This is a genomic window from Frankia sp. RB5 (assembly GCF_059816245.1).
On the sequence record NZ_JCBATA010000064.1, the window covers coordinates 1 to 46107 of the forward strand.

Consider the following 46107-nt stretch of genomic DNA (forward strand, 5'->3'; position numbering starts at 1 on the left):
TCCTGAAAAACTGGCGCGTCTTCAGCCGCTTCCGCGGCTGCCCACGCCGGGTCGGCACATTCACCCAAGCCGTCTTCGTCCTGGAACAGGAAGGAATCTAAAAAAACCAACTTTGAAAATGCTCATTGGTGCAGCATTGGGTGATAGTGGCACCCGACTGCCGCAGCAGGTCGAGCGCCCGGAATCCTGGCCGCCCTATCGGCCATCATTCCACCTATGGGAAGAATTTCCGGATGAATTTTCCGGGACTTCCAACTATGATCTGAAGCCTTAGATTCCCCATTCGGGACTCACGTTCCGGCCGTCCCTGAGTCGGTGTAAACAAACGTTATCACACGTTAAATGAGGGCTTTAGGGTTGACTCTCAGCGGTCGTGAGAGCCGGGAATCCACGGTGCGTCGGGATCAAAGCGCGCTTCTTCCATCCCTTCCCGTCGCATAAGAAGCGCCTGTTCCGAGACGGTCAGAGTATGCCGATCGCTGGTCCGCTGCATAAGCCCGCTCCGACCTCCGAACTCGGATGGACCCATCTCTGGACGCGATGGCCTCTCAGGCTGCCCTACCTGCCTGCGGCTGAGGCGACGGTCGGGCGTCTGGCTGGTCAGTCGATCGTCACGACGATCCGATGGGCCACTCGCCCCCGGGGCACCTGAGGCAGGGTGTGGCGTCCAGCCGCCGGCGTCAGGTCGGCTACCGGCGTTCGAAGACCCAGGCGGCGGCGAGGGCGCCGCCGACGACCACGGTGACGAGCAGGATGCCGGCGAGCACGAAGACGCCGACCGTCTTGATCAGGGCGATCGCGATCGGCAGGCCGGCGGCCAGCAGGTACAGGCCGCGGGTACGCACGGGGGTGTTGACGACCGCGTAGACGCGGCGAGGCCCGGAGACGCGGGAGACGCTGAGCTCGTCGGACACCGACGGCATGAGCCGGATCGTGCTCCAGGTCAGCCCGACGAAGGCCAGGGTGAGCACGAGGGCGTAGAGGAAGCCGATGCCGTGCCCGAACGCGTCGAACGACGCGCCAGCCGCGATCACCGTGATGACGAAGGGGATGTACCACGCCGTGGTACGGTCCTGCCGCGCCTGACCGGCGAGGCGGCGGGCCTGGGCGAGGCGATCGCCGCGCCGCCCCCGACCGCCCCGACCGCCCTGGCCGGGATCCGCCGATGCGCCGTAGTAGTTCGCCATGGCCGTCCGACTCCCTCCGCGGGGCTGCCGGCCGGATCCGCACCGCGCGGTGTGAGGCCACGGCAGCCCGCCTCATTGTCCTCCCGCGCGGGCGCCCTGCGGGGACATTCCGGGGTGGACACCACTGTCAGGCCGAGGACATGTCGGATCAGCGGGTTAGCGTGGCCGGCATGTGTCGAAACATCACCGAACTGCGTGGGCTCGAACCGCCGGCGACGGATACGGAGATCGAGGCCGCGGCCCGTCAGTTCGTCCGCAAGGTCAGTGGGGTGCGCCGCCCGTCTGCCACCGTGGACGACGCCGTCGAGGCGGCGGTCGCCGAGGTCACCGCCTCGGTGCACCGCCTGCTCGCGGCGCTGCCCGCCCGCCGCCAGCCGCCGGCGACGCTGCCGCCGCTGCGCCGCCCGGAGGTCCAGGCCCGCCTGCGCGGCACCACCGGCGGTGGCCGGCTTCCTGACCGAGCCGGCTTCCTGACCGAACCGGCTTCCTGACCGAACCGGCTCACTGCGTGGGGCGGCTCCCGAAGCGGGCTGCCTGCGACGCCAGACGGCTCCCGGCAAGGGACGGCTCCCGGCGTCGGAGGGAGGCTCCCGAGGGACGGGTGGGTTGCGGTCAGCGGCGGTCGACGTCGGCGCGGGAGCGGCGCCGACGGTTGCCCGAGTCGACGAGCCGGTCCGGCTGTCGACCGGCGATCGCGTCGGCCCGGTCGGCCTCGACGCTGTCGGCGATCAGCTCCCGGGTCCGGTTCTGCTCCTGGTTGTCGAGGCCGTGCAACAAGCTGTCGAACACGCTCACCTGGTCACTCCAGCCGGTAGCTCCGCGGCGTCGTCTGCCCTTGTAGAATCCCTTCCCCCTCTCGCCCCCATAAAGCACGCCATCTCGCCGAATCTCGCCTCTCGACCGGTATTCACCCCTCTGACCTGCAGTGATATCCGACCTGGACGCCAAGAACGACCGCGTCCACGAGTGTCCGCAGGCCCAGATACGGGAACACTGCGCGACGAGGTGATGGGATGACGGTGACGACACCCCTGCTGGGCCCGCCGACCGACGTCCCGACCCCGTCGCCAGCGGTCGTGGAGCTGCTCGGCTTCCTGCGCGGTCATCTGGACCAGGATCTCGCCTGGCTCGGCCGGCTCGAGTCCGACCGACTCGTGATGCAGGTGCTGGTCGGGGACGCGACGTCGTTCCACCTGCGGCTGGGTTCGACGGTGCTGCGCGACACGAGCATCTACACCCGGGTGCTCGCCGGCGCGCTGCCCCAGCTGATCCCGGACACCACCGCGAATCCCCACACCTCGACGCTCCCGATGGTGCGGGAACTGCGCATCGGCTGCTACGCCACCGTCCCCGTGTTCGACGGCGAGAACCAGCTCTACGGTCTGCTCGGCTGCCTGTCCCACCGGCCCCACCCCGACCTGCGCGACCGCGACGGGCGGTTCCTGGCGATGATGGCGGAGATCCTGCGGGACTCGGTGACGGACCTGCACCGGATGTGGCAGGTACGCAGCCAGGTGTGGCACGAGGTCAGCCAGGTCATCGACCGCGGCGGGCCGGACCTGGTCTTCCAGCCGGTGTTCGACCTGGCCCGGGGCCGGATCGTCGGGGTGGAGGCGCTGTCGCGCTTCCCCGGCGGGGAGCGCGACACCACCCAGTGGTTCGCCGCGGCCGCCGCGGTGGGGCTGACCGTGGAGCTGGAGCTCGCCGCGATCCATCGGGCGCTGGCCGCCCTGCCCCGCATCCGGCCGCCGAGGCGCCTCGCGGTGAACGCCTCGGCGACAACGCTGTCGACCGGTCTCGTCGGCGCGCTCGCCGGCTCCGACGCGCGGCGACTCCTCGTCGAGATCACCGAGCACGAGCGGATCGACGACGCGGCCACCGTCCTGCGCCAGCTCGACGAGCTCCGCAGGCTGGGCGTCCAGTTCGCCGCGGACGACGTCGGCGCCGGCTATGCCGGGCTGGAACGTCTCGTGCAGCTACGTCCGGAAGTCATCAAGATGGACTGCGGGCTCACCCGGGGCATCGAGGCCGACCCGGCGCGCCGGGCGGTCGCGGCCGCGCTCGTACACGTCGCTGACTACATCGGCAGTGACGTCGTCGCCGAAGGGATCGAAACCGCCGGCGCGCTGCGCGCCGCCCAGGAGGCCGGCATCCGCTACGGGCAGGGCGTCCTACTCGCCCCGCCGTCCGCGACGCTGCCGGCGGCCGTCACCGCGTGCGGGTCGTGAACGGGGCTCGGCCGCCCACATGCCCTCCTCGTCCGCCCAGCTGGCGTCGTCGCCCGCGGCGGTGATCCAGGCCCGCTCGCGTTCCGTCCGGGCTGGCCGGCTGGTCCCCCCGACGCCGCCGAGCCGGCCCGGGCGCTCGTCGTGACCGGTCCTGGCCCGGCGGGCGGCGCGGCCTCGCCGCGGTGGGTCGACCACCGCCCGCGAGCTGCCCGGATCCGTCTCGCCGCGGGCGGCGCGCCGGCTGTGCCGGCCGCCGGCCGTCAACAGCCCGTCCGCGGCGTCGACGCCGTCGCCCGCCGCGAGCGCACTGTCCGGTATCGCGGAGTGAGCGCCGGACCGCCCGCGCCGCGTGAGCATGCCGGCGGCGGGCGGGCCGGTCCCGGCCGCCGCGCGGCCGCCCGCCGAGCTGGCGACGAACAGCGGCGCGCTCCTCGCACCGTCTGTCGCCGCGCCGGGACGCGACGCCTGCGCCCGCGGCCGAGCCCCGCGCCTGCTCGTACGGGGCACGGCGATGGTGGCCCGATCGGCGGAGTCGCCAGCGCCGGCGACAGCAGCGGACCCGGCGGCGGCGGACCCGGCGGCGGCCGCCGTCGAGGCGTTCACCGGTAACGCCCCGGCGCGGCTGCGGCCACGGCCGCGGCCCCGCGCCGACGAACCGCCGGCGACGGAGCGTCGCGGCTGGTCCAACCGGACGAGGTGGACGAGGGCCGGCAGCAGCACCACCCGCACGACGACGGCGTCGAGCACCACGCCGACCGACAGCCCCACCCCGAGCAGTTTCATGATCCGGACCTGCTGGGTCGTGAGGGCCACGAACACGGCGACCATCATCATGCTGACACTGAAGACGATGTGGCTGACCTCGGCGTGCCGGCTGCTGATCGCCCGCAACGGGTCCGGCGCGTCGTCCAGCCCGCGCAGCCGGCTGAGCAGGGTCAGGTGCATGCCGATCGCCAGCCCGAACACGATGATCATGATGAGGCCGAGGATGAACGGTTCGATCGGCCCCGGCTCGATGCCGAGATGCCCCAGTCCGCGGCCGTCGCCGAACACCTTCGTGAGCACGCCCAGGGTCGCGGCGAGCGCCAGCAGGCTGGACGCCATCACGGCGATGCTGTGGCGCGGCGAGCGCAGGGCGATCAGCACGGCGAGGCCGAGCACGCCCAGTTCGAGGGCGAGGAAGGCGGGCAGGACCCGGGCGAAGCGGCTGGACATGTCGTCGAACAGTGGGGTCTGCCCGCCGATGTCGACCTTCAGCGCGGTGCCGGCGGTCGCCGCGGGCACCGTCTCGGTGCGCAGCCGGTGCACCAGCTGGCTCACCGCCCCCGAGCGGGGCTCATCGGTGGCCATCACCTGGATCAGGGCGCGGCCGTTGCGGTCGTTGCGCAGGACGAGGAAGGCGCGGGTGACGCCGTCGGCGGTGTCCAGCGCGTTGACCAGGCGCGGCACGGCGGCGGCCTGGGCGGGCGTCATGCCCGACACGGCGGCGATGAGCGGGCCGTTGAGACCGGGGAAGAACCCCTTGCTGATGAGGTCGTAGGCGCGCCGGGTGGTGGTGGACGTCGGGTCGACGCCGTTGTCGCTGCCGCCCAGGCGCAGCCCGGCGACCGGCAGCGCGAGCACCACCAGCAGCAGCACCGCCGCGCCGGCGAACACCTGTGGCCGGCGACCGATCAGGCGGGCCCACCAGGAGCGCAGGCCGGGCCGCACGGGCAGGCCGGTGCCGGTGGCACGCAGCTGGGTGCGCTCGGCCCACACCAGCAGGCCGCGCCCGGCGACGCTGACCGCCGCCGGCAGCAGGGTGGCGACGACGAGGAGGCTGACAGCGGCGGCGGCGAAGCCGGCGAGGGCCAGGCCGTCGAACACGTTGAGCCGCAGCAGGCTGGTGCCGAGCATGACGACGGCGAGCCCCGCGCTGCCGATGAGCGTCGCGCGGCCGGGGTGGCGCATCGCGGCGCGGGCCGCGTCGACCGGGGCGAGACCGGTGCGCAGCCCGCACTGGACGCGGTTGACCACCACGACGGCGGAGCCGAGGCTGAGGCCGAACGCGAGCACGACCGCGACCAGCGGTGCGAGCGGCGTGACGGTCGCCCGGTGCGAGAGCAGCGACACCGCGGACAGGCTCAGCACGGCGGTCACGACGGCGGGAACGGCGCAGACGGCCACCGCCGCCGGCGAGCGCATCGTCAGGCACAGGATGAGCAGGGCGACCGCGGCCGCGATGAGGATCGGCCAGGGCGAGATCGCGCTCTGCACGATCATGGTGGTGCCCGGCCCGGACGCCTCGACCTGCAGGTCGGGGCCGTCGTAGGAGCGCACCGCGGTGATCATCCCGCGGACGGCGGTGAGGTCGGGGGTGGTCGGCGAGCCCTTCATGATGACCGAGATCAGCGCGGTGCTGCCGTCCGCGCTGATCGGCGAGCCGCCGATCGGGATGGCGCCGGCCGGTCCGTAGGGGTCGAGCGCGCCGCTGACGCCGGGCAGTCTGCCGACCTGCGCGATCATGGTCGCGACCCGGGCTCGGACCTCGGGCGCGCGGACGTCGCCCTGGCGCGCCCGCACGACGATGGTCTCCTGGTCGGGCAGGGTTCCGGACGGCAGGACCGTCGCGGCCAGGTCCATCGCCCGCTGCGACTCGGCGCCGGCGACCCCGAGATCCTGGCTGAACCGGGCGCCGCCCTGCTGGGCCACCGCCGCACCGGCGACCAGCGCCACCAGCCACACCGCGACGACCAGCCATCGGTACCGCTGGCACCAGCGGACCAGAAGCGCCACGGGGTCTCCTCGACAAGGCTTGTATACGGCCTTTAGGTGGATTGTCGGTTTCCAGATGCGATCAATCTGGCTCACGGACCGGGGAGCCGTCAACGCGACGTCGCACCGACCGTGCACGAACAGGCACCGTGGTGGTGGGGTACACCACGAGTGCGAGGGCACTAGGGCCGATCGGCGAAACGGCTGGCGACGTGGGGTTCGGGGCGCCGGGCCGGCAGGGTGGGACCACCATCGCGCGCGCCGGGTCCGGCGGATGGCCGCAGGTTGCCAGCCGCGCATGTCCGCCCCGCCCGGGCGTGGCGCGATGGTGATTAGTTGCCATTTCATAGGCCAAAGTACTTTTTCTGGATTTTTTATCAACGAAGCAGCAACGGAGATGTGACGATCGGCGAACATCCCTCCCCCGGCCCACCGGCCTGGTCATGAAAGGACGTCCGATCTCGATGTCGGTCACCGAAACCGTGCAGAACGATCAGGACATTCCGGTCTTCCCGTTCCCGGACACGTTCTCGCCGCGGCAGTCCGGGCAGCTGGCGGACCTCGCCCGGCAGGCCCCGGCGACACGGGTCCGCTTCGGCCCCGGCCAGCTCCCCATCTGGCTGATCCTGCGCTACGCCCCGGCCCGGGCGATGCTCGCCGACCCGCGGTTCTCCCGCACGCGCACCCTCGAGTTCAACCCGCCGCTGACAGCCGGGCAGATCCCCGACCCGAACTCGCTGCTGTGGATGGACCCGCCCGACCACACCCGCCTGCGCCGTCTGGTCAACGCCGGGTTCGCGCACCGCCGCATCGAACGGATGCGCCCCTGGATCGCCGCGACGGCGCGCGCCCGCATCGACGCGATGCTCACCGCCGGCGCCCCCGGCGACCTGCGCGGCCTCGCCTTCCACCTGCCGATCGAGGTCATCTGCCAGCTGCTCGGCGTGCCCGACCTCGACCGGGAGAAGGTGCGGACCTGGAGCGAGTCGCTGTTCCGCTTCCACCTCGACCCGAAGGCCGCCGCCGCCGGCCTCGGCGCGCTCTACGGCTACATGGGCGAACTCGTCCGCTCCCGGCGCGCCGCCGGCGCCGGCCCGTCCACCGGTGCCAGCGCCCGGACTGACGGCGGCGAGCAGCAGCCGGCGGACGCGCCGCGGGGGCTGCTCGACGTCGTCATCGCCGCCTACGACGAGGAGGAGGCCGCCGGCGGGGCGAGCGGCGCGCGGCTCAGTGAGGCGGAGCTGCACTCACTGGCGATGACCCTGCTCATCGGCGGTTTCGAGACCACCGGCGGCGTGATCAGCAACGTGCTGACAACGCTGCTGTCCGACCGGTCCCGGTGGGAGTCGCTGATCGCGCTGGACGCCGACGGCCTGCCGAACGCCGTCGAGGAGCTGCTGCGCTACCACCCGCTGTCGATGACGTTCCCGCGGGTGGCGACCGAGGACGTCGACCTCGGCGGCTTCGTCGTGCGCGCCGGCGAGGTCGCGGTCGTGCCGCTGGCGGCGATGAGCCGTGACCCCGACGTCTTCCCCGACCCCGACCGCATCGACCTGACCCGCGAGCCCGTCCCGAACCTCACCTTCGGCCACGGCCCACACCACTGCATCGGCGCGCACCTGGCTCGCGTCGAGCTGACCGAGGTGCTCACCGCCCTGATCGAGAAGACCCCCGGCCTGCGCCTCACCGTCCCCGCCAAGGATCTGCGCTACGAGCTCAAGGCGCCCATCGGCCGCCCGGAGACCATCCCCGTCACCTGGTAGTCGCCGCCGCGCCACTGCGGATGCGGCGCGGGCGCGGGCCGTCGACGCCCGCGCCGCATCCGACCCGGCGGCACCGTCCCGGCCTCGGTCCTCCCGCGAGCCCGACCTCGCCTACACGGCGCTGACCTGGACCTGCTGCCGGCCGCGACGGCCCGTCATGACCGGCTGACGGCCGCCGTGTCGATGTCAGGCGTCCAGCCGAGGTGGGGGGCGACGGTGGTGGCGATGTCCTCCAACAGGCGCAGGTTCTCCCGCAGGCCGAACGCCGGGGGCAGGAAGGCGATGAACTCGTCGCCGAGCGGGACGCTCGGATCGGCGAGCAGGTCCTCGACGACGGCGGCGGGGCTGCCGTGGTGGACCGGACTCATCGTGAACTGGACGGGCGGCGGCCCCGCGACCGGCGCCAGCGCCCCCTGCGGTCGGGAGGCCGCCGGGCCCTGGGTCCGGCGCTGCTCGTCATAGGCGGCGTACACGCGGGCGAGTTCGGGCGAGGTCGCCGGCAGCACCGAGCGGGCGACCGCGACGGCCGACGGCGCCGTCCCGGTGTAGGCGGCGCGGTAGGCGTCGATGGCGCGGGCGAGTTCGGCGCCGTAGTCGTCGATCTGCCCGCTGAGGATCGTGCTCAGCAGCAGGCGCAGGCCGAGACGCCCGACCCGCTGCGCCGAGGCCACGGAGCCGCCGCCGTACCAGATCCGTCCCGGCAGCGTGGGGCTGGTCGGCCGGACGGAGAGCTCGGTGCCCGCGGGCAGCAGGCCGGCGGGGTCGGTGATCGTGCCGATGGTCTCGCCCCGTACACCGCGCAGGAACGCGGCAAGCCTGCTCAGCGACTGCTCGCGGCCGTCGTTCGGTTCCTGTCCGAACAGCGCGTCAAACCCGCCCTGGCCGGTACCGAGGCCGAGCTGGAGACGGCCGCCGCTGAGCAGGTCGGCGGTGCCGGCCGCCTCGGCCAGCAGCACCGGGTCCTCGTAACGGACGCCGATGATGGCGGTGCCGAGCCCGATGCGTGCGGTGTGCTGGGCGACGGCGGCATGGAAGACCATCGGTGCGGCCAGGTAGTTGTCGAAGTGACGCTGGTAGACCCAGCCGGTGTCGTAGCCGAGCTGTTCGGCGACGCGGAACAGCTCGATGCCGTCGCGCAGCGCCTCGGCGGCGCGCCCGCTGGGAAAGGAGATGCGGGCGTTGAACCCGAGCCGCAGCCGGCGTCCCGGCGTCGCCGACACCGACAGGCTGGGTGACGGCGACAGGCTGGGTGACGGCGACGGGCTGGGTGACGGCGACGGGCTGGGTGACGGCGACAGGCTCGGGGCGGCGGCCGCCGCGGTGGTCACGGAGGCTGCGGACGTCGTCATGGAACGCTCCTTGAGGTCTGGTGGGGGACGCGGGTGGCGGTGTGCTCGCGCCAGGCGGCGTGCAGGTCGGCGTAGCGGCCGGGAACGCGGACGAGCTCGTCGTGGTGACCGTCCTGGACGAGGCGGCCGTCGTCGAAGACGAGGATGCGATCGGCGCGCTCGGCGGTGACCATGCGGTGCGCGATGGAGACGGTCGTGCGGCCGGCGGTCAGGGCGGCGAGGGCCCGCTGCACGCGCACGTCGGTGGCGGGATCGACGCCGCTGGTCGCCTCGTCGAGGACGAGCAGATCGGGGTTGACCAGCGCGGTGCGGGCCAGCGCCACGAGCTGACGTTCCCCCGCGGACAGCCGCTCGCCGCGCACCCCGACGCGGGTGTCGGGCCCGTCGGGCAGGCTGTCCAGCCAAGGGCGCAGGCCGAGCGCCGCGACGATCGCCGCCAGCGCGGCCATGCCCCCGCCATCGCCGTCGTTTCGGTGGGCGAGCAGGATGTTCTCGGCGATGGTGACGTCGAACAGGAACGGATCCTGGGGGACGATCGTGACACGGCGGGCGAACGAGCGGTCCGCGATCCGGCCGGCCGGGACGCCGCACAGCAGAACCTCACCGTCGCGGGGCGCGAGCTCCCGGGTGAGCAGCCGGGCGAAGGTGGTCTTACCCGAGCCGGTCTCGCCGACGACGGCGATGTGCTCACCGGGTGCGATGACCACGTTCAGTCCGCGTAGCACGGGCGGCCCGTCCTCGCCGTAGGCGGCGCTCACCGCGCGTAGCTCGACATCGATCGGACCGGCGGGCAGCGGCAGGGCGCCGGCCCCCTCGACCGCGCCCGCACCGACGGCGCCGGTGGGTGTGACGAGCAGTTCCAGCGCGCGGCGCCCGCCGGCCACCGCGTTCTGGGCCTCGCCGAGCATCTGTACGAGCGTCTGCAGCGGCCGCACGAAGAACGTGACCAGCAGCAGTATCGCGACCAGCTGACCGGCGCTCAGGTGCAGCGCCGGCTCCCACCGGGTGTGGGCACCGGACCAGCGCACGCCGGCGACGACCACGAACGCCGTCATCGTCGAGATGGCGAGCTCACCCACCGAAATGCTGGTGGACAGCGGCAGCAGCACGCGTCGCTGCGCGGCCGCGGCGTCCTCGACGGCGGCGTCGACGGCCGCCCGGGTGCGGGCCTCGGTGGCGGTGGCGCGGATGACGGTGATGCCGGCGACCGCCTCGCCGACCGCGGACGCCAGGTCCGCCATGGCGCGGCGCGCGGCGGTGAACCGGCGGCCGACCACCGCCTGCAGGCGGCGCATGCCGAGGAACAGCAGGCCGGCCAGTCCCAGCACGGGCAGCGCGAGCTGCCAGGATGCGGCCGCGATCAGGCCGGCGGCCAGCACCATCTGGACCGTGCTGACCAGCAGCATGACGCCGCCGTTCTGGACGAAGGTCGTCACCGCGTCCAGGTCGGCGGTGAGGCGGCTGGTGAGGTCGGCGGGGCGCACCGCCGCGGACGTGCCCGGCGCGAGCGCGTGGAGGTGCGCGATCCCGGCGGCACGCATTTCGGCCAGCGCGGCCTCCACTCCCCGGTAGACCCGCAGGTTCAGCCACCAGGACGCCAGCAGCGCGCCGACGGTGGCCGCCGCGCCGACGGCGACGGCGCGCCCGACCACTCCGCCGAGGTCGGAGCCGGGCCGGGACAGTCCATGGTCGAGGGCGTACTGCACCGTCAGGGGGGTGACGATGCGCCCGGCGCCGGCGGCCAGCGCCAGCAGCAGGGTAAGCGGCAGGCCTCGGATCAGCGCCCGCGCCAGCGTCGGCGTGGTCGTGCGGACCAGCCGGAGCAGCTCGCGCGGCGACGTCCGATCCAGGTCGGCGAGGCCGCGCTCAGGCATGGGCCCCACGGGCATCCTGCTGGACGTAGGCGTCGAGGATGTGCCGGTAGTCGGGTTCGGCGGCGTGCAGCGCGGCGTGGGTGCCGGTGGCCACGAGCCGCCCGCCGCGCAGGAACGCGACCCGGTCGGCGATCAGGACGGAACTCGGCCGGCCGCCGACGATCAGGATGCTCACCTGGCCGCGCAGACGTGCCACCGTGTCGAGCACGCCCCGCTCCACCGCCGGGTCGAGTGCGGAGGTGGCGTCGTCGAGCAGCAGCGCGCGGGGGTCGCGCAGCAGGGCTCGGGCCAGGCACAGCCGCTGGCGCTGCCCGCCGGACAGGCGGGCGCCGCGTTCCCCGACGCGGGTGTCGAGGCCGTCGGGCAGCGCGCGCACCACGTCGGCGGCGCCGGCGGCGGCCAGCGCGCGCCAGATCTCCGGCTCGGTGTAGGGGCGCCGTTCGCGCGGATGACCCTGGAGCTGGAGGTTGTCGCGGACGCTGGCGGCGAACAGCCATGCGGTCTGGGGGACGACGCCGACATGCGCGCTGATCTCGCCTCGGGCGAGATCAGCCGCATCGACACCGTCGATTTCGACGCTGCCCTCGGTGGGGTCCGTGAGGCCGCCGAGCAGGTCGACGAGGGTGCTCTTGCCCGCGCCGGTGGCACCGACGAGGGCGAGGATCTCCCCGGCCCGGACGTCGAGGTCGATGCCGGCGAGCAGCCGGGTGTCGCCGCGCACCAGCCCGAGGCGGCGGGCCCGCAGGGCGAGCGGGCCGGAGCCGGTGAGGGTGGCGGCGCCGCGCTCGACGACCTCGGCGCGGGCCAGCACCTCGCCTGCCCGGGCGCGGCCGGCGGCCGACACCGGCAGCATCCCCAGGAAGCGGCTGATCACGCTGAGTGGGATCGCGATGGTGAGCAGCAGGTAGACGATCTCGACGAGCGCGCCGACGCTGAGCGCACCGGCCTGCACCCGCTGTGCCCCCACGGCGAGCACCGCGAGGATCGCGAGGGCCGGCAGCAGCTCCAGCAGAGGGTCGAACAGGGAGCTGACGGCGCCCATCGACGTGGTGGCCGCGCGCAGGCGGTCCGCGGCGGCGCCGATGCGGACCCGCTCCCGGTCGGCGACACCGAGCGTGCGCACGACCTGCCCGCCCTCGACGCTTTCCAGGGCGAGCGCGGCGAACTCGCCGCGGCGGCGCGCGGCGAGAGCCGCCCGGTCGGCGAGCAGCCGCTGGTAGAGCAGGTTCAGGCCGAGGACGGCGGCGACGAGAACGAGGCCGACCAGCCCGAACGCCGTGTCACGCAGGAACATCTCGGTCGTCGTCACGACCAGCATGATCGCCATGCCGGCGGCGAAGTAGAACATGACCATCGGCAGCCACAGGGCCTCGACGTCGGTGACGGCGGTCGCGACGAGGCGCCCGGGCGGGTGGCGGCGATGCCAGGACAGGTCGAGGTCCAGGTAGCGACGGGCGAGGGCCCGGCGGATCCGCGCCTGGGAGCCGTACTGCACGTGCCCGGTGGCCACGCCGCGCACGACGATCGTGATCCAGCGCAGCAGGGAGACGCCGAGGATCGCGCCCGCCGCGGCCCACCAGGTGCCGGCCGGGACGGGTTGGCCGGCGAGAGCGGGAATGATCAGATGGTCGGTGGCCCAGCCGATCGCCGCGGCGCCGAGGACCATGGTGATCCCGTTCACGACGCCTGCGACGGTGGCGAACAGCGCCGGTCGCCCGTGGGCGCGGGACCCGTCCACCATGGTCGCCAGCCCCGCCCACAGCGAGCTGTCCCCCCTGCGGACCCCGTCCCCGCAGCCGCGCCCTCGTGCCGCCATCAGGTCCTGGCCACAGCGATGTCGACGGCCGGGGCCGCGGGGGGCGGAGGCGGGGGCGGGGCGGGTTCGGACATGCGGACGTTCCCTTCGGGCAGGGCAGGACACGGTGGGCGTGGTCGTGGAGATGGGTGGGTGGCCGGTGAGGCTCGAAGCGCGCGGGGCCGCGGCCACACCTGCCGAGGAGGCCGAGGAGCGGGCGTCAGCCCTGGCGGCGCGCGGACGCGCTCAGAAGGCGCGAGGACAGCGGGCGGAGACGAGGATCCCGAAATCCAGGAAGAGCCGGCGGGTCAACGTCCGCCGTGGGAGCGGCACGGGCTCCAGGCGGCGGTGCGGACTGCCTGCCACGTCCCCAGCCTGCGGGGAGACCCTTTGGCTGTCCAGCGCCGATTCGTGATCGATCCGATAACGAGACGCAATCAGTTACCGCCATGTGCGCGCGCTCGCCGCGCGGCGTACCTCTGCCCGCGCCTCGCCCTGCGGCTGCTCCCGGCAGGCGACCACCAACGCTGAATTCGCTGTGGATCGCCGGTGATAGATCCGAGGATCGGGGTACAGAAAGGCCACGACAGTACCGGCTGACGTGAGACGAAGAAGAGGAGCTCCCATGACCAGGCCGACGCATTCGGTGGACGACGCCGGTACGCAGCGGATCCCTGTGCCCCAGCCGGCCGATCAGCCCTACGGCCAGCCCTACCGCGAGCCGAATCCCCCGGCGGACACGCCGCGATACGGCGCGGACCCGAACCCCGCGACCAGCCACGGCGGCTTTGTGCCCTACCCGGACAATGGCATGGCGGAAATGCAGTACGGCCGCCCGCCGCGGCCCGCCGGCCCGGGTGTGGAGCCTTCCGGTGTCCGCACCCTGTGGATTCTGGCGTTCGTGTTCTCGGCGGTGGCGCTGCTGGTGCCCTTCGTCGGGTTCGCGGCCATCGCCTGCGGCGCGGTGGCCTGGGGCAAGGGCAGCCGCCGCGGCAGGCTCGCCACGTTCGTCGCCATCGCCGCGACGATCGCCGGCTGGGTGATCGGCGCCCTGGTCTACCTGTCCTGACCACCCCCGGATCAGGACAGGCCGGGACCCCGGTGCCGCACCGCGGACTCCCCCACCCGCGGTGCGGCGCCGGGGTCCCACTCGTCACCCGATCCGGTGGGCGAGATCGTCGTTCCAGAGCCGGTCGAGATCCGCGGGACACAGCCCGTACCCGGTGAACCGCTCAACGACAACCAGGCCGATGGCCCTCCGGTCGCGCCAGCTCGCAAGGTCCAGACCGGCGAGACAGGGCGCGATGTCCGGCCCGATCTCCTCTCCGGTCGGGAAGTCCATGCCCAGTTCACCCGCGGCGAGGATCCGGCCGTCGCGGGCGAGCGACAGCCGGGCCATCGCCTTCACGTTCCAGAACATGCTGGCCGCGGGCCCGAGCCGGGAAAGTGTCGCGAGTGTCTCCGGCTGGCTGCCGGCGAACCCGTTCTCCTCGATGACGACCACAGCCCCCGCCTCCGGCACCGCGAGCGCGGCGAGCCAACCGTCCCGGTCGACCTCGTCCATCAGCGATCGCAGCGAGCGCGCCCGCGCCGGGTCCGCGCCGAAGGCGCGCACGACCTCGTCCCGGTCGGCCCCGGAGACGACGGTGACCGTCGCGCCCTCGTGCAGCACGGAACGGGGCCCGACGACGAACCGGTAGCGCGCCTCGGGCGGCAGGGCCGGCTCCGACTCGCCGCGCAGCCGATGCCCGAGCCGGTCGGTACCGCGCAGCACCCGCGCCGGCGCGGGTGGCGCGGGCCAGACCCACAGCTCGTGGGACTCATCGACGTCCGCCTCATCGCGGCGGCGGGCGAGGGCGCGCAGCCGGTAGTCGCCCGGCCAGGGCGGCCCCTGCCCCAGCAGGTGCGGCATACCGGCCGGACCGCGCAGTGAGGCGAATCCCGCGTCGGCATACCAGCTGACCTCGACGATCTCGTCCCAGTGCCGCTCCAGTTCGGCGAGCGATGACGCCGGCGGCGGCTCCGCCAGGACCCGCAGCGTCACCCGCACCTCACCCTCCGCCCTGCCGCTGCGTACCACCACCCCGCCCGGGACGGCCGCGACCAGCCCCGTCTCGGCGAACAGCGCAGGGTCGTCGAAGGGCCCAGAGTCGACGTCGGGCGTGCCAGGTGCCGGCAGCGCGCGCTCGACCAGCCCGAAGCGGTGCTCCTGAACGAGGACGCGCCCGGAGCACATGTGCGGCCAGGGGTAATCGTCGCGACGGCGGGCGAGCAGCGCCTCGGCGTTCCCTACCGGCATCGCCACGCTGCTCAGGTACAGCGCGGCGGCGCCGAGGCCCACGCCGACCACCGCCGCGGTGGAGGCTGGCGGCCGCTCGTCGCCTCGCAGCACCGCGGCAGCGGCGGCCACCCCCAGCGCGACGAACCCAGCCCCTCGCCGTCCCGCGAGCTCCTCCTCTCGCCGCGCTGTGCCTGCCGCGTCCGCCACACCGTCCGGACGCGCACCCACCGGGCCTGTGCTCGCCAGGCCGGTGCTCGCCCGACGCCGACTCGCCGAGGGAGGGCTCGCCGGATAGGGACTGACCGGCGCCGGTTCGGCGGCGGCCAGCGCCGAGCGGACGTCCGGATGCTCCGCCAGCATCGATACCAGAGCGGCAACCACATCACTGGCTCCCGGGCACAGCTGCTCGAGCAGCTGCACCGCGGGCGCCGCCTCCCCCTCGATACCGGCCCCGCCCCGGCTCATGTCCGCGCTCACCGCACGCGCGACCACCTGGCGCGCGGGCGCCGGACCCAGCACCCCCGGATGCGCCACCTCGGGCAGCGCGTCGACGGCGACCTCCAGGGCACCGAGCACCCGGTCCGTGATCGCCGGCGCCAGGGAATGCAGCATCTCCAGCACCCGGGAATCCCCCGGCAACGGCCAGGTGCGACGGACGTTGTAGATCCGCCCCGGCACGAAAGAGCTCCTCTCGGGATCCGCCCAGGGCCCCGGGGGCCCCTCGTACACCGTGCCGACCACCGACGCTCGGCTCCGGCCGGATCGACGGTCCAGGCCGTAGCCCGATCCGGCATCGGCGCCCGCGACGGAACCGGCGCTGGTCGTGGGATCCGGAGCACGCAGGCGCCCCAGTCGCGCCGCGACCGCAGCCGGTACCAGCCCCGCAAGCCCTGCCACCATCTCCCCGACCGGCCCCGCCACCGCCTCGACCAGATCGGCGGGCACCACAGCCGCCGACGCCGCGGGCTGGCCGAGGGGCCCCCTCGACACCTCGGCCGGCATCGCTCCCGGGCCCCGCGCTGGCGGCGCCCCTGGGACCGGGCCCCGTCCCGAAAGACGCACCATCCTCCGCGACTGCGCCGCCCGTTCGTTGCCCGCCGGCCGATCCTCGTCCGCCATGGCACGCGACTCCCTGTCGTCGTCCGTTCCTACTCCCCGCGAGCGATCACGGTAGGCGGCGGGTCCGACAGAAATTCGCCTGGCCTCAGGGCTCTGCGCCGTCCCACTGAGCCGAACGACGGCCTCGAAGCCTTCACCAGATGCCAGGGCCCGCGACCACCCGGGACTGGTGGAGGGCTCAGGTCCTCCACCGATTCCAGGCCCTCGTCCACCGCGACGGTTCGCCGGCCTCGGCCGGTCTCGGCTCTGCTCCCGTCGGGGCATCAACGCGCAGAAAGTGTGCCGGCATACCGATCGGGTCACCAGCCGTCACGGGCTGCGCCGCCGAGGTGAGACCGGCCAGGTCGTCGGCTCCGAACCTGCGCAGCCCCGCGGACCACCACAAGCCGGCGTCCGGATCCCCCTTCAGATGGAAGGACCCGCCGGCCTGCAGGAGTGCGTACCCGCCTCCGCCGAACGGAACGAGTGCCGCGGGGCGGGTGAGCCTCGCCGTCCTCCAGTACCGGATCCCGCCGTCAGGAACCGCCACGGCGAGCACCTCGCCGTCCGGCGCGAACATGAGGTCGCAGACAGGGCCGGACGCGGTGCTGACCTCACCCATCGCGCCCGTCGTCATCGACCACGTCCACACCCTCCCCGTCCCGTCGCGATGCCCACCGGCGGCAAGCATCGACCCGTCGGGCGAGAAGGCGAGCGCGGTCACCGCCGTGCCCGCCCACCGGGCCAGATCGATCCGGGCAGGCTGTTCGGTCCAACCGTCCGACGTGTGGCGCCACAGGACGACACCCTGGCGGCCGGCCACGACGAGGCTGCCCTGCGGCGAGAAGGCCACGACCGACGGGCTGATGGTGACCTCGCGGCTCAGGACGGACCCGCCACCCGCCACCCGCCAGACCTCGACCAGAAAGTCCTTGGCACAGGCGAGCAGCCTGCCGTCGGGGGAGAAGGCAAGCGCCCGGATCGCCGACCCCACGGAGATATCCGACGATCTCGCTACCCGAGCACCATCCGGATCCGACGTATCACGGTGAGCTTCGGAGGCGTGCACGTGCAGGATGCTTACCTCTCCCCGACGGCCTCCGACCGCCAGCTGTCGGCCGTCCGGGGAAAAGGCCGCCGCTGTCACTCCGCCTGGCATCTCGGCATGCCGCACAACCCTGCCTCGGGTCCCCTCCCGGTCCCGATCCGGATTCGGCAGCCGCACCAGCTGCAGCCTCGCCAGGTGCCGGTGGTCGATGCGCACAGCGGCGTGCCGGCCGTCGTCCGACACGGCAACGATCTCGGCTTCTCGCCGGCTGCCGAGCACGGCGTTGCGGTCGGTGTCCACGAGCAGGCGCAGGAGGCGAGCCGAGCTGAGGGAAAGAAGTCGGTACTGATGCGCTCCATGATCTGGATCGACGGCCACCGCTGTCCCAACCTCACGGGCGAGGCGGACCGCGAGAGGGGCGGCACCCACCCGTTTGGCCGCCAGCGGCTCCAGCCCCTCGCTGGGAAAATCCCACGTCAGCAGCGTGCGATCAGTGTCCAGAACCGCCATCCTCGCGCCCGAGGGCGAGAACGCGCAGCCCAGTGAATATCTGTCTGAGTTCGACCTCTGGTTGCTTAGGAAGGCGGCACCGGACCCCACTCTCAGAGGTGCGGCCCGAGAAGGCTGCCACACCTCCAGGCCGCCGGGTGCCTCAAGGACGACACACGTGCCATCGGGGGACACCGCCGAAACGTTCGCCGCATCAGTGGCAGGGGCGCTGTGCCAGCTGGCTTTCTTCCTGTCCCAGTTCCACACCTCAACACTGCCGGCGAGGCCGACGATGACCATGGCACCGTCGGCGGTGAGACGAAGGTGCATCGCTTCGTCGCCTGTGAACCCCGTTTCCCACATCGACAACAGCTTTGCCGAACCGACATCCCACGAGTGGAAGACCCCGCTGTGGTCGCAGGATGCAAGCCAGGTGCCGTCGCTCGACAGGGCGAGCGCCCGGGCGTGCCGGGCCGGAAACGCCCAGGCCGCCGTCTGCTGGCCGTTGACGACCATCCACACCCTCAGGACGTGATCAGAACCAGCGGCCGCAAGCCAGCTGCCGTCGGAAGAGAAGGTCACGTCAGCGGCGCGCGTCGCGGCGGTCGCCCATTCCACCATCAGGTGGCCGGAGGCGACGTTCCACACCCGGGCCTGACCGTCGGCGCTGACCGTGGTGAGCCGCAGGTCCGCGGTGAAGGCCATCGCGGTCACCGACCAGTCCTGGCGCAGGACGCAGACCTCCTCCAGCGTCTCCGCGCGCAGAACGAGCACGGCCGGCCCCCAGGCGATGGCGATCCACTCGTCGTCGGGTGACAGGGCGAGGACGCCGTCCGGCGATGCCGCCGGGCGGATCATCGGGCGGGGATCGTCGCGCCCGGAGATGATGGCGGTCGCGAGCTCGTCGCCGGCCCGGGCATCCTCGTCGAGGACGGGGTCGATGAGTACCGCGCGGTTCCACCGGCTTGCGGCGAGCCGGGCCCCGGTGAGCACAGGCCGGACCAGCCAGCAGTCGCGCAGGTCGGCGCCGGTCAGGTCGGCGCCGGTCAGGTCGATGTCGTGCAGCCGCTGGCCGGCGAGGATGGCGCCGCTGAGGTCCGCGTGGCGCAGGTTCTCCCGTTCCCCGGACAGGTCGCGCCCCCGCAGGTCCTGGCCGGCCAGGTGAAGCGCGCCGAGCCGGAGGTCGAGGCGGCGTCCGATGGCCAGGGCGTTGTCCCTGGCCATCTGGGTAACGGTCCTGAAGCGCCGCGGGATGGGCATGTCCTCGTCGACATGCAAACTCTCTCCGTCCGCGACCATCCTTTCGTAGCTGGTGAGCGCCACACGGGCCCAGTGGACCAGGAGCGGACGCGAGGCGGAGCCGACGAGAAAGTCCACCATCAGGTCCGACAGGGGACGCCGGGCCAGAAGGCCCTCGCCGTTGTCGGGATCATCGGTGAGCTCGCGGGCGGCGGCGACGGCGACCAGGTACTCCATGAACGAGCGGTGGGCAAAGGCGAACCGGTCGTCGTCGCCGCGGACGAGCAGACTTCCCGAGCCGACGGCGAAGGCGGCCTCGGCAGGGCTGACCCGAGCGGCGCTGAGGTCGGTGAGCGCAGACTGCACCCTGGCGGTCAGCTCCTCCACCGGCAGGGCCTCCTCGCCACGCGCCCACAGGGCGACGGCGAGCGCGTCGACGGCCGTCCGCAGCTGGGCGGAGCCGAGGCTCGGCTGCGAGCCACGGGTCGGCCGGCGTCGGTCGGCCTCGAAGAGCAGCCACCGGTCGATCAGCGTCGCGTACAGGTCGGCGGAACTGATGGTTCCGTCCGCGGAGCGGGCGGCCCGCAGGTCGGACTCGGGCAGCGCCGCGATGTACGACAGCATGCGGGGATTGGCGGAGAGCCCGAGCAGGTCGCGAATGTCGTGGATGAGGCGCAGTCGGTCGTCGGCGAGGTGCCGCGCGCGCTGTCGTCTCGTGGCGTCGGCCGTGTCGGCACGACTGCTGGCCTGACCGGTGTCCCTCTCGCGCCCGCCGGTCGCGTCGGCGAGTTCGAAGAGATGAACGAGGTACTCCCGGATCTGTTCCTCGTCGAAGTCGACGAGCCGCACGAGACGGCTCGCGGCGAGCTGGTGCACCTCCTGACCGAGAGCGGTGCGCCACTGGTCGTCGGAGGCGAAGTGCTGGGTGCGGCTGGTCAGCACCACCTTCGCCCGCCCTGTCACCGCCTTGAGGATCATCCGCAGGTGCTCGGCGGCGCGGTCGAACGTCACCCGCTGGGCGAGCTCGTCGAAGCCGTCGAAGAGCAGCACGACCCGACCGCGGTGCAGCATCCGCAGCACGGCAGGCACATTCGCGTTCGGCTCGCCGACCTTCGACAGATGCAGGGCGATGAGGTCCTCGACGTTGTGGCTCTTCTCCAGCGCCCGCAGCTCCACCAGCATCGGCACGACCCGTGGCAGCTCGACCGGGAGCACCCGGGCGAGCTCACGAAGCAGAAAGCTCTTGCCGTGCCCGAAATCGGCCAGCACCAGCAGTAGTCGGGCGTCCTCGTCATCGAGCCAGTTGATGACCGCGGAGAAGGCGTCGTCGCGCGGCGGGGTTCGGGGCGCGTCGTCGAGCAGGACATACCGCGGCGGGACATACAGCCGGGGCGGATAGTCGGGATTCTCCTCCAGGCGCCGTGTCTGGCGGATCAGATAGCTCCGCGGATCCCACCGGCCCTCGAGTTCCGCCAGGCTGAGCAGGGTGACGCCGAGCTGGCGACGGGCCCAGCGACGCAGCCCCGGGTCGGCCAACGCGACTCCGTACACCAGTTCGGATTCGACATACCGGTCGCGGGCCTCGTACAAGACGTGCACCGTGCGGTGAAAGTCCTCGACGACGTGTCGATCCGGCTGACCCGGCCACACTCCGACCGGCCATACCTCGTGGAGACCGTCCCGATGAGCTGCCACCTCCACGTACATCCGCATCATCGTGCCGCGAGAACCAGCGCAGGAGATCAGGCGGACGGACGCTTCGGGGTGGCGATCCGCGCACGCCTCGGCCACCCAGTCCAGAAAGAGGTCCAGCCCGGCACCGGGAAAACCCGGCGGGGTCGCGGCCCCCGCACCGGCCGCCGCGACCGGATCGGATCTCGGTTCCGCGGTGCGAGCCGTCTGTGGGAACTCCGGCTCACTGATGGGCATCAGATGGCCGTCGCGTGCGCCGCGCAGGCCGCGGAGCAGCGCCTGGCGCGCGTCGGCCCCGTCCATCTCGAAGAGGTCGATACGGACCAACAACCCCAGAAGGCCGGGGAGGTCGCACGTCTCGACTCGGACCGGGACGAGAACCCGGCGGTCAGGTTGGTAGCGGGCCTGCCATTCTGCCGCTGACCAGGTGGAATGCAGGAAGGCTGTCGACACGACGAGAAGAACGTGATCGGCGCGGGCGAGACAGGCATCCAGCCAAGCGACGAAGTTCGTTCCGGGGACCGAATGCCAGGCCTGAAGATCGACCTGCCAGCCGGCATCCTGCAACTGCCAGGCAATCCACTCGGCCCAGGCACGATCGTCGTGCGCATAGCTGACGAAGATTCGCCCATGCGGACCGGTCGGCGCAACATCCCCCAGAGCCACCGCGAAAGCATCCCACCCACGCGGACGGTGATAGCCGGAGGTAGGACGGACCGCCTCATTACCGCCACCGCGTCCATGGATCCGGGTGCCTGCGAGTCGGGGCGGCGCTGGGGCGTTCCGCGGAACGCGATGGTCCCGCGGGGCCGGGTGGCGCCGCGGGACCATCGGGTGTGCTGCGTGTCAGCTGCTGCGCCGCGTCAGCGGTGCTTGGGGACAGTGCGGCGCAGGGTGACACGGTCGAACTCGGTGCCGTGCTCGTCGATACCGCGCACGGTCAGGCAGGACGTGCCGCCGGGCGCGCCGGGGGCCGACTCGACCGCGACGAAGGCGTAGTTGTCGAAGCGGGTGCGCGACCAGCTGATCGCCTCGGGGGCCTTCGTGCCGTCGGGCGCCCAGACGTAGCTGTTCGGCACGACGTTCGACCCGGCGACGACCTTGCCCCGGTAGGACTCCGGCTCGCCGGTCTGGAACTGGTAGCGCGGCCGGCCGGCGCTGCCGGCGGTGATGTAGATGGTGCCGTCCTTGGCCGGGTCCACCGTCGATCCGTCGGGCGCCTCGCGGGTCGGGGCGTTCGCACGGATCGGGTCGGTGCGCTCGTAGAGGTGGTTGTGACCCTGCAGCACGAGGTCGACCTGGTAGGTGTCGAACAGCTTCGTCCACGCGGCGCGCACCCCGCCGTCGCTCGCGTGCTGCGACGTCGTCGAGTAGGCGCAGTGGTGGAAGAACGCGATGATGAAGTCGATGTCCGGGTCGGCCCGGTACGCCTTCAGGGTGCGCTCCACCCAGGAGTTCTGGGCGCCGCCGGAGTAGCCGGTGTTCGCCTTGATCTCGAAGGAGACGTCGTTGGCGTCCAGCGAGAGCACCCCGACGTTGCCGTAGACGAACGAGTAGACGCTCGGGCAGCCCTTGGGGCCGTCGGTCGGCAGGTCGAGGCGGGCCGCGTGGCCGCCGTAGCCGTGCGGCGCGTAGAGCGCCTCCATGTCGTGGTTTCCGGTGGCGAACATCCACGGGGTACGCGACGCGGACAGCTCGATGTCGGACAGGTACACGTCCCAGACCGTCGGGTCGAAGTTGTCGAAGCCCGCCGGCGGCTGGCCGGTGGTCGTCCGCCTGGGCGGCTTGCCCGCGCCGGACGGGTCCGCGTAGCAGATGTCGCCGGCGAGCAGGTGGAAGTGCGGGTCCAGCCGGGCGATCGCCGCGGTGATCGCCGAGGCGTGCGCGACGGTCGGCTGGTTGTCGTCCTTGTAGTAATCGTCGTCGAACACGCCCTTCGGGTCGCCGGGCGGGGTGGTGTTCGAGCCGTGGTCGCCCATCATCGTGAAGCGGAACGACCCGCCGTGACGGCCCTTGGCGTGGCCGGTGCGCACGGCCTGGATCGGCGTCGCGGCGCCGCCGGGAACGCGGAAGCGGTAGTAGTACTCCCGGCCGGGGGCGAGACGGTCGAAGGCGGCGTGCACGTAGAACTGCTCGACCGTGAGGATCGAGCCGTCGACCTGGGGCACCTGCGAGAGCAGCGGGCGGATCTCGGCCTCGACGGTGCCGCCGAGCGCGCGGCTCGGGCCGATGTCGAGCAGCACCTTGCCGCGGCCGGGGTTGCGGGTGAGCTGACCGGCCAGGCGCAGCTGGCGGGCCGGGTCCGCGCCGAAGGCGGTGTGCCGGCCACCCACGAGGAGCGGGGCGTCGGCGGTGGTCGCGGCGTAGGCGGCGCGGCCGAACGGGGTCGTGCCGAGCGTCGCGGCGCCGGCGCCGGCGAGACCGCCGAGCAGCATGCCGCGCCGGCTGACCGGGCGGCGGCGCAGGAAGGTCTGGAGCCAGTCGTGCTGCTCCGCAATCGTCATGTCGCGGGCGACCTGGGCGGGAACGCCGGATGCCACCACTTCGTTCGGAGGACTCACAGGCATGGCGCCGAACGTAGGCCCGCCAGGCGCCGGGCGCCCCAACGCGACGGTGGCCGCCGGCCGAAAAATGCGTAAACACCACGGGCGCGATGGGCCGTTTCAGGTCGGACGATCGGTGACGGTGACCCGGAGAGAACGGCTCTGGCCATTCCGGTTGACAATGACGGTCACCGTTTCTCCCGGCGATGACGCATGCAGCGCCGATGTCAGGTCCTCGGCGGTGACGACGGGTCGCCCGTCGAAGGAGCGGATGACATCGCCCAGCTCGAGCCCGGCCCGGTCCGCCGGGCCGCCCGCGACGACGGCGAGCACCAGCGCGCCGCTGCGCACGGCGAGGCCCAGCTGAGCGGCGATCTGCGGGGTCAGTGTGACCGCCTGCACCCCGATGAACGCGTGCCGCACGGTGCCGGTGCGCAGCAGTTGCTCCACGGCGTCGACGGCCGTCGCCGACGGAATGGCGAACCCGAGCGATACCGCGCCGCTCGACGGCGGGATGTATGCCTCGGTGACGCCGACGACGCGGCCCTGCGCGTCGAGCAGCGCCCCGCCGGAGTTGCCGGGTGAGATCGCCGCGTCCGTCTGGATCAGATCGACCCGCGGCCCCGCGGCCTGCGCCGCACCCGGCCCGCTCCCGCTCGCCCCGCCGGGGCCACCCGGACCGCCTGAGCCACCCGGACCCCCTGAGCCACCCGGACCGCCGGGGCCTTCCTGACCGCCGTTGCCGGAGCCGGGCAGGGTGCGGTTGAGCCCGGAGATGACGCCGGCGGTGACGCTGTTCTCCAGGCCGAGCGGGCTGCCGATCGCGACGGCCAGCTCGCCCAGGCGCGGCGGCTGCGTGCGAAACCGGGCGGCGGGCAGCCCGGTGCGGTCGACCTTGACCACCGCGAGGTCGCTGATCGCGTCGGCGGCCTGCACCTGGCCCGGCACGCGTCGCCCGTCGGCGAAGGCGACCTGCACCCGCCCGTCCGACGCCGCGGCGACGACGTGCTGGTTCGTCACGATCGTCCCGTTCCCGCGGTAGACGATGCCGCTGCCGAGCTCGCTGCCGACCAACACCGTCACCACCGACGGCTCGGCGTTCGCCACCACGTCGGGCACCACCGACAGCGCGGCGTCCGCGGCCCCGGACGGCGGCGGCGCCCCGGTCGCCGGCCGCGCACCGACGTCGCCCGCCGGTCCCGACCGCACGACGAGCCCCGCCGCGAGGACGAGCGCGGCCAGCACGATCGCGACCGCCACCACCCGCACCCACACTCCGCACAACGTCGAACACACAGAGCAGCTATACCCCACACGACGCCGGGCGCATCACCGCGGACAAAACGGGGCGGAAGCGTCACCGCCTCCCATCAACCCCTTCTGCGACATGAATTATTAATACGATTCTTCGTTGTCGCCGTCGCTCGAGGAGCGCTCCGCGCGTATACCTGCCAGGTCATCCGGTACATACCGATACGATGCCGCGGTGCCGGCCGCGAACAGACAACACGACCGCGCCCGGGGGGTCTCCGCCGCGGACGCCGGGATGATGCGCACGGAAAAGGTCGCCATCCGACTCGCGCGCGAGATCGTCCGCCGCCTGGCGGAACTTCCCCTCGGCGCGAATCTCCCGAGCGAGGCGGAGATGATCGAGGGCTACGGCGTGAGTCGTGGCTCGGTGCGCGAGGCGCTGCGCATTCTCGAGGTCCAGGGTCTCATCACGATCCGCCCGGGGCCCGGCGGCGGGCCCGTCCTCGTCGGCCCGCAAAGCACCGCCCTGGGCAAGACGGAGACACTGTTCTTCCATCTGCTCGGGGCGCGCTATGCGCATCTGCTGCACGGGCAGGCCGCACTCGAACCCCTCATGGCCCGACTGGCCGCCGGAAACGCGGATCGCGGTGCACTGCGCGATCTGGAACGGTATGCCGTGGGCGGTCCGGCCGATGCCGAGCCGGCCGTGTACGCCGATCTCGCCACCGGATTCCACGCGGCCATCATCGCCGCGGCCGGAAATCCGATCCTCACCCTGATGTGCCAGTCGATCCGGGACATCACCCTCGCCCGGATCGACGGCGAGGTCCTCACCGAGCCCGGCGAGCGCCAGGTCGCGATCGCCCAGCACGCCGCGATCGCCCGGGCGATCCTCGCCGCCGACGCGGAGCTCGCGGAGCGGCTCATGACCGCGCACATGGACGTCTACTGCGCCCGCGTGGCACAGGACCGCGCCGGACTCGTCGACGAGGTCGTCGACTGGCACTGAATACACCGTCACGTGAGGGTTGATTTCTGCGGAGGCGCAATCCCCGGGAACGCCTCCCAGACACCCGCATACGTGATGTGATTCAGATCACAGGCATAAGAGGACTGACAGGATCCCGCCGGCGGGCCTAGGCTGCCCACGCACGGCAGCGATTCCCTGGAAATCCATGTCCACGGGGGTGGATTAGTGCCCGGCGTCGAATTAGCCACACGCATAGCCGACCAGGCCAGAGCCACACTGCGCCGCAATGCGCGGCTGCGCGGAAGTGTGGTGGCGGCAAAGGATGCGGCCTGGCGGGCCCGGGTGGCCGTCGGCACCGTGCGCGGCGGCGCGGTCGTCGTCGAGGACGAGTACGGCATCGCCCTGCTCATCCCCGCCGGCGAGCGGGACCGGCTGCGCTCCCTCATGCGCCGCCCCGGCGACCGGCCCGCGTTCACCCTGATGGACCGGCTGCTGCGCGGCGGCGACGTGGTGTTCGACGTCGGCGCCAACCTCGGCGTCTACAGCGTCCACGCCCGGCGGCGCAGCGGCGCGGCCGGGCGGGTGTTCGCCTTCGAGGCGGTGCCCGCCACCGCCGACCGGCTCGCCCAGACGCTCGCGCTCAACCGGTGCCTGGACGTGCACGTGGTGCGCGCGGCCGTCACCGACGCCCCGGGCACGGCGACGATGCACGTCTTCGACGACCCGGCCTGCGGCTGGAACTCGCTCGGCGCGCATCCCATGTACGGCTACGACGGCGCGGCGGTCCGTCCGAGCGCGTCGGTCGAGGTCGAGGCGGTGACGCTCGACGCCTTCGCCGAGCGGGAGGGTGTCGAGCGGGTGGCGCTGTGCAAGGTGGACGTGGAGGGTTTCGAGCGCCACGTGTTCACCGGCGCCGCCGGCCTGCTGGCGGGCCACCGCATCGGCGTCCTCTGCTTCGAGATCAGCGAGGATCCTCTGGTCGGGGAGGGCGGCACGCCCGCCGAGGTGTTCGAGTCCCTCGCCATCCACGGCTACCGGACCTTCCGCCATGACGAGGCGACCGGCACGCTGGTCGGCCCGGTCGACCCCGCCGCCGAGCAGGCCCACCTGGGCGCCTCCCCCGTGCGCCCCTACGTCGCCAACTACTTCTCCGCGGCCGACCCGTCCCTGCTGCGCGTCTGACGGCGGGCTCAGGAATCCGTCCAGCGGGGCTCGCGGCGTTCCAGGTAGGCGGCGACGGCCTCGCCGTTGTCGGCGGTCGAGCAGGTCAGCACCTGGGTGCGGTTGTCCAGGTTGATCGCCGCCTCCAGGCCGGGGATCTCCAGCGCCGACCACATGCTCTGCTTGGTCAGCTTCACGCCGAACGGCGAGTTGGCGAGGATCTGCCGCGCGGTCACCAGCGCCCGGTCAAGCAGCGCGTCGTCCGACACCGCCTCGAGGACGAGGCCGATGCGCTGCGCCTCGTGGGCGTCGATGATCCGGCCGGTCAGCATCAGCTCATGCGCCCGTCCGGCGCCGACAATCCGGTTGAGCAGCCACGCCGTGCCCATATCGCTGCCGGAGAGCCCGACGCGGACGAACGCGGCGGAGAAGCGCGCCGACGCCGCGGCGAAGCGGATGTCGCAGCCCAGGGTGAACACCAGCCCGCCGCCGGTGGCCGGCCCGTTGACGGCGGCGATCACCGGCTGGGACAGCGCCCGCAGCCGCGTGGCGACGCTGGAGAACAGCTCCTGGAGCTGGAAGATGCCGACCGTGCCGGGTCGCGGCTCGAACGGCTCGGCCACCCCCGGGTCCCCGCCGCGCAGGTCGGCGCCCGCGCAGAAGCCCCGCCCGGCGCCGGTGAGGATCACCACCCGGCAGGAGCGGTCCGCCTCGATCTCGTCGAGGCGCCGGTGCAGCGCGACCAGCAGTGCCCCGGTGATGGCATTGAGCCGCGCGGGCCGGTTGAGCCGCAGCAGCGTCACGCCGTCCTCGACGACCTCCCGCTGCACCAGGTCCACGGCCTGCGCCGCGTCCACCTTCGCGTCCACGTTCGCGTCCGCAGACGTCATCGGGCACCTCCGGGGTTCGGCTCGGGCGCGGCGGCCCGCGTCGGGTCATGCTGCGCGCCGAGGGCCGGGATGGCCCGCAGCTCGCTGATCAGCCCGTGGCTCGCGTCGCGGTCGAGCGACGCGGGCGGGGTGAACGACAGGCGGGTCACGAGCCCGCCGTAGCGGTCGGCGAGCCGAGCTGCCAGCTCCCGCGGGGCCGCGACGACGGTGAAGGCGTCGACGACCTCATCGCCGACCAGCGCCGCCATCTCGGCCCACCGGTTCTGTCTGGACAGCGCGGTGAGCTCGGTGCCCAGCTCGCCCCAGCCGTGCAGGTCCAGCACCGCGCGGTAGGCGGGCGTCGACCCGTAGAAGGAGATCCGGCGGCGCACCGCAGCCAGCCCCGCGGCCATCTCCTCGTCCGTGCCGGTGACGACGAAGGGGTGGGCGACGACCTCGAAGCCGGCGAACCCGTCCTGCGCCCCGGCTCGGCGACGCCCCTCGGCGAGGGCGGGAAGCGTCCGCTCGCGCAGCCACCTCGGCGTGCTGAAACCGTGGCAGATCATGCCGTCGGCGACCTCGCCCGCCACCCGGCACATCACCTCGCCGACAGCGGCGAGCCACACCGGCGGCGGCCCGGCCGGGTTCGGCACCGGGACGAAGGTCGGCGGCATGAGCGTGTGCTGGTAGTACTCGCCCTCGAAGGCGAGCGGTGTCCCATCCGCCCAGCTCGACCATGCCGCGCGCATCGCCAGGACGAACTCGCGCAGCTGCGGGCCGGGCCGGCCCCACGGCATGGAGAACCGGCGGGTGACGTGCGCCCGCACCTGCGAGCCGAGCCCCAGCACCAGTCGGCCGCCGCTGAAGCGGGCCAGGTCGTGCGCGGTGTAGGCGAGCGACATCGGCGAGCGCGACAGCGCCACCGCGATCGACGTGCCGATCTGGATGGTGGACGTCGCCGCCGCGGCGAGGCTCAGCGGGAGGAACGGATCCTGGTTGACCTCCGTCGCCCAGACGCCGTCGTATCCGACGTCCTGCGCGGCGCGGGCCGTGCCGGCCGCCTGCTCCAGGCCGCCGAGGAACCCGTCGATCCGCATCCGCGCCACCTCTCCCCCCGCCGGTCCCATGACCGTCGGACGAAAGCTAACAGAAGCCAGCCGCTGCGGCCATCAACCGTTATCCGTCCGGACGCCGCGCGGGTCAGCCCACACCGACGGACGCGCGCACGGCGTTGATCCCGAGCGCGGCGCGGACCTGCGCACGCGCCGGAGCCCGCAGGCCGCCGTGGACGACGGCGTAGGTCTGCACGACCTCGGCCCGCAGCGCGCGGGCGGCGGGGGGCAGCGAGCGCGGCGGCAGCTCGGGATCCCGGTGTACCAGCTCGCGGTAGTCGTGGATGACCCGCAGCCACCAGCGCAGCACGTCGGGCGGCGGGAGCGCCGCGCGGGCCGGCTGTGGGCGCAGGTCGGCGAAGCGGTCGACGAAGTCCTGGTAGCGCCGGGTGAGCGAGTCCAGGTCCCAGCAGCGCCGCAGCAGCGTGTCGACGTCGGCGACCCCGGCCGGGCGGCCGACGAAGACGTCGACCAGCGCGCTGAGCTCCAGCCGCGCGACGAGTTCGGTGACCTCGTCCTCGCAGGTACGGGCCGCGATCCAGGTCCCCTCCCGCAGGCGGCCGAACCCGAGGAAGGCCAGCGCCGCGCTCAGCCGACGCCGCGCCGAGCGCAGCTCGTCGGGGACGGAGGCGAGCACGATCGTCCACGAGCCGTTCCAGTCACCCGCGTGGCCGAACCGTTCCACCCGGGCCCCCACCGAGGCGACGGTCTCGGCCATCTGCCTGCTGAGCCGGTAGCTGGTGTGCCGACCGTCGCGACGCCGTTCGAGGGAGCCCTCCGCGCACAGCCGCGACAGCGCGACCCGGCTCGCCCCGGGCGCGTAGCCGGCGGTGGCGAGCACCTCGACGATTCCGGCGCCCGCCACGTAGGGACGGGCGGGCAGGGCGGTACCGATCAGCAGCGGCACCCAGCTCTGCGCAGAGGCCCCCGGGGTGCCTTCGACCGGCATGGCCGCAGTGTAGAGCGCGCAGGGTGTGGTTTGACCCACAGACGTCGGCCCGCCTACAAACCCGACATGGACCTTCCGCACGGACGGGCCGGGCACGCCCCGGCCGCACACCTCCACGCCCGTCGCCCGCCGACGGCGGTCGCCGCGTGAGCGCCGCAGGCGAACCAGTGGCCGGTGCTCGGCTCGCCGGTCGCACGGCCATCGTCACCGGCGCCAGCCGTGGGCTCGGCCGGGCGATCGCGCTCGCCTTCGCCCGGGAGGGCGCCGCGGTGGCCGTCGTCGCCCGCACCGAGGCGCAGTGGAACGAGCGCCTGCCCGGCACCGTCCACGAGGTGGTCGACGAGATCGAGAGCACCGGTGGCCGGGCGGTGGCCGTCCCCGCGGACCTCGCCCGACCCGAGGACGTCGAGCGGGTCGTCGAGGTCACGCACGACCGCCTCGGCCCGGTCGACATCCTGATCAACAACGCCGCCCTCACCGTGCCCGGCCGCCCGTCGGCCGCCCGCGCCGCCACCGGCAACGCCACCGCGAACAGCACCGCCAGCGCGACCAGCAACGACGCCGCGAACAGCACCGCCGCCGACAGCACCGCCACCGCGAAGCGGGCGAAGGCCACCGGAGACTGGGCGTCGTTCGTGAACTTCCCGCTCAAGGGCTTCCGGATGCACTTCGAGATCGGGCTGTTCGCGTCCTACCGGCTCATGCAGCTCACGCTGCCGGACATGATCGAGCGCGGCGGCGGGGCGATCGTCACCATCAGCTCGTACGCGGCGTTCATGCCGGGCGAGGGCCCCTACGCGAAGCCGGGGTCGCCCGGCCCGATCGCCTACGGCGGCAACAAGGCGGCGCTGCACCACCTGACGTCCTGCGTCGCCGTCGAGGCGCAGGCGTACGGGATCGCGGTCAACGCGCTCGCGCCGTCGGAACCCGTCCTCACCCCCGGCACCCTGGGGACCGGCGCCGAGGAGACCGACTGGGCGAGCCCGGAGTCGTTCGCCGAGGCGACGCTGCGGGCGGCGCTGGCCGACCCGGCGACGACCAACGGGCAGCTGCTCTGGAGTGATGACCTGTTGCATCCCGAACTCGGCCGACGCGGCTGGCTGCGCGGCGACTAGCCGCCGTCCGCGCAGGCACCCGGACCGCGTGCGGCGAGGTCGCGAACGGCGACGTCCAACAGTCCGCGGCACCGCCGTTCGCCGCGCCGAACCCGACGGATCTGATCCGCCAGGCTGGCGGTGACCCGTCACCGTTGCAGGACGGCCGGCACACCGACGCGCAGGGTAACCGGTATGCGAACGGGGAGATAGGGCCGTCGGTGGGTGGTGCCCGCGAGCAGATCCGCGTGTACGTGTGGACCGGCACCCCGTGGCCGACGAAACCGTCCTCCGACCAGGAGTGGCATGTGACCGGACCCGGCTGGGCTGTCGACCTCGACGGCTACACCGGCGGCGACGGGCAGACCGCGTTCCCGGTGACCGCCGAGACCGTCGCCCAGCGGCTGGGCGGGACTGTCGTTCCGAAGGGCTGATCCGGCTCGACCCCAGACGCCAGCGCGCCCCCGGCCACCCGCATCTCACGCGGGTGGCCGGGGGCGCTTTCGGCATGCCCGGGATCAGACCTCCCGCGCGGTGACACTCCGACGGTGCCGGTGGCTCAGATCGGGCCTTCGCGGCGCTCCTCCGGATCGTCCGGTGCTGCGGGCGGCTCGTCGGGGCGGTCCGCATCCGGGCCATGGCCGGGCGCCCACACCGACCGATCCACTTTGCCGTGTGGACAGCGGCCCGACCCGTCCTGCCGCGATGGCCGCGGTCCCCGTGCGCCGGCGAGTGCGGCTCCGCGTGCACGCCGGCACTTGTTGCAGGCCGTCACGTGCAGCGCCGTCACCATGCGCCGCTCGCCCTGCGGCTCCGGAGTGGTCATTTCTTCTTGACCCTTCCCTCGCCGCCGCACGCCGTGCAGTCCGTCACCGCCGCGCCATCGAACGCGCCGTCCTCGTCCCGCTCGGCCGTCCTGGTCTCGACTTTGCCCTTGCCGTTGCAGGCCGAGCACTCGCCGAACTCGACCGGGGTGTCGCCGGTGCTGCCGCCCCGCTTCTTCTTGTCCCGGTCGCTGTCGTCGCGGACGACCGGGTCCCTGCCGCCGCGTTTCGTGCCGCCACGGCCGGATGAGGCGCCGCCATCCGTGTTCCCGCGCTTGTTCCAGACCATGCCGGGAGGGTAGCCCGCCATGCGCGGACGGGGAGCAAGCGTGCCGGATCTGTAACCGGCACGCTGGGGTCAGACGGCGGCGACCCGGCGGCCCAGCTCCTGGACCAGCGGATCCCGGGGCCACCGCGCGAGCCTGCGGTGCAGCGTCTGGACCCGCGCGGTCACGGTGGCGTTTGGCACGGCTCGGACGGTGTCGAGCGCGGCCAGCGCCTCCTGAGCGGCGGCGTCAGGTGCGGCCCGTTCCCCGTCGAGGTGGCCGTAGCCGATCAGCATGTGCGCGAGGGCGACGCCCATCGTGTCGTGCACCGCAGTTTCAGCGGCGAGTTCGCCATGGCGGATCGCCGTCCGCCCCTCGCCAGGAGTGTGCGCTGCCCACTCGGCGATCCCGAGATGCTCCTCGGCGTCGTCCCACACCCCTCGGGCGACCGCGTCGCGCTTGCTCGCCTTCATGATCTCCAGGGCTTCGGCGGCACGGGACCGGTACCCGGCCGCCGCATTGGCACGCGCTGTGTAGCCGGCGAACCGGGCGCGTTGCTCCGGCTCGCCGACAGCAAGCGCACGGGCGGCGGTTTCGGCGGCAAGCCCCCACTGGCTGGCATTGAACGCGATACAGGAATGCAGCCCGGCGACGCGGGCGATCAGCGCCGGCTCCTGGACGTCGTCGGCGTGCTCCTCGGCGAGGCCGATGAACTCGCGGGCGAGCCGGTCCTCCCCGCCGTAGCGGCAGACGGTCGACAGGCCGGCGGCGAGCTGGCCGGCGAGGAGGGTGAGGCGGTGGACATACCGGGCCTTCAGCCGGCCGCCGAGCATCCCCTCCACATCGCGATAGGCCACAAACGCAGGGGCTATGAGCTCGGCGGGATGGACCGCCCACATGTCCCGGTCGAGGGTGGCGAGGGCGTCCTCGGCCGCAGCGACCTTGCTGATGTTCGGTTTGGCGTTGGAGAGCTGTTCCGTTACTCCGCTGGTGACAGCAAGGACGGAGGCGGCCGTGAGGCCGCCCGCCTCGAAGAGCTCGCGTCGGTTCGTGGGACCCACCCCCTCTTCTACGTCCACTGTCCGCCATGGGATGTCGGGCCGTCCACCGCCATAGAGTTTGATCTCGATGCCGGTGTGCTCCATCACAGCGTCCTGCCACAGGCAGATCAGGACCCCGTCCGCGCCGAGCGCCTGGTCCAGCGCGGCCACGATCTCCCGGGTCGGGAGGTTGTGGGGTTTGCCGTGCTGCTCGCAGCGCAGCGCGGCCCCGACGGTGTTCCGGTCGGCGAGGATCTTCCGTCCGAGGCTGGTGTTGTTCTCGTCTCGCCGTTTGACCAGATCATCCGCGTAGGTGACGTACCGCTGGCGTGCCGAGCGGATGTCGGGACCAGTCTGCACGGTGGGCTCCCCTCCTACCGGCATCCCGGGCGGTAGCGATTGTTACCGCGCGGGCGAACAGTTCGCGGACTGTGCGGGATGTGTTTCGCAGTGTGTCATGTGTCTACCGGCAGGTCAGCCGGCCACGACGGGGAGGTACGCCTGATGGAGTCCCACTCCGGGCCGGTGGAGATCACCGGGCGGGGAGACAGGCCCGGCGTGCCAGCGCCGTCACGCCGGGAGCTCCTCCCCGCCCGCGTGGTCTGGACCGGGCTCGCCGAGGACCAGATCGTGGAGGGGACGCTGATCCTCTACGCGGTACTGGTCCGGTGGGCCACCGGGGACCCGGAGATCCACGGCGCCTGGGGCACGCCCGCCGCCGCGGAGACGCACGTCGCCCGGTTCTCCGGCCTCGCGGACGCCGTGGTGATCCCGCTGCACCTCGTCCATCTGCCCGCCGGCACCTGAGACCGGCTGCCCGGCACCCCCCGAGCCGGGCGGCCTCACAGCGCCCCCTACCCGCGGCATGGTGCCGCACCACGCGACTCGCCGCTCCAGGTCGGAGCGTGCGGCCCGCCGCGGGTAGGGCGGCATCCCATCCAACCTGGAGATCACATGACGACGTTCGATCGGATCATGGCCGGCGCGGTGCCGGCGAACCTGTTCGGCCGGGAGGTCGCCGCCGCCGAGCTGGGGCTGTCCGAGGATCAGGACCGTGCGCTCCGCGTGGCCTGCGGCACCTACCAGCAGACCGCCGGCATGACCGTGGCGGCCCTGGTGCCCCTGCTGTCCAGGATGGCCACCGTGCTCCGCGGGGCGACGCTGCCCAGCGAGCAGCAGATGGCGGAGCTGTACGACCAGGCCGGCAAGGTGTCCGCGCTGTTCCTGGAGGTGATGCGGGTGCGCATCACCGAGACGTACCGCGGAGTGGAGGCGCTGACCGCGGAGCAGAGGGTGGCGCGGGCCGCCCTGCTGGCCGCCAGCCCCGCCGTCGACGTCCCGGCTGCCCTCGCGGCCCTCTGACCGCCCAGGACGGAGGACACATGACCACCCTCGCGCCGCCACGGATGCAGCGGCTATGGCTGGAGCTCACTGGCCGCTGCAATCTCACATGCACTCACTGCTACGCGTCGGCCGGGCCGACCGGTGACCACGGCACGATGAAGACCGTCGACTGGTTCGCCGTCATCGACGCCGCCGCCGAGCTCGGGGTCGAGCAGGTCACGATGATCGGCGGTGAGCCGACGTTGCACCCGGCGCTGCCGGACCTCGTCGGCCGCGCGCTCGACGCCGGCCTGACGGTGGAGATCTACTCCAACCTTGTGCGGGTGCCCGACCGGTTGTGGCCGACGCTGATGCGCCCCGGCGTGAGCATCGCCACGAGCTACTACGCCGCCGACCCGGCCGAGCACGACCGCATCACGGGTAGGACGGGTTCGTACGCGCTCACCCGGGCGACCATCATCGAGGTTCTGCGCCGAGAGATCCCGCTGCGGGTCAACATTGTCGGCACCGGCGACAGCACGGCCGTTGATCAGGCGCATTCCGCCCTGCTGGCTCTCGGCGTGCGCACCATCACCCGCGACGAGGTGCGTCCGGTCGGTCGCGCCGGCACTCTCGACGACCCGGGCGAGGCGGGCACCTGCGGTCGCTGCGGTCACGGCCGCGCGGCCATCAGCCCGGAGGGAATCGTCACACCGTGCGTGTTCAGCCGCCGTGCGCCCGCCGGCAACGTGCGGGTTCAGACGCTGGCGGAGATTCTCGCCGGGGCGGCGTTCGCCGGGCAGGTGGCCCGCTTGGACGCCATCCGGCCGGGCCGCATCACCGACGGGTGCGGGCCGGACAGCGACACCAAACCGTGCGGGCCGACCGACCCGGAGCCGGACCCGAACTGATGACCGGGTCGTGGCGGGACCAGGCCCGCGTCCTAGCCGATGAGATCACCCATCCCGGCTCCCGCTGGCATCAAGTCGTCGCCGACACGCCGCGGCATGAGCTGGTTCCCGCCTGGTGGGCGCGCACCGCCGACGGGTGGACGCCGCGCCGCGGGCCGATCGCCGACGCGTACGCCGCCCACCGGTCGCTCGTCACCCGCGTCGGTGCCCGCCACGTCGACCAGGCTGCCGACGGCGAGGTGGCGGAGGGTCGGCCGACGTCCTCGGCCACCATGCCGGCGCTGGCCCTGACCATGTACCGGCATGGCAGGTTGGGGGAGGGCCTGGACATCCTCGACGTTGGCACCGGGTCGGGCTACGGGACGGCGCTGCTCTCGCGCCGCTTCGGCGACGAGCGCGTCACGACGATCGATGTTGACCCGTATCTGGTCGCCGCCGCCGCGGAACGCCTCGCCGCCCTCGACCTGCACCCCACCGCCCTGACCGTGGACGCGACCGGGCCCCTGCCCGGCCTATACGACCGGATCGTGTCCATGGTGTCGGTGCCGTTCATCCCACCGAGCTGGCTGGCCGCACTCCGCCCCGGCGGACGGCTGGTCACCACGATCAGCGGCACCCACATGGTCGTGACCGCGACCAGCACCCCACACGGCTTCGTAGGCATGGTCGAGTTCGAGCCCGCCGGGTTCATGAACACCCGCACCGGCGACGACTACCCACCCACGCTCGTCGAGTCCGACGATCTGGACGTGCGCGACGGCGAGCACGTCGGCACCGGACGCTATCCGGTCCTTCACATCGCGGAGGCGTGGGAGCTCTCCTCCCTGTTCTCCCTGGCCGCCCCGGGCGTCCAGCATCGCTACCGGCGGGAACCGGACGGCCAGCACACCGCGATCATGGCCCATCCGGATGGGTCCTGGGCGCGGGCCACCGCCGTCGGCGCCGAGCCGCCCACCGTCCACCAGGGCGGACCGCGCCGCCTCTGGGACATGCTCGACGAGGTCCGCGATGACTGGCTCCGCCGCGGGTACGCCCCATGGCTCGGCGCCACCGTGCGGATCGGCGACGACGGCAGCCTCCGCCTCACCTATGGCGACTGGACGGCGACCATCCCTGCCGCGCCGCTCCCCTGACCGGCCTGCCCCCGTCGCAACCGGCGGGCAGGCCCCTACGTCCGCCCGCAGCGCGGTGATCCGTTCGCGCGTCTCTACCCGCTGCGGGCGGGCTCACCCCCTGACTGGCCTGCCCCGCGGGTACCACGCGGCACCTGCCCCGCGGCGCGGCGCGGCGCGGCAGGCCCCCACAGTCCCCGCCCGCGGCACGGTCGGCCGCGGGCGGGGACATCCCCTGATCGGCCTGCCCGTCTGCTGCCCCTACGCCGGGCGGGCAGGCGCTACCACGGAGAATAATCATGTCCTGGAGGTCCACCGCCGTCGCGCCCGCCGTCACGTTCGGCCGGCGCGGCGGCGACATCGTGATCCGCTACCAGTTCGCCGGCGACGAGCATGAGCTGACCATGCCCGGCGGGGCATGGGTCCAGCTCGCCGTCGCAATCCGTGACCACGAGCTGGACTCGCTCGGCGGCGCCGACGGCGAGTGGACGCCGCACCGAGCCGGCATGGCGCGCCGCAGCGCCGGCTATGTCGAGCTCGTGCTCAACGGGTCGGAGCCCTCCCAGCGCCGTCTACCCGAGTCGATCTGGCAGCAGATCGCCGCGGCGGAACGCGGCGGCGCGATCAGCGGCCTGCCCGGTCAGCGCAGGCCGGGCTCGCGGGGCAGGCCGAGGATGCGCTCGGCGATCACGTTGCGGCTGACCTCGGAGGTGCCGCCGGCGATGGTCAGGCCCCGGGCCAGAAGGTACTGGTGGGTGAGCGCCGCCTCCTCGCCGGTCACCCCGGCGACACCGGCGATGGTCATGCCGAGTTCGGTGACGCGCTGGGCGTGCTCGGCGCCGAGCAGCTTGCTGATGTTGCCCTCCGGCGACGGCTCGCCGCCCGCGACCGCCCGCACGATCTGGCGCAGGTTGAGCAGGCCCGCCGTCTGCTCGGCCGCGACGAGGCGGCCCACGCGGCGGCCCAGGTCGACGTCGTCGGGGGCGTGCCGGGCGAGCAGGTCGAGCAGGATCCCCGCCGAGCGGGCCTCCTCCCCGACACTGCCGCCTCCGAGCGTCACCCGCTCGTTGCCGAGGGTGGCACGCGCCACCGTCCAGCCGGCGTTGACCTCGCCGACGACATCGGCGTCCGGGACGAACACGTCATCGAAGAAGACCTCGTTGAACTGGGCGTGGCCGGTGATCTCCCGCAGCGGCCGCACGTCGACGCCGGGGGCTGTCAGGTCGATGCCCATCGTGGTGATACCGCGGTGCTTGGCGGCGTCGGGGTCGGTGCGCACCGTGGCCAGGCCGCGGTTGCACAGGTGCGCACCGGAGGTCCAGACCTTCTGGCCGTTGATCCGCCAGCCGCCCTCCACCCGCTCGGCCCGGGTCTGCACCCCGGCCGCGTCGGAGCCGGCGCCCGGCTCGCTGAACAGCTGGCACCAGACGAGCTCGCCGTGCAGGCTCGGCGTGAGCCAGCGCTCGATCTGCTCGGTGGAGCCGTGCTGGGTGATGGTCAGCAGCACCCAGCCGCCGATGCTGAGGTCCGGCACGTCGATGCCGGCGAACTCCTCCTCGATGACGAGCTGCTCGGCGGGGCCGGCCTCGCGCCCCCACGGCCGCTTCCAGTGCGGCACCAGGTAGCCGCTGTCGGCGAGCAGGACCCGGCGCTCAGCCTCGGGGGTGGCGTGGAACCTTTCGACGAACGCGCGCGCCTCACGCCGGTACTCCTGCGCCTGCGGGGGCAGTTCGACGGCGAACGCACGGCGCACCCCAGCCTGGCTGAGCGCCAGCACGTCCTGCTCGGCCGCCTCGACCGGGCCGGCGATCGCCGCCAGCACCGCGGCCCGGCGCAGGTAGAGATGCGCGTCGTGCTCCCAGGTGAAGCCGATGCCGCCGTGGATCTGGATGTTCATCCGGGCGGTGCGCTGGTAGGCGGGCAGCGCGACCGTGGCGGCGATCGCCGCGGCGAGGTCCGCCTCGGTCTCGCCGGCGGGCGCGCGGGCGGCGTCCCAGGCGGCGGCGGTCGCGCTCTCCGTCGCGACCAGCATGTTCGCCAGATGGTGCTTGACGGCCTGGAACCCGCCGATGATCCGGCCGAACTGCTGGCGCACCTTGGCGTACTCCAGGGCCATGGTCAGCGCCGCCCGGGAGCCGCCGGCCGCCTCCGCCGCGGCGAGCGTGCGCAGCACCCGGGTCGCCACCGCCACCCCGCCGCGCAGCAGGCCGGTGGCCTGCGGCACGACCCGATCGAAATCGAGTGCGACAAGTCCGAGGGACGGGTCGAGGGACCCCAGCCCGCGCACGGCGAGACCCTCCGCGCCGGCCGACACGACCATCAGGTCATCGCCGACCGGGACCAGGTGGACACCGGCCCAGACCCCGCCGAGTGCCGCCGGTACGGTGCCGTGCAGCACCCCCGGCACTGTGCCGCCGGACACCTCCGGAGCAGGGCCGCCGGACACCTCCGGAGCGGGGCCGGACACCTTCGGAGCAGGGCCGCCGGGCGCGCCCGGCTCGTGTGCTCCTCCCGCGGCGGCCGGCGTGAGGGAGGCGACGAGCGCGAGGGAGGCGACCACGGTGCCGTCCGCGAGACCCGGTAGCAGGGCGGTCCGCTGCGCGTGGGTGCCGACTTGCGCGATGACCGCGGCGGCGACGACGGTGGGCAGGAACGGGCCGGCCGCGACCTGGCCGCCGAGCCCCTCGGCGACGATCGCCAGTTCCGGCAGGCCGAACCCGGACCCGCCGTGCTCCTCCGGCAGATGCAGGCCGAGCCAGCCGAGCGCCGCGATCTGCTTCCACTCCGGCCCGAGCTCGGCGCCCGTCTTCCGGACGTCTGTCTGCCCGGCGAGCTCGGGTCCCGCGCCGAGCGCCCGCCGCGCGCCCGCGCGCAGATCGTGGCTGTCGGCGAAGTCGCGCACCACCTCGGCGAGAGCCCTGTGATCGTCACTGATCGCCAGAGGCATGGGAACTCCCTCCCGCGGGCGGCGCGCCGGCGGGAGATGCCCGCCTGGCGCCTGCGCCCGCAGCGTCGACACTAGGGCCGGGTCGCAGGCGAGGTAGACCTACCTGCGCCCCCGCCGGACGCGGACATCCGGCCTCATGCCGGACAGACCCACCGTAAGGCATGCGGCATCGACGCACCCTCGACCCGCGACCACGCGGTCCAGGGCGGGGCGGTCAGGCGGCGGCGTGCTCGCGCAGTTCGGCGGCGAGCAGGTGGCGGAAGCCGAGCACGATGGCGTTCACGCCGACGGTGAACTCCGACGCGGGGTCGGTGTCGCCGGCGCGCTCGGCGAGCAGGGAGCCTCGGGCGAAGTTGACCAGGGTCTGGAAGGCGTGCCAGGCCATCCCGGTCGGGAAGCCGGCGCGGCCCAGCCGTTCGAGGAGCTCGGTCGCCCGCGGCCAGCGAGCGGCCTCCTGGCGGAAGGCCGGGCCGCCGATACGCCCGAGGACGAACTCACGGGTCACCACGTCCGCCGCGAGCCGGGAGTAGACATCGACGAAGAATCCGCTCAGGACATCCTCCCACCGATCACCCCGCAGCGGGGCCACACTTCGGTAAAAGGTGCCAAGCGCCCGCTCGGCCATCGCGTCGAGGAGTTCCTGCTTGCTCTTGTAATACCAGTAGATGCTCGTGACGCCGACATCCAGGAAAGCCGCGAGGCGCGGCATGCTCAGCTGTTCGCCGGGCATGCTGCGACAGAACTCGAACGCTCCGGAGAGAATGCCGTCAGCGCTGATCGAACCGCGCGCCCGCCGCGACCTGGGACGTCCTGCGCTCGCTGTGGCGGGCACCTACTGCCTCCGCATCGTCGGCACGGCCCTGGCACGGCCCTGGCGCGACCCCGGCCAGGGGACCACAGGCTGCATCTTACCGGAGGGTTCGCGGCATTTCGTGAGACCTGCGCCGCATCCGCCGGCCGCACGCATTACGACACCTGGTGAAAGGCTCCCCGCCGGCGCCTTGGCGCCCGTGCGACATCCACCCGCCTACCGGCCTGAATACGTCACCCGCCGGTCCCCGTGGACCCGCGGGCCCACGGCTCGGCCCTGGCCGGCCCGCGGGCCGCGGCTTGGTCCTGGCCAGCTCGCAGGCACCCGACCAGGGCCGGCACCTCGGCGAGCGCGCGCATCGCGTCGCCCAGAAGCGCACGGCAGGCCGGGTCGGGCACCCGGCGGCTGTTCAGCGTCGCGTCGATCGGACTGGCGCTGACGCCGTGGCGGGGGTCGGCGGGGGCGCTGTGGCTGATCGCCTGGCGGGTGGTGCAGGGCGTGGGCGGGGCGATGCTGATGGCGAACTCGACGGCGATCCTCACCGACGCCTTCCCCACCCGTCAGCGCGGGATGGCGCTGGGCATCAACCAGGTCGCCGCCCGCATCGACTGGTGGGGCAACATCACCTTCGCGATCGGGCTGACCGCGCTGCTGGCGGGTGTCACCTACGGCATCCAGCCCTACGGCGGTCACGACATGGGCTGGACGAACCCGAAGGTGCTCGGCGCGCTCGTCGGCGGTGCCGCCGTGCTCGCCGCGTTCCTGCAGATCGAACGGCGGGTCGGGCAGCCCATGTTCAACCTCGTGCTGTTCCGGATCCGCGCGTTCAGCGCCGGCAACGCCGCGGTGCTGCTGTCCTCGATCGCCCGCGGCGGCATGCAGTTCATGCTCATCATCTGGCTGCAGGGCATCTGGCTGCCGCTGCACGGCTACGACTACGTCGACACACCCCTGTGGGCCGGCGTCTACCTGCTGCCGCTGACGATCGGCTTCCTCGTCGCCGGGCCCGTGTCCGGCTTCCTGTCCGACCGCTTCGGCGCCCGCGCGTTCGCCACCGGCGGCCTGCTGCTCGTCGCCGGCAGCTTCCTCGGGCTGCTCCTGCTGCCGACGAACTTCAGCTACCCGGCGTTCGCGGCGCTGCTCGTGCTCAACGGCGTCGGCTCCGGGCTGTTCTCCGCCCCGAACACGACGGCGGTGATGAACGCGGTGCCCGCCGCCTCCCGCGGCGGCGCCTCCGGGATGCGCGCGACGTTCATGAACTCGGGGCAGGTGCTCTCGATCGGGTTGTTCTTCTCGATGATGATCGCCGGACTGGCCTCGAGCCTGCCGTCCTCGCTGCGCAGCGGCCTGGCCGCCCACCACGTACCCGCGGACGTGACCGACCGGGTGGCCGGCCTGCCGCCGGTCGGCAGCCTGTTCGCCGCCTTCCTCGGCTACAACCGGATGCGCAACCTGCTCGGCGACGACACCCTTCGCGGCCTTCCGCCGGCGGACGCCCAGGACCTCACCGGCAGGCAGTTCTTCCCGCATCTGATCGCCTCGCCGTTCCACCACGGCCTGGTCATCGTCTTCACCCTGGCGATCGGCATGTCCCTGATCGCGGCGCTGGCCTCCCTGTTGCGCGGCTCGCGGTACGTCCACGTCGAACCGGCGCCCGCGTCCGCCCGCCCCGCCACCACCAGCCTCACCACCGCCGGGGCCGGGGCGACGAGCGCCGCCGTCACCGCCGGTCCCACCCCAGCCGGATCCGCCGCGGTCTCCTCGGCGCCGGCGGCCGACGCCGCGACGGCGGCGACCGCGGGTGGCAACCAGCGGGCCGGCCTCGACTGACCACGATCACATCGCACCTCCAACGGAACAACGGGCCGCGTGCGGCCCCTGCGCGACAAGCTCGATATCGGTGGACCGGTCCATTGCGGCGTGCGACACTGCGCCGCTCGAGTTCGGGACGATCAACGGCGTGCGGCGGGCACTCCTTTGCCGCGACGGTGAGGACTTCGGCGCGCCTCGTGGGCGTCACGCCCTGACGCGCCGCGTCTCTTTCCCGGTCCGACGCGCCGCGCCGGCGACACCGACAGACCACGTCCCATCAATGGGGTCAACACGACCGAATCCCATTCCCGATATCTGGACAACGGACCTGCCCATTCGGCGGCCGGACGGCATTTCCCGGGCGAACGGCACATGAACGGCCAGAGTCTGGTCAGCAGGCAAACGGCCTGAACCGCAGGGTACGGACGGCCCGTGCGTGACCCAGGGCCGGGGGCCGGGCCGCCGCCGCGGGCTCCGCGCGGCTTGACTACCCGCGAACGGGGGCCCACGTAGTCAGATCGGGCCATGTCCATGCGCCCTGCGGCTGCCCGAGTTGGTCGAAACGGGCTCTGGCGCGGCCGGGTGCTCCAGGGGTGCCCTGCGGAGCACCCGGCCGCGGACCTCGATGGGCGCTGGCGCTGCCACCCACCGAGACGAAGCCCTGTCGCTCAGCACACCGTGACGGACCGACAGGGCACGATGCGATAGCTCTCGACTCCGCCGAGTGTTCGGGCGTGGTCCTCGGCCGCACGCGCCGTCGCCCAACCCACGAGGATCTCCACCACACCACCGTCGGCATCGAGCACCGCGATGGAGAAGTCGAGCGGCCGCGGCGGACGCGGCGCGGTCCAGTGCCGGCCGGGTCGACGCACCGGGAGGGCCCTCGGGGGTACCCGAACGGGGGTGGGATGGGGGGCACGACCGGTCGGTAGGCAGACCGTTGAGCGGACGTCGGGACGCCGTCGATACCGGGACCAAGGTCCCGTCCCACCGCCGCCGTGTGCCGGATTTGTCGGGATGTCCCCCACTTCCCGGGGAGTCACCGGGCCGGTCGGGGCCGAAAGTCCTTCGCCCGGGCAACGCGATGTGGCGTTGGCAACCTCTTCACTCTCGAGGGGAGCGGATACGGGCTTCGGTATTCCTGCCGAAGGGCTCGGTGGTGTCACGAAACCTCCTCGAAACAATGTGCCCGGATCGCCGGCAATGCCGGGGGCACTCTCGCGGTACTCACCCGGGTGGCCCGGGTGGGCGGCGGGCTCGAGTCATGACACACTTCGCCGCAGCTCGGCGACAGAGTGCAACATATGGGTGCTTGTCCCGCAACGGCTCGTTGCACCCTCCGACAAGGATGCGGCTGGGAGGTTCACGGTGGAGGCTGAACGGCAACGCAATGATGCACTGGACGAGCTGGCAACCATGCTCCAGTCCCTGATCGAAGACAACGCCACCAACATCAGCCGGCTGGCGGAGAGGACAGGATTCAAACGGCAGCAGGTTTCGCGGGCGGTCAACGGAAGGGAAGTTCCCTCACCCGACCTCTCCGACGCCCTGGATGTCGTTCTCCCCTGCGGGGGGGCTATTCGACGGCTCCGCGACGCCGCGGACCGCGAGAAGCGGGCACGACGCCTCGGCGTCGTACCGCCGATGAGAAGACCCACGGACGAGTATGTACCCGCCGCCCAGGGAATCGTTGTGTCCAATGATGTACGGACGATAGACCAAGAGGTGGTTTCCACGAACCGGCGAGAGTTCGCTGCAATACCAGCACTGCCGGCCCTGTCGGCGCTGGCGGCCTCCACCCGCCAGCGCATCGAGACCGGGAGCGCCTCGGACCGCACGCTCGACGAGCTGGAGTCCGACGTCGACGAGATCGCCCAGGTCTACGGCTCGGCCCCGCACCTCGCCCTGCTCGGTGAGGTGGCCGGCCGCTGGAAACAGATCGAGTCGATTCTCGACGGCCGCATGTCGGCGGGCACCCGGACCCGGGTCACGCTGCTCGGCGGTCAGCTCACCTACTTCCTGGGTCGGCTGGCTTTCAACACGAATGACTTCCGATCCGCCCGCCGATTCGCCGGACTGGCCGGAACATATGCGCACGAGATCGGCGAGCCGGTTCTCATCATGTCGGTCGCCGCGTTGCAGAGCTCGGTCGCCTATCACACGCAGCGGTACCGACAGGCGGTCGCGGCGCTCAGCATCGTGCGGCACGTCCGGCACCCGTACATGGACGCGAGAATCGCCGCCTACGAAGCTCGCGCGTACGCCAAGATGGGCGATCACGACAACGCCAGGGCCGCGCTGAACCGGATGGAGGCAGCGTCCTGCTCGATGGCACCGATGCCCGGTGAGACACCCGTCGGACCGGCCGCCGTCGCCATGTTCCGATCCGGGGTGGCAATCTCTCTGGACGACGCCGACATGGTCCAGGAATGGGCACCGATCGCCGTCGCGGGATACCGACGGAAAGGCAGCGACTTCACCGTCGAGGAATCCCAGCACGCCGTCATGTCGTACGCCTCGTCCTACCTCGTCGGTCCGGATCCGGAACCCGAGGAGGCGGCCCGCGTCGCGATGGGCGTCATCTCGACGGCACCCGACGCGCTGACGCATACTGTGAAGGCGAGGCTGCGGCAGTGCGCGTCGTCCTTTTCGCCGACGCATCATCGCCTTCCCGCGGTCGCGTCGTATCTCGAGGCGTGCCGCACGTTGCCGGCCGGCGGAACCGTGTGATCACGACGAAAGTCACTGGAAGCACAATTCCAACACTCACGACGGATCGCCTGCTGCTGCGGCCACTCGCCAACGGCGACGTGCCCGGCTTCGTGGAGATCTGGTCGGATCCCGAGTTCACCCGCCACATCGGAGGGTGGCACGACCCGGACGGTGTCTGGCATGCCATGGCCGCGAACATCGGCTGCTGGGCGCTGACCGGGGTGGGGCCCTGGGCGGTGGTGGAGCGGCCGACGGGTGACCTCGTCGGCCGCGCCGGCCTGTGGACGGAACCGGGCTGGCCCGGCATCGAGGTCGTCTGGTTCCTCCGCCGTGACCGGTGGGGTCGCGGCTACGCCCGGGAGGCGGCCGCCGCCGCGATCGACTGGGTGCTCGCCGAGCGCCCCGACCTCACGGAGATCGTCTCGGTGATCCTGCCGGCGAACATCGCGTCGGTGCGCGTCGCGCGGCGACTTGGCATGACCCGGACCCGGCTGCAGGCGCTGCACGGCGCGGAGCACGCCGTCTACGCGATCAGCCGGGCCGACTGGTCCGTCGCCCGAACCCGCCTGTCCCCCCGCGGCACCGATCGCTGACCTCCTGGCCCCGCCCGCCGACTGTCGGATACCGCCCGCATGGGGCAGATGTGAACGAAGCGGTCAGGCGGCGCCGGCAGGGCACCCTACCTGCCGGTTCATCCAGACCGGGCGTTGCTCACCGACAGCCAGGGGTAGCTCCATGGTGTAAATGGGCGTTCAGCACTGGTTGCGCCGTGACTCCGGCACTCCATACCCTTCCCGGGAAACCACCTTCGTCAGCATTGAAGGTTTTGCGCACCACCTCGTCCGGCGTTCCCGATGCACCTGCAGCGAAACGCCAACGGAATGAGCCTCCAGCTCATACGGATGCGCATTAGTCCGATTACCGGTCGTTGCGGGTATCTCGTGTCGGGAGAATATCGAATGAGCCAGGATGCGCCTCGGCGGAATCAGTTACCTCGGGACGCCGAGGATCGGTCACGAGCCTGGCGCGAGCGGCTGGGCGCCCTGTCACCGGCGGCGCGCGGCGACCTCCTGGTCGACCTCCTGGTCGCCGAGCTCACCGCGGTGACCGGCCAGGACGGACACGCCGCCCGCCGCGACCCGCATGCCCCATGGCGGCGCCTCGGTGTCTACCGGCACCGCGCTGACCAGCTGCGCGCGGCCCTCACCGCGGCCACCGGCGTCCGGCTGGCCGCCACGCTCTTCTTCGATCAGCCCTCCCCCGCGGCGCTCGTCGAGCACCTGCGGACCGAACTGCTCGGCCCCGACGACGCGCACGCACGCGCCGACCAGCACCCACACGCCGACCAGCACGGGCGTGCCGGCGGCCGCGGTCGGCTGGAGCCTGGTGGTGTCGATGATCCGGTGGTGGTGGTGGGGATGGGGTGTCGGTTGGCGGGTGGGGTGGATTCGCCGGAGGCGTTGTGGGAGGTGGTGGGGGCGGGTCGGGATGTGACGGGTGGGTTGCCGGTGGATCGGGGGTGGGATCTGGCGGGGCTTTTTCATCCGGATCCGGATCATGCGGGGACGGCGTATACGCGTCGGGGTGGGTTCGTGGTGGGGGT

At 72.7% G+C, this 46107-nt stretch carries 36 protein-coding genes; 17 read left to right on the forward strand and 19 right to left on the reverse strand.

What is annotated here, in order from left to right; all coding sequences use genetic code 11:
* Positions 1-274: hypothetical protein (locus tag AC6EXY_RS26400; protein WP_499818387.1), on the forward strand; the 274-nt coding region annotated here is incomplete at its 5' end.
* A 415-nt stretch (positions 275-689) separates the two neighbouring features.
* Here the strand turns inward: AC6EXY_RS26400 and AC6EXY_RS26405 are convergent.
* Positions 690-1187, reverse strand: a complete 498-nt coding sequence (locus AC6EXY_RS26405; protein ID WP_101832848.1) for a hypothetical protein — start codon at positions 1185-1187, stop codon at positions 690-692.
* Between the two features lie 170 nt (positions 1188-1357).
* Between AC6EXY_RS26405 and AC6EXY_RS26410 the strand changes: the two genes are divergently transcribed.
* Complete coding sequence (locus AC6EXY_RS26410) at positions 1358-1678, forward strand: DUF2277 domain-containing protein (RefSeq protein WP_499818388.1); 321 nt, start codon at positions 1358-1360, stop codon at positions 1676-1678.
* A 121-nt stretch (positions 1679-1799) separates the two neighbouring features.
* Here the strand turns inward: AC6EXY_RS26410 and AC6EXY_RS26415 are convergent, their stop codons facing one another.
* Positions 1800-1982 carry a hypothetical protein gene (locus tag AC6EXY_RS26415; RefSeq protein WP_101832850.1) on the reverse strand — a complete coding sequence of 61 codons (183 nt, stop codon included), beginning with the start codon at positions 1980-1982 and terminating at the stop codon, positions 1800-1802.
* 218 nt (positions 1983-2200) lie between these two features.
* Here AC6EXY_RS26415 and AC6EXY_RS26420 point away from each other — a divergent pair, with 218 nt between their 5' ends.
* Positions 2201-3415 carry a sensor domain-containing phosphodiesterase gene (locus AC6EXY_RS26420; RefSeq protein WP_101832851.1) on the forward strand — a complete coding sequence of 405 codons (1215 nt, stop codon included), beginning with the start codon at positions 2201-2203 and terminating at the stop codon, positions 3413-3415.
* Here the strand turns inward: AC6EXY_RS26420 and AC6EXY_RS26425 are convergent.
* Positions 3359-6190: an MMPL family transporter gene (locus AC6EXY_RS26425; protein ID WP_499818389.1), complete on the reverse strand. Its 2832-nt coding sequence runs from the start codon at positions 6188-6190 to the stop codon at positions 3359-3361. The genes AC6EXY_RS26420 and AC6EXY_RS26425 overlap by 57 nt on opposite strands.
* A gap of 443 nt (positions 6191-6633) precedes the next feature.
* On the opposite strand from AC6EXY_RS26425, the gene AC6EXY_RS26430 reads away from it, so the two are divergent.
* Positions 6634-7932, forward strand: coding sequence for a cytochrome P450 (locus AC6EXY_RS26430; protein ID WP_101832853.1), 1299 nt, complete (start codon positions 6634-6636; stop codon positions 7930-7932).
* Between the two features lie 155 nt (positions 7933-8087).
* Here AC6EXY_RS26430 and AC6EXY_RS26435 read toward each other — a convergent pair whose 3' ends face one another.
* From AC6EXY_RS26435 to AC6EXY_RS26445, 3 genes are read right to left on the reverse strand one after another with little or no spacing between them, the layout of a single operon-like run.
* Entirely contained in the window at positions 8088-9281 is a 1194-nt protein-coding gene (locus tag AC6EXY_RS26435; protein WP_499818390.1) for an LLM class flavin-dependent oxidoreductase, read from the reverse strand.
* Positions 9278-11155, reverse strand: coding sequence for an ABC transporter ATP-binding protein (locus AC6EXY_RS26440; RefSeq protein WP_101832861.1), 1878 nt, complete (start codon positions 11153-11155; stop codon positions 9278-9280). Before AC6EXY_RS26440 ends, AC6EXY_RS26435 begins: the two co-directional genes overlap by 4 nt.
* Positions 11148-12971 (reverse strand): ABC transporter ATP-binding protein, encoded by a 1824-nt coding sequence (locus tag AC6EXY_RS26445; protein WP_499818391.1) that lies wholly within the window; start codon positions 12969-12971, stop codon positions 11148-11150. Before AC6EXY_RS26445 ends, AC6EXY_RS26440 begins: the two co-directional genes overlap by 8 nt.
* Positions 12972-13575: 604 nt before the next feature.
* Here AC6EXY_RS26445 and AC6EXY_RS26450 point away from each other — a divergent pair.
* Positions 13576-14019: a hypothetical protein gene (locus AC6EXY_RS26450; RefSeq protein ID WP_101835516.1), complete on the forward strand. Its 444-nt coding sequence runs from the start codon at positions 13576-13578 to the stop codon at positions 14017-14019.
* A gap of 84 nt (positions 14020-14103) precedes the next feature.
* Here the strand turns inward: AC6EXY_RS26450 and AC6EXY_RS26455 are convergent, their stop codons facing one another.
* The 4 genes from AC6EXY_RS26455 to AC6EXY_RS26470 form a co-directional block, all read right to left on the reverse strand.
* Positions 14104-16221: a DUF6461 domain-containing protein gene (locus tag AC6EXY_RS26455; RefSeq protein ID WP_499818392.1), complete on the reverse strand. Its 2118-nt coding sequence runs from the start codon at positions 16219-16221 to the stop codon at positions 14104-14106.
* A 307-nt stretch (positions 16222-16528) separates the two neighbouring features.
* Entirely contained in the window at positions 16529-21463 is a 4935-nt protein-coding gene (locus AC6EXY_RS26460) for a TIR domain-containing protein (RefSeq protein WP_165818652.1), read from the reverse strand.
* 197 nt (positions 21464-21660) lie between these two features.
* Complete coding sequence (locus AC6EXY_RS26465; protein ID WP_499818393.1) at positions 21661-23301, reverse strand: metallophosphoesterase; 1641 nt, start codon at positions 23299-23301, stop codon at positions 21661-21663.
* Between the two features lie 159 nt (positions 23302-23460).
* Positions 23461-24609 (reverse strand): S1C family serine protease, encoded by a 1149-nt coding sequence (locus AC6EXY_RS26470; protein WP_243408080.1) that lies wholly within the window; start codon positions 24607-24609, stop codon positions 23461-23463.
* A 142-nt stretch (positions 24610-24751) separates the two neighbouring features.
* On the opposite strand from AC6EXY_RS26470, the gene AC6EXY_RS26475 reads away from it, so the two are divergent.
* Both AC6EXY_RS26475 and AC6EXY_RS26480 read left to right on the forward strand, forming a co-directional pair.
* Positions 24752-25600, forward strand: a complete 849-nt coding sequence (locus AC6EXY_RS26475) for a FadR/GntR family transcriptional regulator (protein ID WP_133150880.1) — start codon at positions 24752-24754, stop codon at positions 25598-25600.
* A gap of 270 nt (positions 25601-25870) precedes the next feature.
* Complete coding sequence (locus AC6EXY_RS26480; RefSeq protein ID WP_243408081.1) at positions 25871-26743, forward strand: FkbM family methyltransferase; 873 nt, start codon at positions 25871-25873, stop codon at positions 26741-26743.
* Between the two features lie 8 nt (positions 26744-26751).
* Here the strand turns inward: AC6EXY_RS26480 and AC6EXY_RS26485 are convergent, their stop codons facing one another.
* The 3 genes from AC6EXY_RS26485 to AC6EXY_RS26495 all read right to left on the reverse strand — a co-directional run bounded on the left by AC6EXY_RS26485 (position 26752) and on the right by AC6EXY_RS26495 (position 29610).
* Complete coding sequence (locus AC6EXY_RS26485; protein WP_101835527.1) at positions 26752-27612, reverse strand: enoyl-CoA hydratase/isomerase family protein; 861 nt, start codon at positions 27610-27612, stop codon at positions 26752-26754.
* Complete coding sequence (locus AC6EXY_RS26490) at positions 27609-28688, reverse strand: TIGR03617 family F420-dependent LLM class oxidoreductase (protein WP_101835529.1); 1080 nt, start codon at positions 28686-28688, stop codon at positions 27609-27611. Before AC6EXY_RS26490 ends, AC6EXY_RS26485 begins: the two co-directional genes overlap by 4 nt.
* A gap of 103 nt (positions 28689-28791) precedes the next feature.
* Positions 28792-29610 carry a PaaX family transcriptional regulator gene (locus AC6EXY_RS26495; RefSeq protein ID WP_499818394.1) on the reverse strand — a complete coding sequence of 273 codons (819 nt, stop codon included), beginning with the start codon at positions 29608-29610 and terminating at the stop codon, positions 28792-28794.
* Between the two features lie 188 nt (positions 29611-29798).
* Between AC6EXY_RS26495 and AC6EXY_RS26500 the strand changes: the two genes are divergently transcribed.
* Positions 29799-30767 carry an SDR family NAD(P)-dependent oxidoreductase gene (locus AC6EXY_RS26500; RefSeq protein WP_243408082.1) on the forward strand — a complete coding sequence of 323 codons (969 nt, stop codon included), beginning with the start codon at positions 29799-29801 and terminating at the stop codon, positions 30765-30767.
* Positions 30768-30901: 134 nt separating this feature from the next.
* Positions 30902-31180 (forward strand): hypothetical protein, encoded by a 279-nt coding sequence (locus AC6EXY_RS26505; RefSeq protein ID WP_101835534.1) that lies wholly within the window; start codon positions 30902-30904, stop codon positions 31178-31180.
* Between the two features lie 388 nt (positions 31181-31568).
* On the opposite strand, the gene AC6EXY_RS26510 is transcribed toward AC6EXY_RS26505, so the two are convergent.
* Both AC6EXY_RS26510 and AC6EXY_RS26515 read right to left on the reverse strand, forming a co-directional pair.
* Positions 31569-31880 (reverse strand): hypothetical protein, encoded by a 312-nt coding sequence (locus AC6EXY_RS26510; RefSeq protein WP_243408083.1) that lies wholly within the window; start codon positions 31878-31880, stop codon positions 31569-31571.
* 48 nt (positions 31881-31928) lie between these two features.
* Positions 31929-33236, reverse strand: coding sequence for a hypothetical protein (locus AC6EXY_RS26515; protein WP_499818395.1), 1308 nt, complete (start codon positions 33234-33236; stop codon positions 31929-31931).
* 144 nt (positions 33237-33380) lie between these two features.
* On the opposite strand from AC6EXY_RS26515, the gene AC6EXY_RS26520 reads away from it, so the two are divergent.
* The 4 genes from AC6EXY_RS26520 to AC6EXY_RS26535 all read left to right on the forward strand — a co-directional run bounded on the left by AC6EXY_RS26520 (position 33381) and on the right by AC6EXY_RS26535 (position 36243).
* Entirely contained in the window at positions 33381-33683 is a 303-nt protein-coding gene (locus AC6EXY_RS26520) for a hypothetical protein (RefSeq protein WP_101835538.1), read from the forward strand.
* 147 nt (positions 33684-33830) lie between these two features.
* Complete coding sequence (locus AC6EXY_RS26525) at positions 33831-34238, forward strand: hypothetical protein (protein WP_101835540.1); 408 nt, start codon at positions 33831-33833, stop codon at positions 34236-34238.
* Positions 34239-34258: 20 nt separating this feature from the next.
* Entirely contained in the window at positions 34259-35110 is an 852-nt protein-coding gene (locus AC6EXY_RS26530) for a radical SAM/SPASM domain-containing protein (RefSeq protein ID WP_101835542.1), read from the forward strand.
* Positions 35110-36243, forward strand: a complete 1134-nt coding sequence (locus AC6EXY_RS26535; protein WP_101835551.1) for a methyltransferase domain-containing protein — start codon at positions 35110-35112, stop codon at positions 36241-36243. The genes AC6EXY_RS26530 and AC6EXY_RS26535 overlap by 1 nt, the downstream gene beginning before the upstream one ends.
* 619 nt (positions 36244-36862) lie before the next feature.
* Here the strand turns inward: AC6EXY_RS26535 and AC6EXY_RS26540 are convergent.
* From AC6EXY_RS26540 to AC6EXY_RS26550, 3 genes are all read right to left on the reverse strand, one after another.
* Positions 36863-39169, reverse strand: coding sequence for an acyl-CoA dehydrogenase family protein (locus tag AC6EXY_RS26540; protein ID WP_101835544.1), 2307 nt, complete (start codon positions 39167-39169; stop codon positions 36863-36865).
* A gap of 214 nt (positions 39170-39383) precedes the next feature.
* On the reverse strand, positions 39384-40001 hold the full coding sequence (locus AC6EXY_RS26545; RefSeq protein ID WP_101835546.1) for a TetR family transcriptional regulator: 618 nt from the start codon (positions 39999-40001) through the stop codon (positions 39384-39386).
* 212 nt (positions 40002-40213) lie between these two features.
* Entirely contained in the window at positions 40214-40522 is a 309-nt protein-coding gene (locus AC6EXY_RS26550; RefSeq protein ID WP_480014877.1) for a hypothetical protein, read from the reverse strand.
* Here AC6EXY_RS26550 and AC6EXY_RS26555 point away from each other — a divergent pair.
* Positions 40416-41810: an MFS transporter gene (locus tag AC6EXY_RS26555; RefSeq protein ID WP_499818397.1), complete on the forward strand. Its 1395-nt coding sequence runs from the start codon at positions 40416-40418 to the stop codon at positions 41808-41810. The genes AC6EXY_RS26550 and AC6EXY_RS26555 overlap by 107 nt on opposite strands.
* Before the next feature lie 650 nt (positions 41811-42460).
* Here the strand turns inward: AC6EXY_RS26555 and AC6EXY_RS26560 are convergent.
* Complete coding sequence (locus tag AC6EXY_RS26560) at positions 42461-42664, reverse strand: hypothetical protein (protein WP_499842424.1); 204 nt, start codon at positions 42662-42664, stop codon at positions 42461-42463.
* A gap of 331 nt (positions 42665-42995) precedes the next feature.
* Here AC6EXY_RS26560 and AC6EXY_RS26565 point away from each other — a divergent pair, with 331 nt between their 5' ends.
* The 3 genes from AC6EXY_RS26565 to AC6EXY_RS26575 form a co-directional block, all read left to right on the forward strand.
* Positions 42996-44522, forward strand: a complete 1527-nt coding sequence (locus tag AC6EXY_RS26565) for an NsdA family TPR-like regulatory protein (RefSeq protein ID WP_499842425.1) — start codon at positions 42996-42998, stop codon at positions 44520-44522.
* Positions 44519-45097: a GNAT family N-acetyltransferase gene (locus AC6EXY_RS26570; protein ID WP_101833453.1), complete on the forward strand. Its 579-nt coding sequence runs from the start codon at positions 44519-44521 to the stop codon at positions 45095-45097. The genes AC6EXY_RS26565 and AC6EXY_RS26570 overlap by 4 nt, the downstream gene beginning before the upstream one ends.
* A gap of 825 nt (positions 45098-45922) precedes the next feature.
* Positions 45923-46107: beta-ketoacyl synthase N-terminal-like domain-containing protein (locus AC6EXY_RS26575; RefSeq protein WP_499818398.1), on the forward strand; the 185-nt coding region annotated here is incomplete at its 3' end.

Coding starts and splice junctions, on each gene's coding strand:
- AC6EXY_RS26435 (WP_499818390.1), bottom strand. CDS start 9,281: ATGACGACGTCCGCAGCCTCCGTGACCACCGCGGCGGCCGCCGCCCCG.
- AC6EXY_RS26405 (WP_101832848.1), bottom strand. CDS start 1,187: ATGGCGAACTACTACGGCGCATCGGCGGATCCCGGCCAGGGCGGTCGG.
- AC6EXY_RS26465 (WP_499818393.1), bottom strand. CDS start 23,301: ATGACGATTGCGGAGCAGCACGACTGGCTCCAGACCTTCCTGCGCCGC.
- AC6EXY_RS26445 (WP_499818391.1), bottom strand. CDS start 12,971: ATGGCGGCACGAGGGCGCGGCTGCGGGGACGGGGTCCGCAGGGGGGAC.
- AC6EXY_RS26490 (WP_101835529.1), bottom strand. CDS start 28,688: ATGCGGATCGACGGGTTCCTCGGCGGCCTGGAGCAGGCGGCCGGCACG.
- AC6EXY_RS26420 (WP_101832851.1), top strand. CDS start 2,201: ATGACGGTGACGACACCCCTGCTGGGCCCGCCGACCGACGTCCCGACC.
- AC6EXY_RS26410 (WP_499818388.1), top strand. CDS start 1,358: ATGTGTCGAAACATCACCGAACTGCGTGGGCTCGAACCGCCGGCGACG.
- AC6EXY_RS26440 (WP_101832861.1), bottom strand. CDS start 11,155: ATGCCTGAGCGCGGCCTCGCCGACCTGGATCGGACGTCGCCGCGCGAG.
- AC6EXY_RS26485 (WP_101835527.1), bottom strand. CDS start 27,612: ATGACGTCTGCGGACGCGAACGTGGACGCGAAGGTGGACGCGGCGCAG.
- AC6EXY_RS26450 (WP_101835516.1), top strand. CDS start 13,576: ATGACCAGGCCGACGCATTCGGTGGACGACGCCGGTACGCAGCGGATC.
- AC6EXY_RS26565 (WP_499842425.1), top strand. CDS start 42,996: ATGCCGGGGGCACTCTCGCGGTACTCACCCGGGTGGCCCGGGTGGGCG.
- AC6EXY_RS26525 (WP_101835540.1), top strand. CDS start 33,831: ATGACGACGTTCGATCGGATCATGGCCGGCGCGGTGCCGGCGAACCTG.
- AC6EXY_RS26510 (WP_243408083.1), bottom strand. CDS start 31,880: ATGGCGGGCTACCCTCCCGGCATGGTCTGGAACAAGCGCGGGAACACG.
- AC6EXY_RS26530 (WP_101835542.1), top strand. CDS start 34,259: ATGACCACCCTCGCGCCGCCACGGATGCAGCGGCTATGGCTGGAGCTC.
- AC6EXY_RS26430 (WP_101832853.1), top strand. CDS start 6,634: ATGTCGGTCACCGAAACCGTGCAGAACGATCAGGACATTCCGGTCTTC.
- AC6EXY_RS26540 (WP_101835544.1), bottom strand. CDS start 39,169: ATGCCTCTGGCGATCAGTGACGATCACAGGGCTCTCGCCGAGGTGGTG.
- AC6EXY_RS26520 (WP_101835538.1), top strand. CDS start 33,381: ATGGAGTCCCACTCCGGGCCGGTGGAGATCACCGGGCGGGGAGACAGG.
- AC6EXY_RS26535 (WP_101835551.1), top strand. CDS start 35,110: ATGACCGGGTCGTGGCGGGACCAGGCCCGCGTCCTAGCCGATGAGATC.